Annotated in this window: 48 protein-coding genes (2 of these 48 cut by a window edge); 30 read left to right on the top strand and 18 right to left on the bottom strand. The window is 67.1% G+C overall.

Features of this window, described 5'->3' with window-relative positions; translation table 11 throughout:
* A protein-coding gene (eccB, locus tag AB0M14_RS01595; RefSeq protein WP_364987126.1) for a type VII secretion protein EccB crosses the window boundary here: on the top strand, positions 1 to 525 show its final stretch. Its footprint begins 921 nt before the window's first position; 525 of the gene's 1,446 nt are visible here — the last part of the coding sequence; its start codon lies beyond the left edge, outside the window; its stop codon occupies positions 523 to 525.
* Between the two features lie 56 nt (positions 526 to 581).
* On the opposite strand, the gene eccA is transcribed toward eccB (AB0M14_RS01595), so the two are convergent.
* On the bottom strand, positions 582 to 2,399 hold the full coding sequence (gene eccA, locus AB0M14_RS01590; RefSeq protein WP_364987123.1) for a type VII secretion AAA-ATPase EccA: 1,818 nt from the start codon (positions 2,397 to 2,399) through the stop codon (positions 582 to 584).
* 135 nt (positions 2,400 to 2,534) lie between these two features.
* Between eccA and eccD (AB0M14_RS01585) the strand changes: the two genes are divergently transcribed.
* Genes eccD (AB0M14_RS01585) through eccCa (AB0M14_RS01575) form a run of 3 tightly spaced genes read left to right on the top strand, consistent with a single transcriptional unit; the run spans position 2,535 to position 9,567 of the window.
* On the top strand, positions 2,535 to 4,013 hold the full coding sequence (gene eccD / locus AB0M14_RS01585) for a type VII secretion integral membrane protein EccD (protein WP_364987120.1): 1,479 nt from the start codon (positions 2,535 to 2,537) through the stop codon (positions 4,011 to 4,013).
* Between the two features lie 19 nt (positions 4,014 to 4,032).
* Positions 4,033 to 5,451 carry a type VII secretion-associated serine protease mycosin gene (gene mycP / locus AB0M14_RS01580; RefSeq protein ID WP_364987116.1) on the top strand — a complete coding sequence of 473 codons (1,419 nt, stop codon included), beginning with the start codon at positions 4,033 to 4,035 and terminating at the stop codon, positions 5,449 to 5,451.
* 3 nt (positions 5,452 to 5,454) lie between these two features.
* The gene (gene eccCa, locus AB0M14_RS01575) at positions 5,455 to 9,567 is read left to right on the top strand and encodes a type VII secretion protein EccCa (protein ID WP_364987114.1); all 4,113 of its coding nucleotides are present in this window, start codon (positions 5,455 to 5,457) and stop codon (positions 9,565 to 9,567) included.
* 70 nt (positions 9,568 to 9,637) lie between these two features.
* On the opposite strand, the gene AB0M14_RS01570 is transcribed toward eccCa (AB0M14_RS01575), so the two are convergent.
* Complete coding sequence (locus AB0M14_RS01570; RefSeq protein ID WP_364987110.1) at positions 9,638 to 10,054, bottom strand: DUF4254 domain-containing protein; 417 nt, start codon at positions 10,052 to 10,054, stop codon at positions 9,638 to 9,640.
* Positions 10,055 to 10,312: 258 nt separating this feature from the next.
* On the opposite strand from AB0M14_RS01570, the gene AB0M14_RS01565 reads away from it, so the two are divergent.
* The 3 genes from AB0M14_RS01565 (at position 10,313) to AB0M14_RS01555 (ending at position 13,259) form a co-directional block, all read left to right on the top strand.
* A complete protein-coding gene (locus AB0M14_RS01565) occupies positions 10,313 to 11,122 on the top strand; it encodes a GntR family transcriptional regulator (RefSeq protein ID WP_364987107.1) in 810 nt (269 codons plus the stop codon).
* A 22-nt stretch (positions 11,123 to 11,144) separates the two neighbouring features.
* Positions 11,145 to 11,729 (top strand): GNAT family N-acetyltransferase, encoded by a 585-nt coding sequence (locus tag AB0M14_RS01560; protein WP_364987103.1) that lies wholly within the window; start codon positions 11,145 to 11,147, stop codon positions 11,727 to 11,729.
* Between the two features lie 111 nt (positions 11,730 to 11,840).
* Entirely contained in the window at positions 11,841 to 13,259 is a 1,419-nt protein-coding gene (locus tag AB0M14_RS01555) for an FAD-dependent oxidoreductase (protein ID WP_364987100.1), read from the top strand.
* A 50-nt stretch (positions 13,260 to 13,309) separates the two neighbouring features.
* Here the strand turns inward: AB0M14_RS01555 and AB0M14_RS01550 are convergent, their stop codons facing one another.
* A complete protein-coding gene (locus AB0M14_RS01550; RefSeq protein ID WP_364987097.1) occupies positions 13,310 to 16,729 on the bottom strand; it encodes an AAA family ATPase in 3,420 nt (1,139 codons plus the stop codon).
* Between the two features lie 321 nt (positions 16,730 to 17,050).
* Between AB0M14_RS01550 and infA the strand changes: the two genes are divergently transcribed.
* The 17 genes from infA (at position 17,051) to AB0M14_RS01465 (ending at position 31,461) form a co-directional block, all read left to right on the top strand.
* A complete protein-coding gene (gene infA / locus AB0M14_RS01545; protein ID WP_003418601.1) occupies positions 17,051 to 17,272 on the top strand; it encodes a translation initiation factor IF-1 in 222 nt (73 codons plus the stop codon).
* A gap of 111 nt (positions 17,273 to 17,383) precedes the next feature.
* Positions 17,384 to 17,497 carry a 50S ribosomal protein L36 gene (rpmJ, locus tag AB0M14_RS01540; protein WP_011207363.1) on the top strand — a complete coding sequence of 38 codons (114 nt, stop codon included), beginning with the start codon at positions 17,384 to 17,386 and terminating at the stop codon, positions 17,495 to 17,497.
* 205 nt (positions 17,498 to 17,702) lie between these two features.
* A complete protein-coding gene (gene rpsM / locus AB0M14_RS01535; protein WP_364987094.1) occupies positions 17,703 to 18,074 on the top strand; it encodes a 30S ribosomal protein S13 in 372 nt (123 codons plus the stop codon).
* Between the two features lie 9 nt (positions 18,075 to 18,083).
* The gene (gene rpsK, locus AB0M14_RS01530) at positions 18,084 to 18,497 is read left to right on the top strand and encodes a 30S ribosomal protein S11 (protein ID WP_209883949.1); all 414 of its coding nucleotides are present in this window, start codon (positions 18,084 to 18,086) and stop codon (positions 18,495 to 18,497) included.
* A gap of 21 nt (positions 18,498 to 18,518) precedes the next feature.
* A complete protein-coding gene (rpsD, locus tag AB0M14_RS01525) occupies positions 18,519 to 19,124 on the top strand; it encodes a 30S ribosomal protein S4 (protein WP_209883947.1) in 606 nt (201 codons plus the stop codon).
* Positions 19,125 to 19,223: 99 nt separating this feature from the next.
* Complete coding sequence (locus AB0M14_RS01520) at positions 19,224 to 20,282, top strand: DNA-directed RNA polymerase subunit alpha (RefSeq protein WP_067785162.1); 1,059 nt, start codon at positions 19,224 to 19,226, stop codon at positions 20,280 to 20,282.
* A gap of 50 nt (positions 20,283 to 20,332) precedes the next feature.
* Positions 20,333 to 20,848, top strand: coding sequence for a 50S ribosomal protein L17 (rplQ, locus tag AB0M14_RS01515; RefSeq protein ID WP_364987089.1), 516 nt, complete (start codon positions 20,333 to 20,335; stop codon positions 20,846 to 20,848).
* 164 nt (positions 20,849 to 21,012) lie between these two features.
* Complete coding sequence (truA, locus tag AB0M14_RS01510) at positions 21,013 to 21,822, top strand: tRNA pseudouridine(38-40) synthase TruA (RefSeq protein ID WP_364991212.1); 810 nt, start codon at positions 21,013 to 21,015, stop codon at positions 21,820 to 21,822.
* Positions 21,823 to 21,887: 65 nt separating this feature from the next.
* Positions 21,888 to 22,715 (top strand): LLM class F420-dependent oxidoreductase, encoded by an 828-nt coding sequence (locus tag AB0M14_RS01505; RefSeq protein ID WP_364987086.1) that lies wholly within the window; start codon positions 21,888 to 21,890, stop codon positions 22,713 to 22,715.
* A gap of 486 nt (positions 22,716 to 23,201) precedes the next feature.
* Positions 23,202 to 24,164: a helix-turn-helix domain-containing protein gene (locus tag AB0M14_RS01500; protein ID WP_364987083.1), complete on the top strand. Its 963-nt coding sequence runs from the start codon at positions 23,202 to 23,204 to the stop codon at positions 24,162 to 24,164.
* Positions 24,165 to 24,191: 27 nt separating this feature from the next.
* Positions 24,192 to 25,214: a helix-turn-helix domain-containing protein gene (locus AB0M14_RS01495; protein ID WP_364987080.1), complete on the top strand. Its 1,023-nt coding sequence runs from the start codon at positions 24,192 to 24,194 to the stop codon at positions 25,212 to 25,214.
* A gap of 54 nt (positions 25,215 to 25,268) precedes the next feature.
* On the top strand, positions 25,269 to 26,219 hold the full coding sequence (locus tag AB0M14_RS01490) for a nitrilase-related carbon-nitrogen hydrolase (protein ID WP_364987076.1): 951 nt from the start codon (positions 25,269 to 25,271) through the stop codon (positions 26,217 to 26,219).
* A 175-nt stretch (positions 26,220 to 26,394) separates the two neighbouring features.
* Positions 26,395 to 27,798, top strand: a complete 1,404-nt coding sequence (locus tag AB0M14_RS01485; protein WP_364987073.1) for an MFS transporter — start codon at positions 26,395 to 26,397, stop codon at positions 27,796 to 27,798.
* Between the two features lie 130 nt (positions 27,799 to 27,928).
* Positions 27,929 to 28,588, top strand: coding sequence for a response regulator transcription factor (locus AB0M14_RS01480; RefSeq protein ID WP_364987070.1), 660 nt, complete (start codon positions 27,929 to 27,931; stop codon positions 28,586 to 28,588).
* Positions 28,589 to 28,616: 28 nt separating this feature from the next.
* The gene (locus tag AB0M14_RS01475) at positions 28,617 to 30,260 is read left to right on the top strand and encodes a HAMP domain-containing sensor histidine kinase (RefSeq protein WP_364987066.1); all 1,644 of its coding nucleotides are present in this window, start codon (positions 28,617 to 28,619) and stop codon (positions 30,258 to 30,260) included.
* Positions 30,257 to 30,553, top strand: a complete 297-nt coding sequence (locus AB0M14_RS01470; RefSeq protein WP_364987062.1) for a hypothetical protein — start codon at positions 30,257 to 30,259, stop codon at positions 30,551 to 30,553. Before AB0M14_RS01475 ends, AB0M14_RS01470 begins: the two co-directional genes overlap by 4 nt.
* Complete coding sequence (locus tag AB0M14_RS01465; RefSeq protein ID WP_364987059.1) at positions 30,553 to 31,461, top strand: TAXI family TRAP transporter solute-binding subunit; 909 nt, start codon at positions 30,553 to 30,555, stop codon at positions 31,459 to 31,461. Before AB0M14_RS01470 ends, AB0M14_RS01465 begins: the two co-directional genes overlap by 1 nt.
* Positions 31,462 to 31,464: 3 nt before the next feature.
* Here the strand turns inward: AB0M14_RS01465 and AB0M14_RS01460 are convergent, their stop codons facing one another.
* Entirely contained in the window at positions 31,465 to 31,785 is a 321-nt protein-coding gene (locus AB0M14_RS01460; protein ID WP_194817391.1) for a metal-sensitive transcriptional regulator, read from the bottom strand.
* Between the two features lie 104 nt (positions 31,786 to 31,889).
* Positions 31,890 to 32,843 carry a DMT family transporter gene (locus AB0M14_RS01455; protein ID WP_364987055.1) on the bottom strand — a complete coding sequence of 318 codons (954 nt, stop codon included), beginning with the start codon at positions 32,841 to 32,843 and terminating at the stop codon, positions 31,890 to 31,892.
* A 210-nt stretch (positions 32,844 to 33,053) separates the two neighbouring features.
* Here AB0M14_RS01455 and AB0M14_RS01450 point away from each other — a divergent pair, with 210 nt between their 5' ends.
* The 3 genes from AB0M14_RS01450 (at position 33,054) to AB0M14_RS01440 (ending at position 35,837) form a co-directional block, all read left to right on the top strand.
* The gene (locus tag AB0M14_RS01450; protein ID WP_364987052.1) at positions 33,054 to 33,863 is read left to right on the top strand and encodes an S-methyl-5'-thioadenosine phosphorylase; all 810 of its coding nucleotides are present in this window, start codon (positions 33,054 to 33,056) and stop codon (positions 33,861 to 33,863) included.
* 89 nt (positions 33,864 to 33,952) lie between these two features.
* Positions 33,953 to 35,041, top strand: coding sequence for an NAD(P)-dependent oxidoreductase (locus AB0M14_RS01445; RefSeq protein WP_364987048.1), 1,089 nt, complete (start codon positions 33,953 to 33,955; stop codon positions 35,039 to 35,041).
* A gap of 235 nt (positions 35,042 to 35,276) precedes the next feature.
* Positions 35,277 to 35,837: an NAD(P)H-dependent oxidoreductase gene (locus AB0M14_RS01440; protein WP_364987046.1), complete on the top strand. Its 561-nt coding sequence runs from the start codon at positions 35,277 to 35,279 to the stop codon at positions 35,835 to 35,837.
* A gap of 16 nt (positions 35,838 to 35,853) precedes the next feature.
* On the opposite strand, the gene eccE is transcribed toward AB0M14_RS01440, so the two are convergent.
* Complete coding sequence (eccE, locus tag AB0M14_RS01435) at positions 35,854 to 37,512, bottom strand: type VII secretion protein EccE (RefSeq protein WP_364987043.1); 1,659 nt, start codon at positions 37,510 to 37,512, stop codon at positions 35,854 to 35,856.
* A gap of 112 nt (positions 37,513 to 37,624) precedes the next feature.
* Between eccE and eccB (AB0M14_RS01430) the strand changes: the two genes are divergently transcribed.
* Entirely contained in the window at positions 37,625 to 39,112 is a 1,488-nt protein-coding gene (gene eccB, locus AB0M14_RS01430) for a type VII secretion protein EccB (protein ID WP_364987040.1), read from the top strand.
* On the opposite strand, the gene AB0M14_RS01425 is transcribed toward eccB (AB0M14_RS01430), so the two are convergent.
* The 4 genes from AB0M14_RS01425 to eccD (AB0M14_RS01410) form a co-directional block, all read right to left on the bottom strand.
* On the bottom strand, positions 39,109 to 39,588 hold the full coding sequence (locus tag AB0M14_RS01425) for a hypothetical protein (protein WP_364987037.1): 480 nt from the start codon (positions 39,586 to 39,588) through the stop codon (positions 39,109 to 39,111). The genes eccB (AB0M14_RS01430) and AB0M14_RS01425 overlap by 4 nt on opposite strands.
* Positions 39,589 to 39,647: 59 nt before the next feature.
* Complete coding sequence (locus AB0M14_RS01420) at positions 39,648 to 40,409, bottom strand: potassium channel family protein (protein WP_364987033.1); 762 nt, start codon at positions 40,407 to 40,409, stop codon at positions 39,648 to 39,650.
* Positions 40,410 to 40,521: 112 nt separating this feature from the next.
* The gene (gene mycP, locus AB0M14_RS01415; RefSeq protein WP_364987030.1) at positions 40,522 to 41,937 is read right to left on the bottom strand and encodes a type VII secretion-associated serine protease mycosin; all 1,416 of its coding nucleotides are present in this window, start codon (positions 41,935 to 41,937) and stop codon (positions 40,522 to 40,524) included.
* Entirely contained in the window at positions 41,934 to 43,400 is a 1,467-nt protein-coding gene (gene eccD, locus AB0M14_RS01410) for a type VII secretion integral membrane protein EccD (protein WP_364987027.1), read from the bottom strand. The genes mycP (AB0M14_RS01415) and eccD (AB0M14_RS01410) overlap by 4 nt, the downstream gene beginning before the upstream one ends.
* A gap of 173 nt (positions 43,401 to 43,573) precedes the next feature.
* Between eccD (AB0M14_RS01410) and eccCa (AB0M14_RS01405) the strand changes: the two genes are divergently transcribed.
* Positions 43,574 to 47,626 (top strand): type VII secretion protein EccCa, encoded by a 4,053-nt coding sequence (gene eccCa, locus AB0M14_RS01405; protein WP_364987024.1) that lies wholly within the window; start codon positions 43,574 to 43,576, stop codon positions 47,624 to 47,626.
* Positions 47,626 to 49,107, top strand: coding sequence for a type VII secretion-associated protein (locus AB0M14_RS01400; protein WP_364987021.1), 1,482 nt, complete (start codon positions 47,626 to 47,628; stop codon positions 49,105 to 49,107). The genes eccCa (AB0M14_RS01405) and AB0M14_RS01400 overlap by 1 nt, the downstream gene beginning before the upstream one ends.
* A gap of 65 nt (positions 49,108 to 49,172) precedes the next feature.
* Here AB0M14_RS01400 and AB0M14_RS01395 read toward each other — a convergent pair whose 3' ends face one another.
* From AB0M14_RS01395 to AB0M14_RS01360, 8 genes are all read right to left on the bottom strand, one after another.
* Complete coding sequence (locus AB0M14_RS01395; RefSeq protein WP_364987018.1) at positions 49,173 to 49,463, bottom strand: WXG100 family type VII secretion target; 291 nt, start codon at positions 49,461 to 49,463, stop codon at positions 49,173 to 49,175.
* A 38-nt stretch (positions 49,464 to 49,501) separates the two neighbouring features.
* Complete coding sequence (locus tag AB0M14_RS01390; RefSeq protein ID WP_364987015.1) at positions 49,502 to 49,831, bottom strand: WXG100 family type VII secretion target; 330 nt, start codon at positions 49,829 to 49,831, stop codon at positions 49,502 to 49,504.
* A 410-nt stretch (positions 49,832 to 50,241) separates the two neighbouring features.
* Positions 50,242 to 51,867 (bottom strand): serine/threonine-protein kinase, encoded by a 1,626-nt coding sequence (locus AB0M14_RS01385; protein WP_364987012.1) that lies wholly within the window; start codon positions 51,865 to 51,867, stop codon positions 50,242 to 50,244.
* 96 nt (positions 51,868 to 51,963) lie between these two features.
* Positions 51,964 to 53,154, bottom strand: a complete 1,191-nt coding sequence (locus AB0M14_RS01380; RefSeq protein WP_364987009.1) for a hypothetical protein — start codon at positions 53,152 to 53,154, stop codon at positions 51,964 to 51,966.
* 4 nt (positions 53,155 to 53,158) lie between these two features.
* Positions 53,159 to 54,352, bottom strand: a complete 1,194-nt coding sequence (locus AB0M14_RS01375) for a hypothetical protein (RefSeq protein WP_364987006.1) — start codon at positions 54,350 to 54,352, stop codon at positions 53,159 to 53,161.
* A gap of 13 nt (positions 54,353 to 54,365) precedes the next feature.
* Positions 54,366 to 55,589, bottom strand: a complete 1,224-nt coding sequence (locus AB0M14_RS01370; protein WP_364987003.1) for a hypothetical protein — start codon at positions 55,587 to 55,589, stop codon at positions 54,366 to 54,368.
* 30 nt (positions 55,590 to 55,619) lie between these two features.
* Positions 55,620 to 56,825 (bottom strand): hypothetical protein, encoded by a 1,206-nt coding sequence (locus AB0M14_RS01365; RefSeq protein ID WP_364987000.1) that lies wholly within the window; start codon positions 56,823 to 56,825, stop codon positions 55,620 to 55,622.
* A protein-coding gene (locus tag AB0M14_RS01360) for a hypothetical protein (RefSeq protein ID WP_364986997.1) crosses the window boundary here: on the bottom strand, positions 56,818 to 57,671 show its 3' portion. 310 nt of this gene lie beyond the right edge of the window; only the last 854 of its 1,164 coding nucleotides appear in the window; its start codon lies off the right edge, out of view; its stop codon occupies positions 56,818 to 56,820. Before AB0M14_RS01360 ends, AB0M14_RS01365 begins: the two co-directional genes overlap by 8 nt.

Below are 57,671 nucleotides of genomic sequence, written 5' to 3'. Positions count from 1 at the left end.
ATGAACGAGGTCATCTCGGTGCCGCCGGACCGGGTCGTCGGCGTGCCGGTGGTGAGCCAGCTGCCGGTGGATAAATTCCCCGGCCCGATCCCGCGCATCATGACCCCGGAGGACAACAAGGTCAGCTGCATGCAGTGGGCGAAGAAGCCCTCCGATCCGGCCGCCACCATCACAGTGTTCGCCGGACGCGCACTGCCACTGCCGAGTTCGGCCAAGGTGGTGGACCTGGCCACCGGCGACGGCACCGGCGACCGCATCGACACCGCCTACATTCCGCCGAATTCGGGGGAGTACTTGCAGGTCACCGGTATGGCGCCGGACAGCGTGCGCAAGGGCAGCCTGTTCTACATCTCCGACAACGGGATTCGCTACGGCATCCCGGACGCGGAAACGGCCGGCATCCTCGGCCTGGCCGAGAAGCCCCGGCCCGCACCATGGCCCATCATCGGGCAGCTGGTTCCAGGTCCCACACTCTCGCGCGAGGAAGCCCTCGTCAGCTACGACACCCTGCCGACCACGAACTGATCGCCCCGCAACGCAATACGGCCCCGAATCCTCGGGGCCGTATTCCTCTGCCAGGGTCAGCGCAGCGTCGCCAGCACGTTGTCCAGCGCGTTCTGCATATCAGCGGCCTCGATCCGCATCAGCACCGACTCGTCGACCGCGCTCAGATCCAGGTTGATGTCGTTGGCCAGCCGGAACTCCCGCTCCTCCTCGGCCGCCTCGATCACATTGCGGATGAACCGGCCGTTGCCGGCCATATCGATGCCCCGCCGGATCTCGCCGCTCTGATCGGTGGCCTGCCGCTGGTACAGCTCTGCGCACGCGGCGACAAGCAGCGCCTGCGCCTCCTCCGACACTTGGGAATCCCGCTTGCGCGCGATGAAGGTGCCGATATCGCCGAGCTCCTCGGGGGAGTACGAATCGAACTTCACGCGCTTCGCGAAACGGGACGCCAGACCGTCGTTGGAGGCCAGGAACCGGTCGATCTCCCCGTCGTATCCGGCGATGATCACCACGAGCCGGTCGCGATCGTTCTCCATGCGGGCCAGCAGGGTGTCGACCGCTTCGCGGCCGAACGCGTCGCCACCGGAGAGGCCGGTTTGAATCAGTGTGTAGGCCTCGTCGACGAACAGCACGCCGTCCATGGCGGAGTCGATCAATTTGTTCGTTTTGATCGCGGTACTGCCCAAATGCTGGCCGACGAAATCAGAACGTTTGGCTTCGATCAGCTTATCGGTCTTGAGAATTCCTAAGCCACAGTAAATTTTTGCCACCACGCGAGCAACGGTTGTCTTACCGGTTCCTGGCGGGCCGGTGAATGCTAGATGTTGTCCACGGGACCCGCTCGCCATTCCTTTTTCGGCACGGATCCGCGCTAGCTGAGCAGTTGCCTGCAACTTGGCCACCTGCATTTTGACGCCGGCCAAACCGATCTGCTCATCGAGTTCCGTGCGCGCCTTCTCCAAGATCAACTTGGCTTTGTCGTCGCGCTCTTCCTGGCCCATCTGTTCCAGCGAGGGCGCCGAGGCCGGATCCCACTTGTTGGTGCGCGCGTCGATGACCTCCTTGGTGGTCACCGTGAGCCGGTACTTGCGGTCGCGCATGGCCATGGTGTTGGCCTCGAAACCCGGCGCCTCCGAGAAGACCTTCTCGAACAGCGCCTGGGCCTGCTCCTCGTCGCCGGTCTCGCGCAGGCACAAGCCGCGGCAGAACCGGGCGGTGGTCGCCGCGGCCGGAATCGGGCCCGCCTCGGCGGCTTCCATCCGGCGGATCGCCTCACCGAACAAACCCAGTTGGGCACAGGCCGTTCCGACCATGACGTGCGCGCCGGCGGCCAGATAGGCGTCCTCCCAGCCCGCTGATCCGGCCAGCACCGTCATCACATCCGGCCAGCGCTGAGTGGTGAAATGCAGTACGCCGCGGGCGTACGCGCAGATCCGGTCGTCGATCTCGCGATCGGACGAGGACACCTGCGCGGACCGGTGTTTGGCCAGTTCGTCGAGCACCTTCTCGGCTTCGTCGTAGTCGCCGTCGGTGATCAGCTGCGCGGCCTGGGCCAGCCAGATCTCGGTGTAGCTTGCCACCGGGTAGTCGATGTACTGCCCGAGGGTGAACCGGCCCGCCAGCGCCCGGGCCGGCAGGCCGAGCCGGCGCTGCTCCCGGAAAAGCGTTGCGGTGCTGGTTTTGTAGAGGTTGAAGATCACCTCCCGGGTGTGCTCGCCCGCGGCTGCGCGCCCGAGCCAGGCGTCGCACATCCCGGGGTCCCATTCGGTGGCGCGCTGGAAGGCGAGCTGGGCATATTCGAGATCGCGGGCTGATTCCTGCCCCTCGATCACAATGCCCAAGGACAAGACACCAGCGTCGAATGCGCGTTGTGCTTGGCGGTTGCCGGTCATACGGGTTGGCCCCTAAAAACAAACGGATGTGCTGTTTCTCGCCAAGCATAGCCGCTGCGGGTACGGGACTTCTCCGTTAAGTTGAGTACGTTGCATGGCGTTGAAGTGTGTTCTAGGTAGGGAGTCATCCGAGCTGTGACCGATCCGTCTAGCAGCGCTGTGGCTGCCGTTGATCCGGAGTTGTGCCGAGTCTCGGTGATCGGCGGCAATACCCAGCTGGATCTGGGTTTGCCTGCCACTGTTCCGATTGCCGCGTTCATCACCGACGTGGTCGAACTGATCGAATCGCGCAACCCCGATCTCACCGAGCACGAGGACGGAGCGCCGCTGCAGACGCAGCATTGGACGCTCGCGCGCATCGGCCGTGACCCGATCCCGGCAAACCAATCGCTCACCGAGGCCGAGGTATTCGACGGTGAGTTGCTGGTGTTGCGCTCGGTGACCGCCAAGGAGTCCCCGGCGCTCTTCGACGACGTCATCGACGCGGTCTCCAAACTGACCGCGACCTCGTTCCGGCACTGGTCGCCGGTCTCGGCGCGCTGGCTCGGCCTGCTTGTCGGGCTGGGCGCGGTGCTGGCCGGGATCTATCTGCTCGCGGTGGCCAAGCACGACGGCGCCGGCGTGGCGGTCGGGTTCATCGCGCTGGGTACCGGACTAGTCGCCGGCGGCGCCGCGGTGCTGGTCTCCCGCCGGTACCAGGACGAGGCAAGACTGCCGGTGATCATGCTGTCGCTGTACGCGCTGCTGCTGATCTTCGCGGGCACAGCGCTGTTCGTGCCCAACGACTTCGGTAGCCCGCATGCGATGTTCGCCTGTGTCGCAACGCTCGTCGCCGCCGCCGTGCTCTACAGCCTGGCTCGGACCGGTGCGACCATGTTCGCAACCGTGATCACGCTGGCCCTGTTCGGCGGCTTCGCCGCGATGGTGCGCATGATCTGGGATCCGGCACTGTCCAAGGTCGCCGCCGGTGTCCTGGTCGGCGCGTTGATCGTGATCACCCTGGTGCCGCGCTTGGCCGTTGCCGCCGCGCGACTACCGGTGCCGCCGGTGCCGACCGCCGGCGCGGCCATCGACCCCGCCGATCACGAACCCCGGCCCACCATCGAGGATATCGGCGCGATCGGCGCGACCGCGCTGCCCTCCGCCGCCGGGCTCGAGCATCGGGCGCGCGCGGCCAACGAGTATCAATCCGGCATGGTCATCGGCTGTACCGTCGCCGCCGCGATCGGCGTTGTGCTGGCTGCGAATCCGCTCGGCACGACCCGGTGGCAGGGCATCACCCTCGGCATCGTGGTCTCGCTCATCCTGTGCCTGCGCGGCCGGGCCTTCGCCGACCTGGTCCAGGCCTGCACGCTGATCGCTGGTGGCACCACGGCTTTGGTGGCGCTCGGCGTCGGTCTCGCGCTCGGCGAGCCCGGCTGGCTGGTGCCGATCGCCGGCATGCTGCTCGTAGTCGCCACGGCCGCAGTGGCTTTCGGTGTCATCGGCCCGCACACCGAGATGTCGCCGCCGATGCGGCGCACCGGCGAGATCTTCGAATACCTCTTGATCTGCACCATCATCCCGCTGGTGCTGTGGATCATGGACATCTACTCGGCCGCCCGGAACATTTGATCCCGCAGTGGTTTTCGCGATGATCTCCCGGAGGGTGCTGCGAGCGGCGGTAGTCGCCGCGGTGCTGGCCCTGAGCGCCGGATCCCCCGCTCCCGCCATGGCGGTCGCCCCACCCAAGATCGACGACGGTGCGCTCGGCGGCATCCTCGGCCTGGCGGCCAGCGGCAAGCCGCCGGACGAGACCGAACAGCACAAGGTCTGCGCCGAACCCACCCTGCGCGGTGGCGTGCCACAGGAAGCGCCACTGGCGCAACGGGTGCTGAACCTGGCGGAGGCCTGGCAGTTCAGCCGCGGCGCGGGACAGAAGGTCGCCGTCATCGATACGGGCGTGAATCAGCACTGGCGCCTGCCCGCGCTGCAGCCCGGCGGCGACTTCGTCTCCAACACCGACGGCACCGTCGACTGCGACGGCCACGGCACCTTCGTGGCCGGCCTCATCGCCGCCCGGCCCAGCCTGGAGGACGGATTCTCCGGTGTCGCACCGGAAGCCGAGATCCTGGCCATCCGGCAGTTGAGTTCGGCCTACGAGGCCAAGGACCGCAATCGCAGGGAGGAGCCGGGCGTCATCACGCGGGAGGGCTATGGCACCGTGAATACCCTTGCCGCGGGCGTGGTCCGGGCCGTGGACATGGGTGCGACGGTGATCAATATTTCCGAAGTCGCCTGTATTCCCGCCAATGCGAATTCCGCCGACGGAGCGCTGGGCGCCGCGGTGAAGTACGCCTACGACCGGAATGTAGTGGTCGTCGCGGCCGCCGGGAACACCGCGCAGGGCACGGCCTGTGAGAAGCAGAACGACCGCTCCGGCTGGCGCTCGGTGAGCACCATCGTCACGCCGGCCTGGTTCACGCCCTACGTGTTGTCGGTGGCCTCGGTGGAACCCGACGGCTCGGCCTCGCCGTTCTCGCTGCACGGCCCGTGGATGGGCGTGGCCGCGCCGGGCCGCGAAATCGTCTCACTCGACAGCAAACCGGGTAGTGGTGGGCTGGTCAACGCCACCCAGACCCAGGAGGGTTACTCCACCATCGACGGGACCAGCTTCTCCAGCGCCTACGTCTCCGGACTGGCCGCGCTGGTCCGGAGCCGGTTCCCGGAACTGAACGCCGCCCAGGTGATCGAACGGATCAAGCAGACCGCGCAGGCGCCGGACACCGGCCGCAACGACCGGATCGGTCACGGCCTGGTCGATCCGCTGGCCGCGCTCACCGCGCAGTTGCCGCCGAAACCGGTGGGCGTCGGCTCCGACATCCCGCGCAAGATCGCCGGGCCGTCCCCGCCGCCGTACGTCGATCCGGCGCCGCGCCTGGTCGCCACCATCGGCTCGATCACGCTGCTCACCCTGCTCGGGCTCGGCTACGCCGCCTCGATCCCGTTCCGGCGGGGTCGCAGCATGAGCGTCGATCCGGGGGCAGAGCCAGAAACTCGAGAGGGGTTGTAGGACATGGCAACCGAAGGTTTCGTGCGCCGTCCGCGGATCGCGCCGCCGCGTCCGCCGGGCGGCGAGGTCGCGCTGTCCGCGCCGCCGGAGCTCGACCGTCCGGTCGCCGGCAATCTGCTGATGAAGCTGATGCCGGTGGTGATGGTGGTCGCCGTGGTCGGCATGATCGCGATGATGGTCATGATGGGCCGAAATCTGCTGGCCAACCCATTCATGATGATGTTTCCGATGATGATGCTGATGTCGATGTTCGGCATGATGGCAGGCATGCGCGGCGGCGGCGGGCCGAAGAAGGCCGCCGAGCTCAACGAGGAGCGCAAGGACTACTTCCGCTACCTCGACCAGGTCCGCAAGGACGTGCGCAAGACCGGCAATCAGCAGCTCGCCGCACTGCTGTGGAGCCATCCGGAACCCGGTGATCTGCAGTCGGTGATCGGTTCCCGCAGGATGTGGGAACGCCGTCCCAACGACCCGGATTTCGGGCATGTGCGGGTCGGCGTGGGCAGCCACCGCCTGGCGACCAAACTGGCCCGGCCTGAGACCGGTCCGCTGGAAGACCTGGAGCCGGTCTCGACCGTCGCGTTGCGCCGCTTTGTGCGTACGCATTCGGTGGTGCACGGTCTGCCCACCGCGATCTCGCTGCGCGCCTTTCCCGCGATCAACGTCGAGGGCGACCGCGAGGCGGTGCTGACGCTGGTGCGTTCGATGCTGATGGAGTTCACCACCTTCCACGGACCGGACCACACCGCCGTCGCGATTATCTGCGCCGATCCCGATGCCCCGGCGTGGAGCTGGGCGAAATGGCTACCACACCTGCAGCATCCGGTGGACCGCGACGGTATGGGCTCGGCCCGGATGATGTACCGCTCGCTGGCTGAACTCGAAACCTCGATGTCCGCCGAACTGGTGGAGCGCGGCCGGTTCATGCGCAACGCGCAGCCGACGGCGGGCCGGATCCATCTGCTGGTGATCATCGACGACGGCTACGTCAGCGGTTCCGAACGTGTGGTCAGCGACGCCGGCCTGGACTCGGTGACCGTGCTGGACCTGACCGCCCCGCAGAGCGGTCTCGCGGTGCGCCGCGGCTTGCAGCTGGTCGTCACCGAGGACCGCATGGTGGCCGCGAAATCCGCTGCGGGCGTGGAGAAATTCGCCAGCGCCGATGACGTCACCAGAGCCGAGGCGGCGGCGCTGGCCCGGGATCTGGCGCGCTATCGCATCGCGACAGCCGCCCAGATGGTCAGCCTGGGGGACGAAACCCGGTCCGATCCAGGTCTGATGTCGTTGTTGAAGATCCCGGACGCGGCTCAGATCGATCCGGCGACGGTGTGGCGCCCGCGCAGCGACCGGGAGCGGCTGCGGGTTCCGATCGGTGTCACCCCTGACGGCACGCCCGTCGAGATCGACATCAAGGAGTCCGCCGAGAACGGTATGGGTCCGCACGGATTGTGCATCGGCGCAACGGGTTCCGGTAAGTCGGAGTTCCTGCGCACGCTGGTGCTGTCCATGGTGACCACGCACTCACCGGACCTGCTGAACCTGGTCCTGGTCGACTTCAAGGGTGGCGCGACCTTCCTCGGCCTGGATTCCCTGCCGCACGTGTCCGCGGTAATCACCAACCTCGAAGAGGAACTGGCGCTCGTCGACCGTATGAAGGACGCGCTCTCCGGTGAGATGACCCGGCGCCAGGAACTGCTGCGCTCGGCCGGGAATTTCGCCAACGTCACCGAATACGAGAAGGCGCGCGCCGCGGGCGCCGACCTGGATCCGCTGCCCGCGCTGTTTGTCGTAGTCGACGAGTTCTCCGAATTGCTCTCGCAGAAGCCGGATTTCGCTGATCTGTTCGTGATGATCGGCCGGCTCGGCCGTTCGCTGCGGGTGCATCTGCTGCTGGCCTCGCAGCGGCTCGAGGAGAACAAGCTACGCGGGCTGGACTCACACCTGTCCTATCGCATCGGCCTGCGTACATTCTCCGCCAACGAATCTCGCGCGGTGCTCGGCATCACGGACGCCTACCACCTGCCCAGCGTCCCGGGCTCCGGCTACCTCAAGAGCGATGCCGACGATCCGCTGCGTTTCAACGCGAGTTACGTGTCGGGGCCCTATGTTTCGCCGCGCGGCACTCGCCAGGTGGATGGCAAGACCGTCGGCGGGCAGTCGCCCGCGGTGTTCACCGCGGCTCCGGTCGATATGCCCGAGATCATCGAACCCGCGCGCGAGGCCGCACCCAGCGGACGGCCCGAACTGCCGCCGCCGCCCGGCCGCCTGGGCCTGCCCGAATTGCCGCCCCCACCCGGGGAATTCGTGGACGAGGACGAGGACGAGGCTCCGATGTCGGTCGCCGAGGCGGTGCCCGCGACCTTGCTGACCACCGTCGTCGATCGCCTGCGCGGTCACGGCCGCCCGGCGCACGAGGTCTGGCTGCCGCCGCTGGAGGAATCCCCGTCGGTGGACATGCTGCTGCCCGACCCGGATTGGCGTTCGCCGGTGAACCGGCACGGGCAGCTGTGGCTGCCGCTGGGTGTCATCGACAAGCCCTACGAGCAGCGCCGTGACGTCCTCATCGTGGATTTGTCCGCGGCGCAGGGCAACGTCGCGGTGGTCGGCGGTCCGCAGTCGGGTAAATCTACGACTCTGCGTACCGTCATCATGGCGGCGGCGGCTACCCATACCCCCGAGCAGGTCCAGTTCTACTGCCTCGATTTCGGCGGCGGCACGCTGTCGGGTCTGGCGGGACTGCCGCACGTCGGTTCGGTCGCGGGCCGCATGGAGGTGGATCGGATCCGCCGCACCATCGCGGAGGTCACCGGGATCCTGCGGCGCCGTGAGGAGTTGTTCCGGGAGCTGGGCATCGACTCGATCCTGGAATTCCGCAGGCGCAAGGCCCGTTTGGCCGAGCTCTCGCCGGCCGAGCGGCAGTCCGATCCGCTCGCGCAGGACCAGCACGGTGATGTCTTTCTCGTCATCGACGGCTGGCCCACCATCCGCGCCGACTACGACATGCTGGAACCGCAGCTCAACGCGATCGCCGCGCAGGGGCTTTCCTACGGTGTCCACCTGATGGTCTCCACCACCCGGTGGCCGGAGATCCGGCCGCAGGTCAAGGACCTCATCGGCACCCGCATCGAACTCCGCCTCGGCGACCCGTCGGACTCCGAAATGGACCGCCGCACCGCGGTGCTGGTGCCGACCGGGCGGCCGGGCCGCGGTCTGACCGCGGCCAAGCTGCACCTGCTGATCGCGTTGCCGCGCTTGGATTCCGACTCCGACCCGCGCACCCTGTCCGAGGGGGTCAGCGCGGCCAAGGATCAGCTCAACGAGCTCTACGGCGGCCGCCGGGCGCCGGAGGTCCGGATGCTGCCCGGGGAGCTGTCGCGAGAAGCCGTGGTCGCGGAGGCTACCCGCCAGGGCATCCACCAGAGCAAGACTCGGGCCGTCATCGGCATCGGCGAATCCGAACTCCAGCCGATGGTGCTGGATTTCGAGGTGCAACCGCACTTCTACACCTTCTGCGATGTGGAATGTGGCAAGACCATTCTGCTGCGCAACATCGTCGCCGGCATCACGGAGAACTCCACGTCCGACGAGGCCCGCGTCATCCTGATCGACTACCGGCGCACCATGCTCGGCGTGCTGGAGGGGGCGCAGCTGGCCGGGTACTCGACCTCCTCGCAGACCTCCTTCGGGATGGTCAAGGAGGTCGCGAACTACCTGCAGAAACGGATCCCCGGCAACGACATCACGCCGCAGCAGCTGCGGGAGCGCAGCTGGTGGACCGGGCCCGAAATCTATGTCGTGGTAGACGATTACGAGATGGTGGTGTCCAGCGGCCGCAACCCGTTGGAGCCGCTCATCGAGTTCCTGCCGCAGGCCCGTGACATCGGTCTGCACCTGGTGCTCACCCGCCGTGCCGGCGGCGCGAGCCGGGCCATGTTCGACAAGGTGCTGGGCACACTGAAGGACATGGGCGTCGACGCCCTGCTGATGAGCGCGCCCAAGGACGAGGGCCGGGTCCTCGGTGACATCCGGGCCGCGAAGCTGCCGCCCGGCCGCGGCACGTTGATCACGCGCAACGGCAACGAGATGATGCAGGTCGCCTATATGCCGCCGCTGTAACCACCCATGGACAAAGCCCCGCAGTTCTTTTCAGAACTGCGGGGCTTTCACATTTCGGGAGTGCAGGTCGTCACCATTCCGGAAGCCGGCGCCGCCCCGCGACGATGTCGCGCACCAAATCGTCATACGCATCGGCCAATTCGGCCAGATGGTGCCAAGCCCCGTGCAGCATCTCGTCATGCGCGTCCAGGGTCATCAGCGCGTGGTGGGCGCGGACCGAGGATTCGGCCAGGCGATCGATGACCGAGCCGACGGTCTCGGTGTGCAGGGTCGCGCCGAGGCGGTGCTGGGGCACGCTGCGGGTCACCCAGTCGTCTACCGCCATGACCAATTCGGTTCTGCGGCGTTCTATTTCGAGGATCACGACCGGGTCGGTGTCGATGGAGCCGCCGCGGCCGACCAGTCGGCGCTCGTGCAGCACCGCGAGATCGCGGGCAAACCACAGCAACGGCCCGCCGACGACGCGGTGGCCGCGGCACGCTCTCACAAGTAGATCCGAGGTCGGCAGTAGCCCCGAAATCGCGGGCTGTGCTGCCGATTCGACGCAACGCTGTGCGCCGGGAAGGGCCATAACTACCGTTGATGAATCCGAACCTGCCACGTTGCCTCGCCGTTCATCGCCGCACAACACCGGATCAGGACGTTGATTACAATAAACCTCTGAAGGCACCTGTCAAGCGTTACCCGGCCGTAGAAAACGACGAAGAGTACACTTCGTTACCTGCACGACCAACCGAGGAGCACGATGGCGGAGGGTCCGACATACCACCGGATCGCAGACCTCCTCCGCGAGGAGATCCGCGCGGGCAAGTGGAACCCTGGTGACCGGCTTCCCAGCCACACCGAACTTGCCGATCAGATGCAGGTCTCGATCACTACTGCCCGGAACGCTATTCAGGTCCTGGTTACCGAAAATCTGGTCTACACAGCTACTTCCCGCGGCACGATCGTGCGAAACCAGGAAGTCCTGGAGTCCGTGGTCACCGACCACATTCGCCCGGATCGCCCGCGTGCGACCCACGATATCTTCGAAGAGATCGCACGGTCGGCAAATCGCGAGCCGACCAAGGAATTCAGCGCGCGCATGGAGCCGGCCACGGCCGAAGTCGCGTTGTGGCTCGGGGTTCCGGAGGATTCCTGGGTGCTGGCCCGGACCGTCGTCCAGTATCTCGACAACGAGCCCTGGTCCTGGGAAGTCAGCTTCTACCCGCGTGACCTGGCCGAAGCCACCGGAATCGACTCGCCGCACGACATTCCGGAGGGCACCACCCGGCGGCTGGCCGACCGCGGCCACGCCGAGACCGCGCATCGCGACACCCTGTGTGCCCGGCCCGCCACCGCCGAGGAGGCGATCGTGCTGGGGGTCGGAACGGGAACCATCCTGCTGGATCATCTTCGGATCGGCGCGAACCATCAGCGCGTCACCCGCGCCACCCGGCACCGCTCCATCGCCACCCGAAATCGCTTGTCCTACGAGCTCGGCGACGACGAAGGCATCGCCGTAATCCGCGACACGCTGGGCACCGCATACCGGCGTGGCATCTCCCTCCCTTGACGAGAGAGAACACTGTGCTGCCATGGATACCGTGATCCGTCAGGCAACCTTCGGCGACCTCGCCGTCATCTGCCGCCTACGCCTGCAGCGCACCGCCTGGCTCACCGCTCGCGGCTCGGATCAGTGGACCGTGGCGGGCCGCGGCAAACCCATCGAAACCTTCGCCCACGCCGTCGGCCGCTCGCTCGCGGCGGGGGAGACCTGGATCGCCGACGTCGACGGTGAGCCGGCCGGCACCATCACCGTCGACCATCACGCCGACCCGGATCTCTGGTCGCCCTGGGAGTTGGACGACGCCGTGATCGTCCATTACATGATCGTCGACCTGCGCTTCGCGGGGCGCCGGATCGGGCACCGGATGCTCGAGCACGCGGGTTGGCTGGCGTATCAACAGGATCGGGCCTGGGTCCGGCTGGACGCCTGGACGACGAACACGGACCTGCACGAGTACTACCGCCGCGCCGGTTTCCACCGCGCCCGTATTGCCGGGCCGATCGCGCGCGGGCCGTCCCGCGCGCTGTTCGAAAGGCGCACGGACTCCTGGGCATTCGCGCCGCGCACCCGGTTGCCCGAGCCGGTTCTCACCGCCTTCCGCCGCGTCGACTGACGCCCCCTTCCGCAGGCCTATGACTTGGGCCACATTCAACTCCGCCGCGTCGCCTATGCCAGAGCATCGTGCCTATGCTTCAGTACTTTTGATGCTTTGCTGGAGGAAAAAATGACTATGGGCCTGAAGCCGGTCGGTGCGCGGGTTTCCCGGCGTTCGGCGCTGGCGATGCTCGGCGGTGCGGCGCTCGGGGTGACGGCGGGTCTGACCGCTGCCCGGCCGGCGGACGCGAGCGGCCTGCCCCGGGTGGCTGTCGTCGGCGGCGGCATGTCCGGGGTGATGACGGCGTGGCTGCTGGACGGCCACTGCTCGGTGACGCTGTTGGAGAGCCTGCCCGAGCTGGGCGGACACGCCCGCAGTGTGGCGTGGAACGGGCACAAGATCGATATCGGCGCCCAGTTCTTCGGTCCCCGAACCCATCCCGGCTACTGGCGGCTGCTCAATGACGTGCTGCGGGTGCCGGTGGTCCCGACGCCCATGGGCATCACGGTGACCCAGCAGGGCATCAGCCAGCCGGTGTTCGTCTCCCCGGCGCCGAATCGGATGTTCCCCCTCCAGGACCCGGCGTACGCGGCTCCGCTGCTGGCCATGGGCCTGTTCACCCAGGCCGCTCGGGATCTCGAGGCGAGCGGAAACTGGACCAAGACCATCCAGCAATTCGTGGACGAGCTGGCGGTCGGGCCCGAGATGAAGGAGCGGTTGCTGTATCCGCTGTGCGCCACCTTGGCGGGGGCCTCGATCGCGCAGACGATGCCGTTGTCGGCACGGGCGACCGTGGCGTTCGTCTCCCGCTCCCGCACTCTGATGGACGACCTGCTGACCGCGCCGTTCGACTACTACAACGCGGTAGCCGGGCTCTCCGACGTCGTCGACCACATGACGGCGCAGTTCTCCACCGTCACAACACGTCTGGGTGCGGCGGGCAAGGTCACCAAGTTGGCCCGGCGCGGAGCCGAGTGGGGTGTGTGGGCCGCCGACGCCGACCAGGGCGGCGCTCCGTCGCACACCGTCGATCATGTGGTCCTGGCGTTGCCGCCCGAGCCCGCGGCCGGGCTCGTGCAGTCCATCGGCGGGGACGCCTGGCGGGACCTGGCCGAGATCTACCGGAACTTCCCCTACTTCACCGCCCGGGTCACCCTGCACACCGGCCCGGCGACGTACATGGCCGCCGGCAAACGCAATTGGTCGGCCTACAACACCATGCTGCAGGACGGGAAGTACTCGGAGGGCACGATGTGGCTCGGCGATTGCCGGGAATTCAACGTCTTCAAGAGCTGGACCACCAATCGGGCGCTGCCGCCCTCGGCGGAGATCATCTCCGACGCCACCTTCCGGCACCCGCTGCTGACCCCGGGGTTCATCGCCAATCAGGCGACGTTGCAGGCCTGGCGGCAGGCGAACAGTGCCACGAACATGTGGTTCGCGGGCACGCACACAGTCGATATCGACAGCCAGGAAAGCGCTTTGGTCTCGGCCGTGCGGGTGGCGCGCGAGCTGGCGCCGGGCTCGGCGCGTCTGGCCCAGCTGTGATCTGAAACCGGAAGCCCCGCAGCCCTTCTCCGGGCAGCGGGGCCGCCGGTTCAGTGGTAACGGCGGTGGTCGAGGTTGAACTCGTCGGCGACGGTGGCGGCGAGTTCGACATAGGCGCGCTTGGCGTGCTTGCTCAGGCGGTGCAGGTCGATCTCGGCGCCCTCGGAGAGGTGATCGTCGAACGGGATGATGTGCACCGCGCGGCAGCGCGAGAGGAAGTACTCGCGCAACTGCTGGATGCCGACGTTTACCGAACCCTCACGCGGCAGGTTGATCACGACGACCGCGTTGCGGACCAGATGGTCGTGGCCGTGCAGGGACAACCAGTCCAGCGTGGCCGCGGCGCTGCGCGCGCCGTCGATCGCGGCCGAGGAGATCAGCACCAGCGAGTGCGCGAGGTCGAGGACGCCGCTCATCGCCGAGTGCGTCAGACCGGTGCCGCAGTCGGTGAGGATGATGTTGTAGTACCGCTGCAGGATACGCGCGACGGCCCGGTACTCGTGCTCGTCGAACTGCTCCGACGCGGCCGGATCCCGTTCCGAGGCAAGCACTTCCAGGCGGCTGGTGGCCTGCGAGGTGTGCTTGCGGACATCGGAGTAGCGCTCCACGTTCGGGTCCAGCAGCAGATCGCGCACGGTCGAGCGGGTCTGCAACGGGACGCGCTGGGACAGGGTGCCGAAGTCCGGGTTGGCGTCCACCGCGATCACGCGGTCGCCGCGGATCGAGGCGAAGATCGAGCCGAGACCCATGGTGGTGGTGGTCTTTCCGACGCCGCCCTTCAGCGACAGCACCGCGATCCGATAGTCGCCGCGCACGGGCTGCCGGATCCGCGCCACCAGCTCCTGCAGCCGCAACTCCTCCGCGGACATGCCGGGATTGATAGCGCCGCCGGACATGTGATGCACGGCCTTACGCCAGCCGCCGCCGGGCGCCTTCTTGGCCCGGCGCAGCGGCACGTCGTCCAGCGACGGCGGGGGGCCACCATGATTCGGCCGCGGTCCGTTGCTCCACTGGCCGCCCTGTTGCGGGGCCTGCGGCTGATCCCAGCCCGAAGGCTGCGGACCGGCGCCTTGCCCCGGGCCACCGGGCGCGTAGCCACTGGGCGCTTGCCCGCCCGGCCCGGGCTGCCCGTTGAACGGCGGGTTCGGCTGATTGAACACACCCGGGTCCCGGCGTTCACCGGGTGCGGGCTGATCCCCGGCCGGTGCCCGCTGCCCGCCCACCGGTGGGGCGTAAGCGCTTTGGCCGGGCTGCGCGTTGAACGGCTGGCTCGGCGGCTGGTTGAACACGCCGGGATCGCGGCGCTCGCCCGGCGCGGGCTGATCGCCCGCCGGGGCGCGCTGGCCGCTCGCCGGCGGTGCGTAGGGATTGGCCTGCCCGGTGAACGGCGGGTTCGCGCCGACTTGGTCACCGCTGGGAGCACGCTGCCCACTGCCCGGCGGAGCGAAGTCGGTGGGCTGTCCGCTGCCGGGCTGGTTGTACAGGCCGGGATCGCGGCGCTCGCCTGGGCCCGCCGGGTCACCGACAGAGGCGCGCTGCCCGCTCGCGGGTGCGGCGAAAGCGTTGGCGTCACCCGACTGTTCGTATCGGCCAGGATCGCGGCGTTCGCCGGTCGCATCACTCGGCTGCCCTGGCGGCTGGTTGAAGACGCCGGGGTCGCGACGTTCGCCAGGGGCAGGCTGATCGCCGACCGGTGCACGCTGCGCACTCGCGGGCGGTGCGAAAGCGTTTGCGTCACTGGGCTGTCCAGCTGTGGACCGGCTCGGCGGCTGGTTATAGAGACCGGGGTCGCGGCGCTCGCCGGACATGGGGTCGCCCACAGTTGCGCGCTGGCCACCGGGTGCGAAGGAGCTCGGATCGCCGAGTTGTCCGCTGCCGGGCTGGTCGTAGAGGCCAGGGTCGCGGCGTTCGCCGGGGGCGGGTTGACCAATTGCGGCCGGTGCGGACAGGTTCGGGTCGCTGGGCTGCCCGGTGACGGGCTGGCCCTGCGATTGGTTGTATAGGCCGGGGTCGCGGCGTTCGCCAGGCGCGGGCTCGCCACCAGGTGCGCGCCGGCTACCTGGTGCGAAGCTCGGGTCGCTGGATTGTCCGCTGCCGGGCTGGTTGTAGAGGCCAGGGTCGCGGCGTTCACCTGGCGCGGGCTGGCCACTTGCAGCCGGTGCGAATGGGTTCGGGTCGCCGGGCCGGCTGGGCGGCTGGTTGAAGACGCCGGGGTCGCGGCGTTCACCCGGGGCGGGCTGGTCGCTGACGGGTGCGCGGGAGCCTGCGGCGGGGGGAGCGAACGCGCCCGGAATGCGGCGGCCGTCGGGGCCGCGCTGTTCGCCGGGGGGTGTCGGTTCGGCCGGCGGGGTGAAAGGCGGTGGGTTCCACGGCTGTTCGGGCTGGGACTCGGCTGCCGGTTCGCTCGGCTGCGCGTTGTCCTTGTGGTCCGAAGGCAACCAGTGGCGGCCGCGCGGGATCGGGCCGGAGCCGGACTGGGCCGGATCGGCTTGCGGCTCTTCGGGGTCCAGGCCGAGGTGGCCCGGATCGGAGGGACCGGCCAGCCACGGCGGCGGACCGTCGAGGTCGCCGCGCGGCTCGCCGGTCGCCGGGGGCGGGTCGGGGAGCGGCGGGCGACCGCTGGATACCGGTGGCGCGCTGTCCGACCCGGGCGGGGGACCGGGGAGATCGGGTCGCGCGCCGGTGGGCGGGCCGTCGAAATCGCGGGACCGGGTTTCGGGTGTGCTCGGCTGTTCGCCGGTGGGCGATCCGGGCAGATACGGGCGATCAACCGGGGGTTCCGGCAAACGCGCGGGCGGCTCCGGGAGTCGCGCAGGCGGCTCGGGCAACCGTGCGGGTGATTCGGGCAGCGGCGGACGTTCGGCGGCGGGCGCTTCCGGCTCCGGCCGGGTGTAGCGGGTGGTCGCCTCGCTCGACGGCATCGGCTCGGGTGCGCCGCCGGGGGTGTCGGGCGTCTGGCCCAGCGGCTGGAAAGAGCCGCGGTGCTCGCCCGGCTGACGGGTGGGCAGACCGGGCGGCGGCGCGGTCTCGCGACTCTGCGGCCCGGACGGGCGGGAGTCCTCGGGGCGCGGTTGCGGCGGCATCGGGCGGCCGGGCGGCTGCTGACCCCAGGCGTCGGGTTGTGGCTGCGACCAGGAACCGGGACCGGCGTCGGAGCCCGGCTGCTGTGGCCGGGAACCGGGACCGGTGTCGGGGTGTTGTGGCCGGGCGGCGCTGCGGAGATCCGGAGCGGGCTGCTGTGGCTGACCCCAGGACGAATCGGACCCGCGTTCGGAAGCGGGCTCGGCGGCGTTGTCCTTGTCGCGCCCGAACAGCCCCTTGCGCTTCTTCTTCTCTTTGCGTCTGGGGGAGTCGTCGATCAGGTCTTCGTGCGGCAGATTCTGGACCGGTTCTTCGTACCCGGAGCCACCACCATCCGACTCGGCCAGCCACGGCGGCAGCATGGGCAAGCTGTCGTTGTTACGACTCACGACCTCGCCTCGCTACTGACTACAAGGATGGTGTCCGACTCGGTACGCTCGTTCACACATCCCCCTAGATCTGTTCGATCGATTTCTGGATCGCGCCCAGTTTACGCGACACTCCGGGCCCGTCGTGGGCCCGGTCACCTCGCCTTGCGCGGGCCCATTTTTGCCTGATCGGACCCCTGCCGGTAAGCTGGAGCGGCGGTGCACCTATGCGCCGACTGTTTGCATGCCTGGCTTCCTGTGAGGCTGGTTCATCCAAACAGACACCAGGCAATCAAACCAGGTTCGGGCCGAAACGCCCGTTGAACCGGGATCGCGGAGGACATGGCGAAGAAAGACGGGGCCATCGAGGTCGAGGGTCGAGTTGTCGAGCCGCTGCCCAATGCGATGTTCCGGATCGAGCTCGAGAACGGTCACAAGGTTCTCGCGCACATCAGCGGAAAGATGCGGCAGCACTACATTCGTATCCTTCCCGAGGACCGGGTGGTCGTTGAGCTTTCCCCCTACGACCTGTCCCGCGGCCGCATCGTTTACCGCTACAAGTGATCGTTAGTTGATCACCCGCCCGGCTCCGCCGGGCCCACAGAACTTCCCCAGTCTTCCGGCTGGGGAAAAACTGTGTTCACACCTGTGTGAACCAAGAAAGATTGGACGGACGTGAAGGTTCAGCCGAGCGTCAAGAAGATCTGCGAAAAGTGCAAGGTGATCCGCCGCCACGGCCGGGTCATGGTGATCTGCGACAACCTGCGTCACAAGCAGCGTCAGGGCTGATTCAGCCTCAGTGATCGCCAGCCAAGCACCGAATGCAGTTCGGATTGGCTAAAAGAAGAACTCCCAGCTCCAGCCGCGCACTGCGGAACAATCCGGGTTTTCCCGGGGGTGCGTGCGCCAACCACCGGTACTGAGGCCGGTGCCCCGCCAAGACGATGGGGAACGGACAGGGAGCAGACCTCAGCAACATTAAGGAACCTGCCACATGGCACGTCTCATGGGCGTTGATCTCCCGCGCGAAAAGCGCATGGAGATCGCGCTGACCTACATTTTCGGAATCGGGCGTACCCGCGCCAAGGAGATCCTGGACGCGACCGGCGTCAGCCCGGACCTGCGTTCCAAGGACCTCAGCGACGAGCAGGTCACGCAGCTGCGTGACTACATCGAAAGCTCGGCCCTCAAGGTCGAAGGTGACCTGCGCCGCGAGGTGCAGGCCGATATCCGTCGCAAGATCGAGATCGGCTGCTACCAGGGCCTGCGCCACCGTCGTGGCCTGCCCGTGCGTGGCCAGCGCACCAAGACCAACGCGCGTACCCGCAAGGGCCCGAAGCGCACCGTCGCCGGCAAGAAGAAGTAGGGATAACCGATGCCTCCGAAGAGTCGTACCTCGGGTCCTAAGAAGACCCAGAAGTCGCGTCGCCGGGATAAGAAGAACGTCCCGCTGGGCCACGCGCACATCAAGTCCACGTTCAACAACACCATCGTGTCGATCACCGACCCATCGGGCAACGTCATCTCCTGGGCGTCCTCGGGTCACGTCGGCTTCAAGGGTTCGCGTAAGAGCACCCCGTTCGCCGCGCAGCTCGCTGCCGAGAACGCTGCCCGCAAGGCGCAGGAGCACGGCGTGAAGAAGGTCGACGTGTTCGTCAAGGGCCCGGGTTCGGGCCGTGAGACCGCGATCCGTTCCTTGCAGGCCGCCGGCCTCGAGGTCGGCACGATCTCCGATGTCACCCCGCAGCCGCACAACGGTTGCCGTCCGCCCAAGCGTCGTCGCGTCTAGCGGGAAAGGAACAGATAACAAATGGCACGTTATACAGGCCCCATCACCCGCAAGTCGCGTCGTCTTCGCGTCGACCTCGTCGGCGGAGACCAGGCGTTCGAGCGTCGTCCTTACCCGCCCGGCCAGCACGGCCGCGCGCGGATCAAGGAATCCGAGTACCTGATGCAGCTGCAGGAGAAGCAGAAGGCTCGCTTCTCCTACGGCGTCATGGAGAAGCAGTTCCGCCGGTACTACGAAGAGGCCAACCGCCTCAAGGGCAAGACCGGTGACAACCTCCTCCGTCTGCTCGAGTGCCGTCTGGACAACGTCGTGTACCGCGCCGGTCTGGCTCGCACCCGTCGTCAGGCCCGTCAGCTCGTCTCGCACGGCCACTTCATCGTCAACGGTGTCGCGGTCAACGTCCCGAGCTACCAGGTCACCCAGTACGACATCATCGATGTCAAGGAGAAGTCGCTCCCGACGCTGCCGTTCCAGGTCGCGCGCGAGACCGTCGGCGACCGCCCGGTTCCGGGTTGGCTGCAGGTGATCCCGGGCCGTCTGCGGATCCTGGTGCACCAGCTGCCCGAGCGCGCTCAGATCGATGTGCCGCTGACCGAACAGCTGATCGTCGAGTACTACTCGAAGTAAGCAGTGCAGTGCGTAATCGCCTGTCACGCAGGCGATTACGCACAACCCCCATAACGTGGGCATCAAATAGTGGGTGCCCGTACAGGAGGATGATCCAACATGCTGATTTCCCAGCGCCCCACGCTGACCGAAGAGGTCGTGGCGGAGAACCGCTCGAAGTTCACCATCGAACCCCTCGAGCCGGGCTTCGGTTACACCCTCGGCAACTCGCTGCGTCGTACCCTGCTGTCCTCGATCCCGGGGGCCGCGGTCACGAGCATCCGCATCGACGGCGTTCTGCACGAGTTCACCACCGTCCCCGGTGTGAAGGAAGATGTCACCGACATCATCCTGAACCTCAAGGGCCTGGTCGTGTCCTCGGAAGAGGACGAGCCGGTGACCATGTACGTGCGTAAGCAGGGCCCGGGCACCGTCACCGCCGGTGACATCGTGCCGCCTGCCGGTGTTGTCGTGCACAACCCGGACATGCACATCGCCACCCTGAACGACAAGGGCAAGCTGGAGATCGAGCTCGTCGTCGAGCGCGGTCGCGGCTACGTCCCCGCCGTTCAGAACAAGGCCTCGGGTGCGGAAATCGGCCGGATCCCGGTGGACTCGATCTACTCGCCGGTGCTCAAGGTGACCTACAAGGTCGAGGCCACCCGTGTCGAGCAGCGCACCGACTTCGACCGTCTGATCCTGGACGTGGAGACCAAGAACTCCATCAGCGCCCGGGACGCGCTCGCCTCGGCGGGCAAGACCCTCGTCGAGCTCTTCGGCCTGGCCCGTGAGCTCAACGTCGAAGCCGAAGGCATCGAGATCGGCCCCTCGCCGGCCGAAGCGGATCACATCGCTTCGTTCGGTCTGCCGATCGAGGATCTGGACCTCACCGTCCGGTCCTACAACTGCCTCAAGCGCGAAGGCGTGCACACCGTGGGCGAGCTCGTTGCCCGCACCGAGTCGGATCTGCTGGATATCCGCAACTTCGGCCAGAAGTCCATCGACGAGGTCAAGGTCAAGCTGCATGCGCTTGGTCTCTCGCTGAAGGACAGCCCGGCCTCGTTCGATCCTTCTTCCGTGGTGGGTTACGACGCGAGCACCGGAACGTGGAGCGACAGCGGCACGTTCAGTGACACCGATGGCGGCGAGCAGGACTACGCCGAGACCGAACAGCTCTAGGCCGCCGGGGCAGGCATGCCCCGACTTGGCCTTACTCAAGGAGAAAACCAATGCCCAAGCCCAAGAAGGGTGCCCGCTTCGGCGGGTCGGCGTCGCACCAGAAGGCGATCTTCGCCAATCTGGCTACGGCGCTCTTCGAGCACGGTCGGATCACGACCACCGAGTCCAAGGCCAAGGCCGTGCGGCCCTACGCCGAGAAGATCATCACCAAGGCGAAGGGCGGCACCCTGGCCGACCGTCGCGAGGTGCTGAAGGTCATCCGCAACAAGGATGTCGTGCACAGCCTCTTCGCGGAGATCGGCCCGTCGTTCGAGGGTCGTGAGGGTGGCTACACCCGGATCACCAAGACCGTCCCCCGCAAGGGTGACAACGCTCCGATGGCGATCATCGAGCTGGTCCGCGAGAAGACCGTGACCAACGAAGCCGATCGCGCCCGTCGCGTGGCCGCTTCGCAGGCCGCTCCGGCCGCCGAGGTCGAGGCCGAGGTCGTCGAGGAGGCCCCCGCGGCCGAGCCGGCCGCCGAGGTCGCCGAGGCTCCGGCCGACGAGGACAAGAAGGACGCCTGATTCGTCAGGAGTTCTCGAACGAGCCCGCCACCCGATTGGGTCGGCGGGCTCGTTCGCTTTGCGCACAACGACTTTCGAGCCGGTGAGGTGAATCCGTGGAGGATGCGATGAACTCGATTCGGGAACGTGCCGTGGCGGCGCTGCCCGCAGCCGGCACAGTGCGGGTGCGTCTCGACATCTCTTATGACGGTACGGATTTCATCGGCTGGGCGCGGCAGCCCGGCATGCGCACGGTGCAGGGCGTGCTCGAGGAGTCGCTGAGCAAGGTCTTCCGGGAGCCGATCGGGCTGACCGTTGCCGGGCGTACCGACGCGGGTGTGCACGCCGAGGGGCAGGTCGCCCACTTCGACACCACCGCAACGGATTTCGACGGCGCGAAACTGGTGCACCGGATGGCGCGCTTCCTGCCGAAGGATGTTCGCATCAAGGACGCGCGCCTCGCGCCCCCCGAATTCGACGCCCGCTTCTCCGCGATCCGCCGCCATTACGCCTACCGGCTCACCACCGCCCCGTACGGCGCCGAGCCGCTCGAGGCCCGCAGCGTGGTCGGTTGCCGCGCTAACGTCGACCTGGAGGCCATGCGCGAGGCTTCCCAGAAACTGCTGGGGCTGCACAACTTCGCGGCCTTCTGCCGCCGCCGCGACGGCGCGACCACGGTCCGCGAACTCCAGCGTTTCGACTGGGAACGCCGAGGCGACCACCTGATCGCCTATGTCAGCGCCGACGCCTTCTGCTGGTCCATGGTCCGCAGCCTGGTCGGCGGGATCCTCGCCGTCGGCGAGGGCCGTCGAACCCCCGACTGGGTCGGCGGCCTGTTGCTGGAAACCGAACGCTCCAGCTCGGTGACCGTCGCGCCCGCGCACGGCCTGTCCTTGATCGCCGTCGACTATCCTGCCGACGCTGACCTGGCCGCTCGTAACCTCCAGACGCGTGAAGTGCGCACAGTCCCCGACGCAGGCTGCTGCGGCGACTGACCCGGTCCAGCGCGTCACGTCGGCTCGGTGGAACAAACCTGGGTGCCGGTCGCGTTGCGGAGGGAATGGCATTCGACGAACTTGGACGGTACGGAGTCTGGCTTCCTTTCAACGCGCTCAGCCCGGAGCAGGCGCGTGAACTGGAGGAGCTCGGGTATGGCGCGCTGTGGCTGGGCAGCTCGCCCGGCGAGGACGACCTCGTTGTCGCCGAAAACCTTTTAGCGGCAACGCAATCGCTCACTGTCGGCACCAGCATCGTGAACATCTGGAAGACGCCCGCCGCGCAGGTCGCCGAGGTGTTCCACCGGATCGAGGCCGCGTACCCAGGCCGCTTCCTGCTCGGCATCGGTGCGGGCCATCCCGAGGCCAACACCACCTATCGCACGCCTTACGAGGCTTTGGTCGAGTACTTCGACGAACTCGACGCGGCCGGTGTCCCCAAGGAGCGCCGCGCGCTTGCCGCCCTGGGTCCCCGCGTGCTGAAACTGGCCCGCGATCGCTCGCTCGGCGCGCTGCCGTACCTGGTGCCGGTGCAGCACACCGCCAGTGCCCGGGCGATTCTCGGCGACGGCGCCCTGCTCGCCACCGAACACAAGGTCGTCATCGACGAGGATCCGGTGCGCGCCCGCATTACCGCCCAGCCTCGCACCTCCTTCTACCTCGGCTTGCAGAACTACGTCGCGAACCTGCGCCGCTTCGGCCTGACCGACGAGGATCTGGCCGCTCCCGGCGGCGACCGCTTCTACGACGCGGTGGTGGCCCACGGCACCGCCGAAGCCGTCGCCGCGAAACTCGACGCCCACCTGCAAGCCGGCGCCGACCACGTCGCGATCCAGCCCCTCGCCGACGACCCGCTCCCGACCCTGCGCACCCTCGCCCCGCTGCTGAAGTAGCGCCCGCCGCATCGACGCTTCGCACACCGAGTCGCTTTCGCGCATAGGCAGCAGCCGATGCGTTGGCGCTGTTCGGTGTGCGATCCGGGTGTACCTCGGGCTGGGGCCGGTGTATGTCGCCGTCGGCCGCTGGTGTGCGGGCGGGAGCGGGTGTCGGCTGCGGGTGGATGGGAGCAGCTGTGTCGCTGATGATTTGCTGCGGCGGCTGAATCGGCGTATTTCTGGCTATTGTGCCTGGATGGATCAATTGAAACCGGCGATTAACTGTCGGGTTCGCGGTATTCGGGGTTGGGGGTGGGAGCATGGGGCCGTGAGTGGTCTTACTGCCGATTTCGCCGGAGATGCAGTTCCGCCGGGAGATGCGCTGCGGTGCAGGGTGATCCGGTTTGGCGGGGGTGGGGCGGCGGTGGCAACATTGCTGGGTGATAACCACCTGGTCAGGAGTGAATGCGCGTTCCGCGGGTGGAAGGCGGGCCGGCCGTGCAGATGAGTCTTGAGTCTGCCGCTGGTCCCGGTGATCTACTCGGCGCGGCAGACGCCCTGGCGGACGAAACCTTGGTCTATTGGCCGGAATTCATCGACGACCTGCATGTTCCGTCCACGCGGTGGGCGCCGGCGCGGGTGGATGCGTTTCAGGGTGCGAGCAGCTATGCCCGTTATGACGAGGATGTCGAGGTCGCGCTGGCTCGGGCTTCGTCCTTCGATGCGCGCCGAACACGCTGGTACATAACGAGTTCGGCGGAACCGCAGCTGTGTGTGTACCTACAGACTGCCGGGCGGACCCGAATCGAGGTGGGCGAGCGCACCTTCGAGGTCGGGCCCGGTGAGATGGTGCTCTTCGACGGTGGCCGTCCCGTCGGCTGGGCCGCCGAGGACGCCTTCGAACAGGTGTCGGTGCGCGTCCCGCTACGCCGGCTGCGGGAGCACAGCGGGTTGCGTCGCTTGGAAGTGCCCGAGGCGGTGCGCGTCGCGCCGGACAGTCCGCTCGGCGTCATCGCGCGCTTCCTGCGCGGCGTGGCCTATCAGCAGCTGACCGTGCCGGAACAGGCGGCGGCGCTGGCCGCGCACGCCGTGCCGATGCTGACCTCGGCGCTGTTGATGACCGCGGTGCACGCGCCCGGTCCGCCCGCGCTCACCGCGCAAGAGGTGCTGGCCTACATCCGTGGCAGGTACACCGATCCCGGCCTCACCGTCGACCGGATCGCCGCGGGTTGTGCGGTCTCGCGGCGCACCCTGTATCGCGTGTGCGCGGCCTTCGACGGCGGCGTCGGCGCGGTGCTGCGCCGGATGCGCGTGCGGCACGCACGGAATCTGTTGCGCGTCAGTCCCGCTCGCTCGCTGTCCGCGGTCGCTGTGGCTTCCGGTTTCGTCAACGAGCGGCAGTTCTATCGCGCCTTCCGGCAAGAGACCGGCATGACCCCGGGCGAGTATCGCAGCATCCATCGGTGACCCGTGCCCGCTGGCGCCGGCGGTGGCATGGGGGATTCGGAGCCCATCAGATCGATCGAGCTACGCTCCGGATCCGGCGTGCCGGTCGGCGCGGCGGTCGAGCGCTGGACCGGGCTGCTCGCGGAAATGTATGTGCCGAAGGCGGTTTCGCTGCGGCCGACGGCATCCTTCCATGGCTACATCAGCCTCGGCCGCTACGACGACGGGGTGGAGCTCTCCTTGCGCGGGTCGGTCGCGCAGGTCATTCGCCGGACCGAGCGCCTGATCGCGGGCGCCGCGGCGCCGTTTCTGGTCGCGGCCATCCAGACCCGGGGCGTCGGGCGCCTGCACCAGGGCGGCCGGTCGGCGGAGCTGACGCCGGGCGCGATGGTCTTCTATGACAGCGGACGGCCCTTCCGCTGGGAGATCGATTCCGATTGGGAGCAGGTCGTCGTGCGTGTTCCGTTGCAGACCTTGTGCGAGCGCAGTGGTGTTGGGCCACAGGATATTCCGACCGCGATCGGCGTCGCGGCAACCAGCGCCGCGGGCGTGGCCGCGCAATTCTTCAGCGGAGTGGCGCGGGTGCAGCGCACCGCGCCGCGGCAGGCGGCGCAACTCGCCGCGGACAGTGTGGCGCTGCTGGCCTCGGCGGTGCAGCTGGCTGCGGGCGCCGGCCCGGGCAACGCGCCTGCCCTGGGCATGACGCGAGAACAGGTGCTGGCCTTCATGTCTCGGCACTGCGCCGATCCCGCCCTCACCGTGGACGCGATCGCGCGGGCCTGCGCGGTCTCGCGCCGCACGCTGTATCGCCTGTTCGAAGGCGCCGACGGCGGCATCGGCGCGGTGCTGCGGCGGCTGCGGGTGGAGCGGGCGCAGCGGCTGCTCTGCGCGGCTCCGGCGTGGCCGCTGTCGGCCGTGGCGACGGCTTCCGGCTTCGCCACCGAACGTCAGTTCTATCGCGTGTTCCGGAACGAAATCGGGGTGACACCAGGTGAATACCGCGCTCGATGTGATTGTGGCATGCATTGTCCGAACCCTGGCACGGGCTGCCAGTGTGAAGCTTCAACCTAGCCGGAACAGTTAGTGAAATATTGTCCGCTCACTTACTGGAAACGGGAGTCTTCTATGTCGGAACGGGTACGGGTCGCCGCGGTCCAAGCCGAGCCGAGGTGGCTCAGCCTGCAGGAGGGCATCGAGCAAGTCACCGGGTTGATCGCGCAAGCGTCTCGCATCGGGGCCCAATTGGTGGCATTTCCGGAAACTTTCGTGCCCGGGTACCCCTGGTGGATGTGGCTGAACACCAAGGGCTGGGGTGCGGAATTCACCGCCCGGTATCGCGACGCCTCGATGACGCGCGAAGGCGAGGAAATCCATGCCGTCCTGGAAGCCGCACGGGCGCACCGGATCCACGTCGTACTCGGCTTCAGTGAGCGAGCGGGCGACGAGCTGTTCATGTCGCAGGCGCTGATCGATCAGCACGGGATGCTGCGCGCGGTCCGCCGAAAACCGGAACTGAACCGGCTGGAGAGCCAGGTCTTCGAGCCCGGCGGCGCCCATCAGCCACGCGCCTACGACACCGCGCTCGGCCGGATCGGAATGCTGAGCGGCAGTGAGCATTTGCAAGCCGTCGCCCGCCAGCAGATGTACCGCACCGGTGAGCAGATCCACATCGCCTCCTGGCCCGGTTTCGCGATCTACCGCGGCGCTACCCGTGGGCGCGGGCATTGGGCCAACGCCTCGGCCAGCCTGCTGTATTCGGTGGAGAGCGCCAGCTTCGTGATCGCGCCGACCGCGATCGTCGACGTCGCCGGCTGGGAGCTGGACGGGCCGTCCGGTCCACAGACCCGGCTGCTGCACAACCCGGGTGGTCTCACCACGATCTACGGACCCGACGGTCACGAGCTCGGCGCCGCGCCCAGCGAGAAGCGTTCCGGTCTGGTCTACGCCGATCTGGACTTCGCCGCGCTCGGCAAGCCGCGTCCTGCCTATCCGGTCAACGCCCAGCTCAACCCGGAGATCTACCGGGGGCCGGCCGGAAACCAGGTCGCCGCACGGATGGTGAAGCGCTCGTTCTGAGGCCGTTCGCGCCTGGCCCCGGCTGGGATCGCCGGGGCCGGGACGGTTTGCTGGAAGGGAACTGGGGATCGTCCTAAAGGACTGTTAGGAAGCGCCCGGCACACTTCCGTAACAACTGTGGCGACCGACACACTCATTTCCGATGGCGCGAAGAAGCGTCGAAGGAGGTAGGTCAATGTCCACAGTGTTGAGTAAGACGCCGGAGCCCAATCCCGCTCCATTATCGGCGCCGACCAGCACCCGGCGCGCGGTTCTGAATACGCTCAAAGGGTCGTCGGGAAATCTCGTCGAGTGGTACGACGTCTATATTTACACCGTTTTCGCGACTTATTTCCAGGATCAGTTCTTCGCGCCGGAGGACGAGAACTCCACCGTCTATGTTTACGCGATCTTCGCGGTCACCTTCTTGATGCGCCCGATCGGCTCCTGGTATTTCGGGCGGTACGCCGACCGGCACGGCCGCCGCTCCGCGCTGGTGTTCAGCGTGACCCTGATGGCGGTCTGTTCCTTCGGCATCGCGATCATGCCCACCCGGGAGAGCATCGGCGTCGCCGCCGCGGCGATACTCATTCTCTTCCGGTTGATCCAAGGCTTCGCCACCGGCGGTGAATACGGCACTTCGGCGACCTACATGTCCGAGGTGGCGACGGCCGGCAAGCGCGGCTTCTTCTCCTCGTTCCAGTACGTCACGCTGGTCGGCGGCCACGTGCTGGCGCAGGCCACCCTGCTGGTCATGACCGCGTTCCTGGACAAGGGGCAGATTCAGGACTGGGCCTGGCGCATCCCGTTCGCCATCGGCGGACTGGCGGCGATCGTGGTGTTCTGGCTGCGGCGGGACATGGACGAGTCGCTGTCCAAGGAACACCTGGACGCGGCCCGCTCGGGTGCGGACAGCTCCTCGGGGTCGATGAAGGAATTGGTGGTCCGGTACTGGCGGCCGCTGCTGCTGTGCTTCCTGATCACCATGGGCGGCACCGTCGCGTTCTACACCTACAGCGTCAACGCCCCGGCGATCGTGAAGACCGCGTACAAGAACGACGCCATGGTCGCGACCTGGATCAACCTGATCGGCCTGATCTTCCTGATGTGCCTGCAACCGGTGGGCGGCTGGATCAGCGACCGGGTCGGCCGCAAGCCGCTGCTGGTGTTCTTCGGGGCGAGCGGAGTGATCTACACCTACTTCCTGATCACCTTCCTGCCGAAGACCCACAATCCGTTCGCCACCTTCGGATTGCTGGCCATCGGGTACATCATTCTGACCGGATACACCTCGATCAACGCCCTGGTCAAAGCCGAACTGTTCCCGGCTTCCATCCGGGCGCTGGGCGTGGGAATGGGTTATGCGCTGGCCAACTCCGCCTTCGGCGGCACCGCGCCGGTGATTTACCAAGCCATGAAGAAGGCCGATATGGTTCCGCAGTTCATCGGCTATGTCACCCTGCTCATCGCGGGCTCGCTCCTGGTCTACATCTTCTTCTTGAAGAACAAGTCCACCACCGAGCTCGACCGCGAGGCAGGCCACGCCTTCGAGCCGGCGAGTGCGCCGGCCGCGCCCGCCACACCGGCTCGGGTCTCGTAGGCGGCGTGGTTGCGAATGTGTTGCGCGCGTCCGCCGGCAACGAGGTCGAACGGTACCGAGCGTGACCTCGTTTCCGCACGCTGATCAACCGGCCGCCGCGCCGATCCGCCCGCTATGGGAGGATCGGCGCGTGCGGCTTGCGGTTGTCGAAGATGATGATGGCGTTGGCGACGCCTTGGTCGAGGCGCTCAACGCCCGCGGCTACCGCGCCGAACGCAAGCGCCGGGGCAGCGACCTGCTGCTCGATCACCGCGGCTACGACGCCGTCATCCTGGATCTCGGCCTGCCCGACGCGGACGGGTTGCAGATCCTGCGCCAGCTGCGCGCCGTCAGTTCGGTGCCGGTGCTGGTGCTGACCGCGCGCAGTGACGAGCGCTCGATCGTGCGCGGACTTCGCGGCGGGGCCGACGACTATCTGGTGAAGCCGCCCCGGATCGCGGAGTTGATGGCCCGGCTGGAGACCGTTCTCCGCCGTGCCGCGGTCGCTACCCAGCCGACTCCGCCGGTCGTGGTCACCGGAGACGTGCGCGTCGACCTCGCGACCCGTGTCGTCGAGGTCGCCGGGAAGCCGATCTCGTTGACGCCGAAGGAATTCGAACTCGTGGAAGCGCTCGTCGAACGACCGGGCTCGGCCGTCAGCCGGCAGCAGCTCATGGACCGGATCTGGGGTGACGCCTTCGTAGCCGTATCCCGCTCCCTCGATGTGCACATGACCGCGCTGCGCGCGAAGCTGGACCGGCCCGGCCTGATCACGACCATCCGCGGCTACGGCTACCGGTGGGGCGAATGACCGGGGGCCGTTTCGGAAGGGAAGTGCGGTGCGGCGCAGGCTTCTCTTCGCGCTGACGGTTTTCGCCGCGATCGCCGTGCTGGCGTTCGCGGTACCGCTGTCGCTGACGTATGCGACGAGCCGGACCCAGGAGCTGGTGCTCGGACGCAACGGCGACGCGGATCGGTTCGCGACCATCGCCGACGCCGCCGTGGCGGACAAGGATCCGCGCGCGCTGGTCGAGGAGATCGTGCGGTACCACGAGCTATACGGCGAGAACGTGCTCGTCGTCGACGCGCGTGGCGCGACCACCGTCAACGCCGGAGTGGACATCACCGATCCGGCGATCGCCGCCGCTGTGGCCGGCGCGCGGCGCAACCTGCGACCGCGTCCGGTACAACGACTGAACCCCTTGGGCAATTCGACCATGCTGGTGGCGCGACCGGTCGGAACCGGTGTACAGGTCAACGGCGCCGTGGTGATCGAGGCGTCGACGGAGCGAGCGCGCAGCGATATCGCCAAGGCGTGGGCGGTGATCGGCGCGGGTGGCGTCGTCGCGATGGCGGTGTTCACCATGCTCGCGCTGACCCTCAGCCGCTGGGTGCTGCGACCGCTGGCGGCGCTGTCAGCCGCGGTGGCCGCCCTGACCGCGACCCTGCCGAAGCCGCGCACCGGCGCGGCGGCCCCGGTGTCGATCGCCCGGCACTACGGTGGCCCGCCCGAAATGCGGGCTGTCGCCGAATCTTTCGACGCCATGGCGTTGGCGGTCGCCGACTCCGTGGACGCGCAACGGCAACTCGTCGCCGACACTGCTCATGCCATGCGAAATCCCTTGGCGGCCTTGGCGATCCGATTGGACTCGCTGGAGCTCGACATCCCCGACACGGCCGCGCCGATCTTCCGTCGCGCCAGCGCCGAAGTCGACCGGATCACGGCACTGCTCGACGGCCTGCTCACCCTCGCGGTCGCCGAAACCCCCACCGCCTTCGACCTGACCGCCAACGACCCCGAAAACCACTGCGACGCCAGACAAGTTGTGGCCGACCGGATCGACGCCTGGCACTCCGCCTTCGAAACCGCGGGCATGGAGTTGCGGACCGAGGTAATCCGCCACCGGTCGCCGGACCTATCCACCGACCGTTCCGCCCGCGCCGAGGGCAGCCGGACCGGTTCGGAGGCAGCCGCGCAGCGCAGTCGATCCGGTGCCCTGACGTTGCGCGAGGACTCGGAATCGCGAACCGGCACAGCGGAATTCCACGCCGAGGACGCAAAGTCGGAGCCTGAACCGCCCGCCCCGAACTGGGACGGTCACCCGGCCCCAAGCGCTCGCCCCGCCGCCCTTACCGAAGTCGCCCTCCCCGCCGACATCCTCGCTCAGATCCTCGATGTCCCGCTGAGTAACTCCTGCCGCTACGCCGGTTCCGGTGCCGAGACCACCGTCACCGTTGCCACCGACCCCGGCTGGGTCACCATCACCATCCGCGACAACGGCACCGGCGTCCCCCGCGAAGAGATCGACAAACTCACCACCCGCTTCTTCCGCGGCTCCTCCGCCCCCGCCGGCGGCTCCGGCCTCGGCCTGCCCATCGCGGCCGCCCTCGCCCAATCCCGCGGCGGCACTTTGACTGTCGAACCCGCCCGCCCCAACGGCCTCGCCATCATCCTCCGCCTCCCCGCGGTGGTCCCCGCATGAACCACACGACTCTTCGCGACTCTGCGCCGTTGATCGGTGGGCCGCACGCGATGCTGAGTGCGGTGGGGAGCTGCCGCAACCCTGTGCAAGTGGCCGATGAGCGGCGCTCCGCAGTCGGCCTTCGCCGCTATCTCGATGCGTTGTTCGGCGAATGGCGTGCGGTGGTCGGTGCGCTCGAAAGCCATTGTGGCCGTATGTTGTTCGAGGTTCGGGCGGCTGGCTGCTCGGCGGTGGGTGCGGTTTGTGTCCAGCTCGGGCCGGTGGCGCAGGTGCGGCGGGGGGTGGGGGTGTGATGGATCGGCGTGGGTTTTTGGGGTTGGCGGCTGCTGGTGTGGTGGCGGGGGTGGCTGCTGGGTGTGGGGTTACTTCGGGGGCGGGGACGGTGCGGTTGGGGTCGGGGGAGCCGGGTGGGTTCTATAACGCGTTTGCGCGGTTGCTGGCTGATGTGGCGGATCAGGCGGGGACGGTGCGGATCGATCCGATCGATACGTATGGGTCGCGGACGAATCTGACGATGTTGGTGCGGGGGGAGGTGGATGCCGCACTGGCGCTGGTGGATTCGATCGAAGGCGGCGAGCAGGTGCTGGCGCTGGGGCGGGTCTACGAGAATTATCTGCAGCTGGCGGTGCGGGCGGACAGTCCGATTCAGCGGATCGCCGACCTGCGGGGGACCCGGGTGAATCTGGGTGCGGTCGGGTCGGGGGCCGCGTTGACCGGTGAGCGGTTGCTGTGGGCGGCGGGGTTCGTGCCGGGGGTGGACGTGACGGTCGAGCATCGTGGGCTACGGAACGCGGTGGCGGCGTTGGATTCCGGGGGAGTGGACGCGCTGCTGTGGGCCGGTGGCGTGCCGACGGCCGCGCTGGCGGTGCCGCGGCTGCGGCTGCTGGATCTGGATGAGCTCGCGACGCCGCTCCGTGCGCGGTTCGGGCACGTCTATGACCGCGTGCAGATTCCCGCCGACGCCTACCCGGGCGGCTCCGCGGTGCACACGATCGGCGTCGCGAACCTGCTGCTGGCCGCGCCGTCCTTGCCGGACGCCGCCGCGGCCGCGATCGTCGACCTGCTGTTGACTCGCGCCGACGCGCTGGTGCCCGCCGAGGCTGCGGGCACCCAGTTCCTGGATGCCCGTTCCCTCACCGGCACCGGCTCGATCGCCCTGCATCCGGGCGCCGCCGAGGTCTACCGCCGCCACCACGGCTGACGGTCAGGAGCGGACGAGACGCGCGATGGCGTCGGTGGCTTCCTTGATCTTGGCTTCGGCCTCGGGGCCGCCCGCGACAGCCGCGTCGACGACGCAGTGGCTGATGTGGTCTTCGAGCAGGCCCATGGCGACGGCTTGCAGCGCCTTCGTCATCGCGGAGACCTGGGTGAGGATGTCGATGCAGTACTTCTCTTCTTCGACCATGCGCTGCAGACCGCGGGCCTGGCCCTCGATCCGGCGCAACCGCTTGAGGTAGTCGTCCTTGGCGGTGATGTAACCGTGGGCGGAGTGGTCGTGTCCGCCGGTTTCCGGGGTGGTTGTCACCGGTGTTCTCCTCGTCCTAGCAGTGGCCGGGTTGATCTTCGCAGACGCGGGCGCTCCGGTCGTGTCGTTATACCCCCCTAGGGTACATGCGAACGCGCGGGTTGTCAGGTGCGCGCGGGTTCGTCGAGCGCGTCGGTCAGCCCGTATGGATCCAGATCCTCGGACCGGCTCTGCCGCGCCAGCACGATCCCGCCGATCACCACCACGCTGCCGGCCAGCTGGATCGGCGCCACCGCCTCGCCGAGCAGCAGCCACGACAGCGCCACCGCGAACATGACCTCGCTGAGCAGGATCAACGACATGAGCGTCGATCCGATCCGCGCCGCACCCGCCACGCCGCACAGGTACGCGATCACCGTGCTGATCAGAATCAGCAGTGTCAGCGACAGCCACGCCGGAATCCGGTGCTCGGCCAGGGTGACGGTGCCGGCGCCGAGGTGCACCGGCAGCACCTGTGTGAGGGCGAGAACCCAACTGGTGACCGCCGCCACGGTCAGCCCGGTCCCGAGCAGCACGACCGGCCGCACCTGAGCTGTCGTGCGCTCGGACAACAGGAACAGCGCCGCGTTGCATACCATCGACAGCCCGGCCCAGCCGAGCCCCGGCAGGCTCAGGCCGCCCGCGTCGAACACATTGATGACCAGCGCCGCACCGCCGATGGCGAGCGCCGCGCCCACCATCGTCGCGATACTCGGCCGCTGCCCCCGCACCGCCCAGTTCCACCCGATCACCGCGATCGGCGCCAGGAACTGAATCATCAGCGACACCCCGACCTGCAGATGCTCCAGCGACAAAAAGAATGTCGCCTGGACGCCGGTGATCGCGACCACGCCGAAAGCGATGATCGCCCGCGCGTGCCGAACACTCGCCCGCAACCCAGCCGGATCCCGCCACGCCGCCAGCGCCATGAGCACCGCTGCCGCCCCGGTCAGCCGAATCGCCAGCACCGCCCCCGGCGACCAGTCCGCCCCCAGCACCGATTTCGCGAACGACCCCGAACTCGCGAACGCCAGCCCGCTCGCCACCGTCAGCCACACACCAGCCTGCGCCCGCGTCACAACCCACCTCATCTGAACTCGAAACATCCCATCTTTGCTGAGCCGGTGGCCGCCGGAATCATCTGGGTCCGCCGGAGTGGCTACGATCCCGAATCTATGGGTCGGCCGACGGCAGAGGGGCGGACTCAACGCGCCGTGCAGGGGACTCCACGCGCCTCACGACGTAACCCCGGTGTGGCGGCGACGAAGTGAAACGAGAGAATCGCAGGCATGAGTGCGCATCCCCGGCCTGCCCTCGCCGTCATCGGTGGCAGTGGTTTCTACGACTTCTTCGACAACGACGCGACGCATGTCGAGGTCGATACCCCCTATGGCAAGCCGAGCGCGCCGGTCGCGATCGGCGAGGTCGAGGGCCGGGCGGTGGCATTCATCCCGCGGCACGGCAAGCAGCACGAATTCGCGCCGCACACGCTGCCGTACCAGGCCAACATGTGGGCGTTGCGCGCACTGGGCGTGCGACGGATCTTCGCGCCGTGCGCGGTGGGCAGCCTGCGCGCCGACTGGGGGCCGGGCACGGTCGCGGTGCCGGACCAGCTGGTCGACCGCACCTCGGGCCGCCCGCAGACCTTCTTCGACGGCGGCGGCGTGCACGTCTCCTTCGCCGATCCGTACTGCGACGAACTTCGCACCGCCGCAATCAAATCCGAGGCCGGCGCGCTGACGGTCAAGGGCTCCGGCACCATGGTGGTCGTCCAGGGTCCGCGCTTCTCCACCCGCGCGGAGAGCCGGTGGTTCGCCGGGCAGGGCTGGGATCTGGTCAACATGACCGGTCATCCGGAAGCCGTTCTCGCCCGTGAACTCGAAATGTGCTACGCCGCAGTGGCTTTGGTCACCGACCTGGATGCGGGCCTGGAAGAGGGCGACGGCGTGCACGCGGTCGATGTCTTCGCCGAATTCAAGCGCAACCTCGATCCGTTCAAGGAACTGATCCGCGGTGCTGTCGCCGCAGTCGACAGCACCGAAACCTGTGAGCGCTGCACCGTGCATACCGGCGTCACGCTGCCCTTCGAACTTCCGTAAACCGTTGGGGTGGCTGGACATCGGAGTGTCCGGCCGCCTGTCCGGTGCTCCCGCCGAGTTGCCGGCACCGCTCGATCTACCATGATCCGGTGAGTCAGCCGGAACCATCCGGCGGCAGAACGCGGGTGGACATGATGAAGGTGCTGGTAACCGGGGCTGCCGGGTTCATCGGATCGCATGTGCGGCGGGCACTCGCCGAAGCGGGACACGACGTGGTGGGGATCGACCTGCTGGCGGAACCCGTGCACGGTGCGGACGCGGAACCGCCGGAGGGAGTCGCGCGGATCGACATCCGTGACATGGAAGCTCTCGCGCCGGTGCTGCGCGGCGTCGATGTCGTCTGCCATTTCGCCGCCGCCACCGGATCCGCCTACCGCCCAGCCGAGTACGCGGCGCACAACGACCACGGCACCGCCGTGCTGTTGGCAGCGATGCGGGAGGCGAAGATCCGCCGCCTGGTCCTCGCCTCCTCGGTCACCGTCTACGGCGAAGGCCGCTACCGCACCGTGCGGGGCGGCCCGTTCTTCCCCGGCCTGCGCTCGCGCGCCGACCTCGACCGCGGCATGTTCGACCATCGTGCCCCGCGCACCGGCGAAATTCTTACCTGGGAAGCGGTCTCCGAGGACGCGCCCCTGCGTCCCCGCGGTTTCTACGCGGCAAGCAAAGTGGCCCAGGAGAATTACGCCTTCGCCTGGGGACTGTCCACGGGCGCGGCGGTCACCGTCCTGCGCTTCCACTCGGTGTACGGCGAAGGCGCGCACAGCGGCCTGCCCGCCCAGGTCCGCGCCGCCCTCGCCGCGGGCGCCGCCCCGCGCGTCTTCGAAGACGGCGGCCAAGTGCGCGATTTCGTCCATATCACCGACGCCGTGTCCGCCACCCTCGCCGCCGTGGACCGTGCCCTCCCCGGTTTCGTCCCTTTGAACATCGCCTCCGGCCACCCGATCACCAGCTGGGAGGTCGCCTCCATCATGACCAAAGCTCAGAGCGGCCCCGATCCCCTCGTCACCGGCCAATACCACCTCCCGGACGTCCGCCACTTCGTCGCCGCCCCCACCCGCGCCCACCACGCCCTCGGCTTCACCGCCACCACCCCACCCCGCACCGGCCTAACCGATTACGCCACCGCCCAGCCCCTCTCGGCAGTAGAAACCACCCGCCCCGTCGCCAGCGAGCCGTAACACTGCGCACCGACTGGCCCCTGGATCGCCCGCCGCCACCCTGCCAGCGCCAAATCCAGCGGTACGGAAATCTCGAACCGCCCGCGCGAGTCGAACTTCCGGCTCGGCTTCGGGTTGCGCGGATGCGCCGTGATCGGTGGGAGGCCCCAGAGCGGGACATGGCTGTGGCATCGGTCGAGTGGCCTCCTCGCTCATGTCCCACTATGCGCGCGAAGCGCCGGGCTAGGCTCGCCGTGTGGATAACCCGTTGCGGCTCGAGGTGATCGTGGCCAGTACGCGGCCGGAGCGATTTGCTCCGGTGGTGGCGGACTGGTTTGTGGGGGCTGCGCGGGCCCGGGGCGAATTCGATACCGGCGTCATCGATCTCATTGATGCCGGGCTGCCGGAGAACCTGACCGATGGCCCTGCGGCGGAAGCCTTCCGGACCCGATTGGCGGCTGCGGACGGCTTTGTCGCAGTGACCTCGGAGTACAACCACGGCTATCCGGCATCGCTGAAGACCGCATTCGACACCGCGAAGCATGAATGGCGTGCCAAGCCCGTCGGTTTCGTTTCCTACGGCGGGCTCTCCGGTGGGCTGCGGGCGGTGGAACAGCTGCGTCAGGTCGTCGCCGAACTTCATATGGTTTCGGTCCGCGAAACCGTCAGCTTCCATCAAGCCAAGAAGCAGTTCGACAAGTCCGGGCAGACGCACGACGGCGCCGCCATCGATGCCGCCGACCGCATGCTCACCCAACTTGCCTGGTGGGCAACAACTCTCCGCTCGGCCCGGACCAACACTCCCTATCCGAGCTGACTCCCGGCGCGGGTGATCAGTGCATCGGTCCCGCGCCCTGCATTTGGCGCTGGCGGCCGCGGGGGTGGCCGATGTAGGTGGCTTCGCGGGGGATCGAGACCAGGGTCAGGTCGACCTGGGCGGTTCCGGTGCGCAGGATGACGTGGTTGCCGATCGCGCCGGGCTGGTGGACCGACAGGTCGGGGCGGGTGGCGGGCCAGCCCATCGGGTCGCCGGTGACGTAGATGGTGGTGACACCGGCGTGCGGGGCGGGGGCGAGGACGCCGTCGACCACGGTGGCGGTGAAACCCGCGTCGGACTGGTGGGTTTCGACGGCGATGGTGAGGCGTTCGGGGTTGCCGACGGTCTGGACCAGCTGTTCCCAGGCGTGCGCGCGGTCGGTGCGGATCAGGATGCGCTCGCCGACGGCCAGCGCGCGGAACACCAGCTGCTGGGCCAGGTACAGCTCGCCCGCCACGTACACGGTCGAAATACCCTGGCCGATAATACGAACCGCCACACCCTGGTTCTCCTCATCGGAGCCGATCAGCTGACCGCAGCCCGAGGACGGCAGGTGCAGCGCGCCGATGACATCGATCGGGTACTCGGTCATCGGGACGGTGTCGTCGACGCCGGGCGCGGCCAGCGGCATGTGCGCGAGCAGTCCGTCGCGATGCCGGCCGGCCATCGAGATCATGCCCTTGAGCTTCGACCGCTCCGGCAGCTCCCGTGCCGTCAAACGCCAAGCGGCGCCGATGCTTACGGTTTCCGCGGAGCTGCCCGGACGCAACCGCACGGCGACGGTGGTGCCGCGCGACGGCGCGACCCACAGCTGGGCGAGCAGGTCGGAGCCGAGGCGCTTCGGGTCGACCGCCGCGCCGATGTTCACGGCGTTGCCGATCTCGGCGTAACGCCAGCGATGGGTCAGGTTGCGCGGATCGAAACCCGCGGTGATCTGCAGGACGGCCTTACGGATTTCCGGGGCGGTGAGGATACGGGCGTTGCAGTCGCCGTCTTCGAGCGCGCGCATAATCCGTTGTGTCGCAATGGTTACCGCGCGCGAGGCGCCTTCGGTGCCGCCGCCGCGCCGGGCCGAGGCCTCCGGGCAGGCGATGGCGTCGAAGCTGATGGCCAGCCACACGGCGCGGTGCGCGGTGGCGGGCAGCGGGCCCAGCAGCGATTCGTAGATCTTGCCGGCGGGTGTGCCGGCGCGGCTGCGGTGGCCGTGGCTGATGATGTCGATGCCGCTGAGCAGAATGTCGTGCTGGTTGAGGCACTTCGCGAGCTCGGGCAGCGGCAGCAGATGCGAGGCGTGCACCGTGGAGGACGAGATCCGGGTGAGCCCACCGCGCGGGGGCAGCACCTCGACGACGGTGACGACGCGGCTGCCGTCCCAGTACAGGCCGAGGGAGCGGTCGTCGGGTCCGCGGAAATCGACGGTGTCACCGATCTGGTAATCGGTCTTGGTGATGTAGCGCCACCAGGTCGCGATCCAGTCGAGAATTGTCCGTTTGGCGATCGGAATCAGCGGAATCAGCGCCGCCGCAACGGCAATGCCGAGCGCGATCCATTTATCGAGTCCCAGTAGCAGCGCGACCGAGCCGAAAACCAGCGCGACGACCTGCGCGACCAGCAGGTTCTGTAGCGAGATCCGACCAAAAAGCGGGCGTGGTCCCGCCCCGGTGGATTCAGCCATCATCGTCCCCCAAATAACCGGTATCGGCCGTGATCTACCGGCCGAGCTGAACAAGACTCCCCGGGAACTGTACTGTGTTGCCCGGACGTGAGCACTGTTCGGGGGAGGAAAGATGCCTTCAAAACCCACTACGCGCTGGCAGGTGAGCGGTTATCGCTTCCTGGTGCGCCGCATGGAGCACGCTTTGGTGCGCCGGGATGTGCGCATGCTGCACGACCCGATGCGTTCCCAGTCGCGAGCCTATGCGGCCGGCCTGGTGCTGGGGATTGTCGTATTGGCCGGTTGTGGCATTCTCGCGCTGCTCCGCCCGCAGGACAAAATCGGCAGCAACACCTTGCTGATCGGTAAGGAATCCGGCGGCGTCTACGTGGTGATCGACAATGTCGTGCACCCCGCGCTGAACCTCGCCTCGGCCCGCCTGGCCTCCGGGGAATCGGGCAAGGCCGCCACCGTGAAGGAATCCGAGCTCAGCAAGAAGCCGCGCGGCCAGCTGATCGGTATTCCCGGCGCGCCCGCCACCCTGCGGTTCGACAAGGACGGCAAGGGCCGCACCTGGTCGGTGTGCGATGTCCGCACCGGCGCCGGCAGCACCGATCTCACCACCACCGTGGTCGCGGGCAACCCGGAGCTCGGCGCGAAGGCCTCGATCATGCCCGGCGACAAAGCGCTGCTGGTGAAGGCCAAGGACAAGACCTACCTGGTGTACGACAGCAAGCGCGCCGAGGTCGACATGAACGAGCGCGCCGTCACCGACGCGCTGGGCATCACCGGGGAAAAGGTGCAGAAGGTCAGTGAAGGCCTGCTGAACGCCATCCCCGAGGTGCTGCCTTTGAAGGCGCCCAAGTTCGAAAACCGCGGCGGCTCGGTGAGTTACACCATCAACAACCATCGCATCGGCGATGTGGTGCAGGTGCCCACGGAGAACGACAAGTTCTACGTCGTGCTGGCCGACGGTTTGCAGCCGGTCACGCAGCTGACCGCCGACATCATCAAGAACTCGAACCCGCAGCAGTCGCCCGACACCCGCATCAGCCAGGCCGAACGCACGAACGCGCCGGTCTCCAAGGCGCTGCTGATCGAGGACTACCCGAAGGTCGCGCCGAAACTGGTGCCGCAGGACGACCAGCTGGTCAGCTGCCTGTCCTGGAAGCCGATCCCGGAGGCCGCGGACAACAAGGACGGCAAGCGCGCCGACCTCACCGTCCTCACCGGCGTGAAGCTGCCGATCCCGGACAACGCCAAGACCGTCGCGCTGGCGCAGGCCGACGGCTCCGGCGCCAACGCCGACTCCGTCTACATCCCGCCGGCCACCGGCGCCTTCGTCCAGACCACCGGTATCGAACCCGAGAGCCGGCGCAAGGACAGCATGTTCTATGTCGCCGACACCGGCGTGCGCTTCGGCATCAAGAACGCCGACGCGCAGAAAGCCCTGGGCATGGACACCGACGCCGGCGTGAAGCCCGAACCGGCGCCCTGGCCGATCGTCGGATTGCTGGCCAACGGACCGACTTTGGGCCGTGAGGAAGCGATGGTCGCCCATGACGGCGTCGCTCCGGACGCGTCGCCGGCCAAGCAGACCGTCGGGAAGACCAGCGGCTAGCTCGGCACCGCTCTGGTGCGTCCCGCGACGCACCAGAGCGTGAGGAGCGGACAGAGCATCAGCAGTTCACTGGCCGCGAGGCTCGACGGCGGGTGGAAGAGCAGCCAATCATCCGGCAGTAGCGTCAGAATCAGCACGACCGTCTGCCCGAGCAGCACAAGCAGGCAAGCCGACGTGATCAGCCGTCGCCCGATCAGGTAGAACGGCGCGATCAGTGCCGCGCCGAGCACCAGCAGTACGGCGACGAACCCGAACGCGTAGTGCGCGACCAGCAGCATGTGCTGCGGGCTGAGCCCGACCTCGCCGAGTCGCAGGTAGGTGCCGTCCTGGAACTGTGGGCGCGTGGATTTGTCCCAGGCGGTCAAGGATTCGAAACTCCAGACGATCGCCCCGAGGATCGCCAGCGCGACGCCCACCGCCCGCCGGGTTGGCAGATATCCCCGATCCGCGCCCGCCGCGACACCCGCACCACTCATGACAAACCCCGCTCACTCCGCACCCATTTCGAACCTGGGCTCGCGTAGATCGTTGCACCTCAGCGACGGATCGGCTGCTGTTCTTTCGAGGCGCCGCGCAATTCGGCGACTTCGCCGCGCAGTGCGCGCACCTCTTCGACGAGCACGCTGATCTCCCGGTCGGTGGCTTCGGCGGTGGCTTCGACGGCCTTGAGCTGGTCCATGACCCAGCTGGTCGTGGTACCGATCGCGAAGCTGATCAACCCGATGCCGAAGGTCATCAGGACCAACGAGATCAACCGGCCCTCGGTGGTGACGGGGTAGACGTCGCCGTATCCGACCGTGGTCACCGACACCGCCGACCACCACAGCGCGTCCCCGAAGTTGGCGATCTTGCTGTCCGGCGCACCGTATTCCGCGTCGAAGAACGCCAGACTGCACAGCAGCAGCGTCAACAGCGAACTGGCGCCGACGAAGATGGCCATCCGGGCCCGGGTCCGGGTACTCCGATTCAGGGTGTCCAGCAGCAGTAGCGCCGCTCGCAGCAACCGCAGCGGCCGGAACGGCGGCAGCAGCACGATCAACAGCTCGACCGGATGGGTGCGCAGGAACCGCCACCGATCGCCGGACAACCACACCCGGATCGCGAAGTCCGCCGCGAACAGCGTCCAGATCGCGATATCGACCCTGGCAAGCCAGGAATCGAGCACCGGCGAGACCCCGGTGTCGAGCACGTGCCAGGCGTACACGCCGAGAAAGGCCAACGCGAGCAGCATCATCGGGACACTGGTGGTCCGCTCCCACGCTTGCCTGCGACTGAGCGGGGTTTGAGTTTCGGGCATAGCGAACTACCTGCAATCGATCCGGAGCGGCGCCGTTCGCACCGCTCCGCAGACGCTACTGCCAGGACGAACACGAATGGCACGGAACCCTTGGTTCCGTGCCATTCGGTGGCTATTCGTCTCGGCCGACGCCGAACCTGCGGCGGATCGGGAACGAGGCCAGATATCCGAGGATCAACGCGCCGCCGATCACACCGGTCCCGATCAACGCCACATTGCGCGCCGTATGGTCCGGCGGTGCCGGTGCCTTCGGCACCGCGAGCTGCTGACTCTTGGCCGGCGTCGGGCGTTTGGGCGGCAGGTCGGCGGTCACCACTTCGGTCAGCGCCGCGATCGGGTCGACCGCGCCGTAACCGACGTACTTGTTCCATCCTTCGGCGGGCGCGTGCGCGGTCGCCTGGATCCGCTTCATCACCTCGCGCGCGCTCAATTCCGGGAACCGGGCCCGCACCAGCGCGACCACGCCGGACACGATCGGCGCCGCGAAGCTGGTGCCGCTGATCGCGCCCTGCGTGCCACGCTCGTCGAGTTTGCCCAGGGCCGTGCCCCATTGGCCCTTGTCGTCCTGAATCGGGTTGAGCGAGGTCATGTTCTCGCCGGGTGCGGCGACGCTCAGCCACGGGCCGGCCACGGTGAACTTCGAGGGCGCACCGTTGGAATCGATGGAGCCGACCGACAGCACGTACTCGTCCCAGCGGGCCGGGGAGACGTTCATGCTGGTCTTGTCCCACGGATCCGCGGTGGGATCGAGCGGATCGATGACCTTGTTCTCGGTCTTGCAGGTGTCGGTATTGCCCGCCGCCGCAACGACGACCACGTTCTGATCGACCGCGTATTGCAGCGCCGCGCCGATCGCGCCGTCGACGTCGTTCTGCGGGCCGCACCAGACCTCGGAGATATTGATGATGGTGGCGCCCTTTTGCACCGCGCGCACGATCGCCGAGGCCATGGTCGCGAGATTGCCGTAGCCCTCGGGCAATTCGTCGGGACTCTTGTCCCGCGACGCGCCTTCCTTCTGATACTTGGTGCTGGTCTGCCGGATCGTCATGATCTGGGCTTCCGGGGCAACCCCGGCGAAGCCTTGACCTTCCACCTGCGACGCCGCGATCAAGCCTGCGACGAAAGTGCCGTGCGCGTCGCAATCCTCGGTGCCGTCACCGGCGTTCGCGACGTAGTCGCCCTCGGCCCGCAGCCCGGGCAGCCGCGGGTGCCGCACCACGCCGGTGTCGATCACCGCGACGACCTGTCCCGCGCCTTTGGAGAACTTCCAGGCCCGCTCCAGATCCAGGGACCGTTGCGCGGTGGGGATCGAGGTCCCCTCGCCGCCCTTCACGGTGCTGTTGCAGGTGCCGCTGGACGGTCGCTCCGTCTTGTCGCGCGGCGCCGCCGGGTCGCCCGCGGGCAACAGGCTCGGATTCACCGTGGGCGGCCGTTCCGCGTGTGCCACACCGACATTCGCGCCGATGCCGAACGACGCGCTCAGCCCCAGCGTGGCCGCGACCGCGGCGACCCGTAGCGGCCGCTTCACAGCCCGCGCACGAGCGAGTAGAGCGAGGCCACCCAGAACACCAACGGCAGCACGGCGGCCACGAAGGCGTATTCGAGCAGCTCGACACCACGGCGCATCGGCGGGGTGGCTTCCTGGTTCGGGATGATGATGCCGAGGATCAGCGCCACCACCAGGATCAGCATGGCCGCGCCGAAGATCGCCAGCGGCATCTCCATCTCCATACCGGCGCCGGTCAGCATGATCAGCACGATGGACGCGCCGCCCACGATGAGCACCACGGCCTGCTCCGCGCCCGCGTAGGTGCGGCTGCGGAACATCAGCACGGCCGCGCAGACCAGGGCCAGGGAGATACCGGGCCAGTAAGCGCCCTTCGATTCCGGATCGGTGCCGGCAAGCGCGCCGACCACGGTGACAAACGTGGTCGCGGTGACCAGGCCGCCGAGGTACATGCGGGCGCGTTCGGACTTCTGCCGCAGCGCCTCCATGGTGGGCAGCGCGCGGTGGTCGTCCGGGTCGTCCTCGGTCGGGTCGATCGGGGTGCCGGGGGAGGGAACAGGCGGCAGCGGCAGCTTCGACAGCGCCATCGAGATCCGCGGCGAGAGCGACAGGCCCGCGAGGCCGAGCGCCGCGGCGACCGCGCCGATCGCCTTGGTCGACTGATCGGTGAGCAATCCGACCAGCGCGGCCGGCACCGCGTACACCGCGAGGGTGGCCGTGCCGATGAACAGCGCCAGCCCGACGCCGGTCACGCGCCAGGCGAGAATGGCGGTCGCGCCGAGCAATACCGAGCCGAGCAGCAGATGCGCCCAGCCGTAGTGATCGGGAACGTAGAGCATGCCCGCCGTGAACGCCGCGGGCAGAGCGCAGCCGCCGAGCACCAGCGCCGTGGCGGTGTCGCCGTACATCCGGCTGAACACCATGCCCGCCACGACCAGCAGGATCGCAACGCCCAGCGCGATCGATCCGCTGACCCACTCCGGCATCGAACCGGGCGACATGAGCAGGCCGAGGCAGCCGACGATCATCGTCACCGCGGCCAGCACCGAACCGGTGATCCGCGCGGTCTTGGGCGTCCAGCTGCGGTAGTGGTCGGCGTCGGCGATCGCGACGTTGTACATGATGTCGTCGAAGAGCGGCACCGGCGCGGTGTGCGAGGCCGACTCGAGCATGAGCAGCTCGCCGTCGCGGACGCCGTGCTCCCCGAGGCTCAGCGAGTTGGAGAAGGGCGGATGCCCGATCCTGGCCAGCACCCATTCGGCGGGCTCGAAGCGCTCGCCCTCGTTGTCGAAGTCGTTGGAACGGCTGTGCTGGGCGACCATATCGACGACGCTGGGAATCACCAGGGCGACCGGCACGTCCACCGGAATCGCCATGTCCACCTGGGTGTGCTTCGCCAGGATGGTGACCCGAGCCAGGTCCGGCGCGCGGACGATACCGCGCGAGGAATCTTCTTCGATGTGGTCAAGTCGCGCGTGCGTCAAGCTTCCCCCAAATCGGTATAACCTCTGTCTTTCCGCATGCCCGCGCGCAGGGGGCGAGCTTGCGAACCCATCATCTGGGCAGCAGAATGCTGGTCGAACTCTACGACATGTCGACGGTGGCCTCTACACTGAGGCCGAAGTTGTAAGCTTTCAAGAGGGGGATTCGCTTCAGCATGAGTACGGTGAGGTTCCAGCGGCGTGCGCGTCGTGAGATGCCACGCACGCCTGGCGGCGAAGTCACGCTGCAGCCACCACCGGAAATCCCCCGGGTGACACCGGGCAATCTGCTCATGAAGCTGATGCCCGTCGTGATGATCATCGGCATGGTCGGCATGATGGCCCTGCTCATCACCAACCAGGGTGGTCTGGGTTCCATCGGCTCCAACCCGATGACCATGATGTTCCCGCTCATGATGATGTTCTCCATGGTCGGCATGTTCGCCGGTCAGGGCGGCGGCAAGGGCCAGAAGGCGGCCGAGGCCAACGAGGACCGCAAGGACTACCTGCGCTACCTCGATCAGGTCCGCCGCGATGTCAACGAAACCGCCACTCAGCAGCGCGCTTCGGTGGAGTGGAGCCATCCCGAGCCCGCGCTGATCTGGATGCTCGCCGGCACCAGCCGCATGTGGGAGCGCCGCGCCGGCGACAAAGACTTCTGCCACGCGCGGATCGGCATCGGCGGTCAGCGCCTGGCCACCCGCCTGGTCGCGCCCGAGACCGGTCCGGTCGAAGAGCTGGAACCCATTGCGGCAGTGTCGCTCCGGCGCTTCGTGCGCGCGCACTCCACGGTTCCGGATCTGCCCACCGCCATCGCGGTGAAGGGCTTCGCGACCATCGCCCTGGACGGCGATCGCGCCGAGGCCCGCGACATGACGCGCGCGATGCTGTTGCAGCTGTGCATGTTCCAGGCCCCCGACCAGGTGCTGGTCGCCATCGTGGCGGGCCCGGATACCGCGCGCGAGTGGGAGTGGACCAAGTGGCTCCCGCACACCCAGCACCCGGATGCCCAGGACGGCATCGGCACCCAGCGCATGTTCTACGGCTCCATCCGTGAAGCGATGGCCGGCCTGCATCCGCTGCTGGCCACCCGCGTGCGCTACTCCCGGAACCAGCCCGCCAACGCGAATCTGGTGCATATCGTCATCGTCGTCGACGGCGGCCTGCTCGAGGCCGAGGACGATCAGCTGCGCGAGTCCGGCTACGAGGGCGTCACCATCATCGACCTGTGCGCTTACGCTCCGCGCCTGGCGGTTTCGCGCGGCATCAAGATGGTCATCGAGAACGGTGAGTGCATCGGCCGCGGCGCCACCGGCAACCAGGAACGTTTCGCCACGATCGACCGGATCAGCAGCCAGCAGGCCCAGCAGGTCGCGCGCCGCCTGGCGCCGTACCGGGCCGCCACCCAGAAGTCCTCGGACGTGGAATCCAGTGAGGCCGAGGTCATTTCGACCTGGGCGCAGCTGATGAGCCTGGGCGATATCGGTACCTTCAACCCCGAGCACGCCTGGCGTCCGCGCTACGGCCGCGAGCGCCTGCGCGTCGCCTTCGGCGTCGGCGCCGACGGCCTGCCCGTGGAGCTCGACATCAAGGAAGCCGCGGAAAGCGGTATGGGCCCGCACGGCCTCTGCATCGGTGCGACCGGTTCCGGTAAGTCGGAATTCCTGCGCACCCTGGTGCTTTCGCTGCTGGCCACACACTCGCCGGATCAGCTGAACCTGGTCCTGGTCGACTTCAAGGGTGGTGCGACCTTCCTCGGTCTGGACGGCGTCCCGCACGTGGCCGCGGTCATCACGAACCTCGAAGAGGAAGCCGACCTCGTCGACCGTATGCGTGACGCCCTGGCCGGTGAGATGAACCGCCGCCAGGAAGTGCTGCGCCAGGCCGGCAACTTCGCCAACGTCTCCGAATACGAGAAGGCCCGCGCCGCCGGCGCCGACCTGGACCCGCTGCCCGCGCTGTTCGTGGTGCTCGACGAGTTCTCCGAATTGCTCACCCAGCACCCGGATTTCGCGGAACTGTTCGTGATGATCGGCCGCCTGGGCCGCTCGCTGCACGTGCACCTGCTGCTCGCCTCGCAGCGCCTGGAGGAGGGCAAGCTCAAGGGCCTGGAGTCGCACCTGTCCTACCGGATCGGTCTGAAGACGTTCTCCGCCAACGAATCCCGTCAGGTCCTCGGCGTCCCCGACGCCTACAACCTGCCCGGCGTCCCCGGTGGCGGTTACCTCAAGTCCGACTCGGGCGAGATCCAGCGCTTCCAGGCGTCCTACGTCTCCGGCCCCTACGTCGGTGGCGGTTCGCAGCGCGATGTCACCCAGGCGGGTGTCGCGGGCGGCGAAATCGATGTGAAGGCACGGCCTTTCACCGCTCATCACGTCGAGTTCCGGGCCATCGACCGGGTGCCGCTGCCCACCAGCTCCGCGGGCGAGGAAACCGAGCACATCAACGAAGACGGCGAGCAGATCTCCAACGTCAACATGCTTGTCTCGCGTATCAAGGGCCACGGCCGCCCCGCGCACGAGATCTGGCTGCCGCCGCTGGACGAGGCGCCCACCCTGGACGTCCTCAACCCGCGCTCCCTTCTCACCGGCGAGTTCTCGGCGATCGCGTCCCTGCGCGCGCCGATCGGCATCGTCGACCGTCCGTACGACCAGCGGCGTGACAACCTGATCGTCGACCTGGCCGGCGCCCGCGGCAACGTGGCCATCGTCGGTGGTCCGCAGTCCGGTAAGTCCACCGCGCTGCGCACGCTGATCATGTCGATGTCGATGACCCACACCGCCGAGCAGGTGCAGTTCTACTGCCTCGACTTCGGTGGCGGCACCCTGGCCAGCCTCGAGGGCCTGCCGCACGTCGGTTCGGTGGCCGGTCGCATGGACGAGGACAAGGTCCGGCGCACCATCGCCGAGATGACCGCGATCGTGCGTTCCCGCGAGCAGCGGTTCCGTGCGCTCAACATCGAATCGATGCAGGAGTTCCGGCGCCTGCGGTCCGTCGATCCCGCCAGCAGCCCGTCCGCCGCCGGCGCGCACGAGGACCCGTTCGGCGATGTCTTCCTGGTGATCGATGGCTTCGGCTCGATCCGCCAGGACTACGACCCGCTCGAGCAGCCGATCATGAACCTTGCGGTGCAAGGCCTTTCGTACGGCGTGCACGTCGTCATCGCACTGGCCCGCTGGGCCGAAGCCCGGCCGGCGCTCAAGGACCAGATCGGCACCCGCATCGAGCTGCGCCTCGGTGACCCGATGGACTCCGACTTCGGCCGCAAGTTCGCCGCCTTGGTCCCGCAGGGCCGCCCGGGTCGCGGTATGACCCCGGAAACCCTGCACATGCTGACCGGCCTGCCGCGGATCGATGGCAGCTCGGATCTGACCACCCTGGGTCAGGCTGTCGCCGAAGCGGTTTCGACCATCGCGCGGCTCACGCCCGGCCGGGCCGCGCCCGCCGCGCGCATGCTGCCCGAGCTGCTGCACCGCGATCAGCTGCTGCAGGCGGCGGGTAACTTCCCGGCACAGGTCGACCGGAGTCGCAGGAACATGCGGATCCCGATCGGCATCAACGAAGCCGAGCTGGCGCCGGTGTATCTCGATTTCAACGAGACACCACACTTGATCGTCATCGGTGACACCGAATCCGGGAAGACCACGCTCCTGCGCTCGATCATCGAGAGCATCGCGGCATCGAACACGCCGGACATGGCTCGGTTCATCGTCGGCGACTACCGGCGCGGCCTGCTCGGCATGATCCCGCAGGGCTACCAGGCCGCCTACGGCTCCACCGCGCCCCAGTTCACCCAGAACTTGGCCGATCTCGGCGCCTATCTGGAGAAACGCCAGGCTCCCGCCGATGTGACGCCGCAGCAGCTGCGCGAGCGTTCTTGGCTGACCGGCCCGGAACTGTACGTGATCATCGACGACTTCGATCTGGTCGTCACCTCCATGGGCGACCCGACCACGCCGCTGCTCGAGTACATCCCGCACGCCAGGGATGTCGGTTTCCACCTGATCATCGCCCGCCGGGCCGGCGGCGCGGCCCGCGCCATGTACGGCGGTGCGCTTTCGCGCATGAAGGATCTCGGATCCGCGGGTTTGCTGATGAGCACCCCGAAGGATGAGGGCGTGCTGATGGGCACCGTTCGCCCGGCCACGCTGCCCCCGGGCCGGGGCACCTACATCACCCGCAACTCCCAGGGCCTCATCCAGACGGCCTGGGCGCCGCAGGTCGAATGATGTCCCAGATCGAACTGGTCGTTACCGACACCCGGATCTGGGCTGTCGGTCCGACCACACACTGGAATGTGCCGCCCTCGGTGGTGCTGGGCAGCAACGGAAATCTGGTGGTCGGTGAGCCGCTCACGCCGCCGACCCAGGTGTCCTCGGCGGTGCAGTTCGTTCCGGCGGACCGCATCGCACTGCTGCCCCGGGTGCCCTCGGTCGTCGAATCGCTGACCAACGTCGTCGGCACCATCTTCGACAACCTCGGCGTAGCGGTGCCGTGCGATCAGGTGACGGTGGTGTGCCCGACCGAATGGGGCTCCGCCCGGCGCGGCATGCTCGACGACGCCGTGCGCCGCTTCGCGCGCGATGTCGTGTTCGAGGACATGGCATTTCGGGCCGTGTCGGCCGACGAAGGCACCGCCCGCAGCCGTCGCACCGTGGTCGTCGAATTCGGCATGGTGTCCACCACCGCGACCACCGTGGTGCGCAGCCACCAGGGCGTGCACATCGAGTCCACCGAATTCGAACCGGAACTCACCCTCGCCGGGAACGGCGTGGAACCCGGCGCCCTGGACCGCTTGGGTGAGCTGCTCAGCCGTCTGCTCGACGGCCGGCCCGTGGATGTCGTCCAAATCCTCGGTGTCTCCGACCCCGCCAAGCTCGACCTGATCAGGTCGGTAGCGCAGCAAACCTGCGGACCCGAGGTGGATCTGCGGCCGATCTCAGGAGTGGACTTGGTACGCGGCCCGCAGCAGGTCGAGCCGGAACGCCGGCCGGAGCCCCAGGCTCCGCCGGTGATGCCCTCCAACGAGTGGATGCAGCCCCTGCGCGAACGCGCGGCCGCCCAGCAGGCTCCTGCCCGCCGCAAGACCGCGCTGATATTCGGTTCTGCCGCAGCGGTTCTCGTGCTCGTCGTCGCCGCCATCACCGCTGCCGTGCTGATGGGCGGTTCCGATGAGGACCCTGGCACCGTCGCGGCGTCGACATCGGCGGTAGCCGCCACCAGCGCGGCCCCGCCGCCCGGCCCGTCCGGTAAGCCGGGCCCGTCGGACAAGCCCGCACCCCCGGGGCCTGAAGGCCAGGAGAAGTTCGGCAGCATCACCTTCGTCGGCCCGGATCTGTGGACCATCAAGCCCTCGGCCGACGGCAACAAAGTCGAACTGACTCCGTTCGACGGCACCAAACAGCGCCTCATCGTCACCCAGCGCAAGATCGCTCCCAATGCCGGGTACCAGCAGATCGCCGCCGACCTCGAAAACCAGATGAAGACCAAGCCGGCCCTCTCAGAACTGAAGCGGGACTACGTCTTCGGCGGCCGCTCCGGCCTCGGCTACACCGAGAAGCCCAGCGATGGTTCCACCGTGCGCTGGTTCGTGTTGGTGGAGTACGGGATTCAGGTCAATATCGGGTGCCAGTACCCAGGCGACGGCTGGAGCCAGCTGCAGGAAACCTGCGAGAAGTTCGCGGGGTCGGTTCACGTCGTCCCGCAATAGGCTACTCGGACAAAGTAATTCGGGCCCCCGGCGAATGCCGGGGGCCCGAATTGTCAGTGCTCAGCTCAGAAGAGCTTCGACAGCGCGGTGTCGGTGTTCTGCAGCTCCGAGTTGCCGGACTGAACCAGCGAACCGGCGCCGCTCAGGGTCTGCTGAAGCGAGGCGGTCTGCTGCTGCCACTGCGCCTGCATGGCCTGGAACGCATCGTTCGCGGCACCGGCGCCGTAGGTCTGAACGTACTCCTCAACCTTCTTGTGGAAGGCTTCGAGGTCGGAACTGATCCCTTCGGCGCGCGTGATGATCTGCTTCGCGCCTTCTTCAACACCCGCGAAATTAGCGGAAAGCGGCTTGGACATAACTTCGGCTCCTTGTACCTGATTGATTCGGGGAAGGCTTAGACGGCAGGCAGGTCGAGGCTGGAAACCTGAGCCTGGATCTTCGAGGAGAAGGAATCATCCTCGTCCTGGAAGGACCCGCTCATCTTGACAAGCTTTTCCGACGTCTCCATCAGCTTGTCGTTCATCTTGTCGGCCTGGAAGTAGTAGCGCTCCATGAACGCGTTGAACGCGTCACGGGCCTGGCCGTTCCAGTTGGCACCGTTGGTGACGTTGTCCTCGTCGGTCTTCAGCTGCTTGATGGCAGCCGCGAGCGACGCGTGCTGTTCCTGGAATTCCTTGGCCTTCTGCGCGATGATTGTCGCATCAGCCTTCAATTCTCCCGCCATTGCGGCTTCCTCCTCCTGCTCACTGTCAACTGCCCGAAGTGTGCGTTGACCCTGTTCATATGATTGGACGCGTCCTGGGTCCGATCGGTTCCATCGAGTTCGGAAACTTTTGACGGAGCTGCGGCCCGGAGCGAAGTCGACCAGCTACACCGAGGACGGGGGTCTAGATGAGATCCCCCCGGACATCTCGACCGCGGTGCCGTCGCATCGGTCGCCAGCCAGCGTGAGTTCCCCTCCTTCCCCCTGCTCGCTACAACTTGTCCGCGAGTGGGCTGGCTGCGCATCACCCTACCCAATGCGATCTCGTCGCGCTACAGCGATTGTCGAGCACAATGGCAGCAATCCGCAGGTCACCGTGTTGGGAACGCGCTGTACGCAGTGCCGGCGCCGCGATGCGCTGCGGGGGAGTCCTACTTCACAACTTTCGCGATGACCGGCACCAATTTTTCGACGAGTACGCCCGTCGATTGGTCGGTCCAGACCTGAAAGGCCTGCACGGTAGACAGATCGTCGACGATCACGATCTTGGCGGAGCTGTTCGCGATCCCGCTCGGCAGTCCGCGGAAGCCGCCGTTTCCGGCATCCTTGTCGGTTCGGAAAACGATGACGACCTCGGAATCGATGTCCGACGACGACGCGTTGACCGACAGCTGCCGCGGTGACTTCTCATCGCCGACCGCCTTGTACTTGTTGCTGAACCGGAAGCCGATATCGGTCAGGAACTTGGATTGCGAGCTCGGATTCAACACCGCCGACAGGGTCGCGTTGCCGTAGTTGAACGCGGTGACCGTCTTACCGTCGAACGCCGGATTCTGTGCGCGGACATCGGCCAGCGTCGTCCCGCCGGAGGTCGGCTCGGGCCTGGTCAGAAAGAACGTGCCCGCTGCGACAGCGATTGCTACAACTACACCGATGACAGCGGGCAGCAAGAACTTCCGCGCCCGCGACGACTGGCCGGAATGCCCGTTTCGCGCTGTTTCCACCAGGGCCTGATCGGTTCGTTCCGATTGCGTCGGCTGCGAGGCGGCCGCACCCCGCGGGTCAGTGTGGGGCGGGTACGAGTTGTACGGGGGGACCGGTGTGTGTGGCTCGGTCAGATGCGAGGCCGCAGGAGTATGCGGATCGGAGGAATAGGTCGGCAGTGTGGCGCGCGGATCCGTCTCGTAACCGGGGGCCCGAAGGTGCGCCGAGGTCCCGAACAAGGCGGCCTGCGCATCCAGGATGAACTCCCGGCAGGTGCGGTACCGATCGGCAGGGTCCTTGGCCATGACCTTCTCGATCACGCCATCGAGGGCGGGTGGCAGGCCGGGACGGACCGTACTGATCTTTGGTGGCGGCTCGTGCAGGTGACCCATCATCACGACCGCCGGCATGGTCGACGGATACGGATTCTGCCCGGTGACGAGCTTGTAGAAGGCGCAGCCCAGGCTGTAGATATCGGCCCGCGGATCCAGGCTGGTGCCGACCAGCTGCTCCGGTGGCGCATAAGCCACGGTGGCCATGAACTTTCCGGTCTGGGTGAGATCCTGGCCGTCCTCGGCGGACTTGGCGACACCGAAGTCGGTGAGCAGCACGCGCTCCTCATCGCCTTCTTCAGGCGCGGACAGTAGGAAGTTGGCTGGTTTCACGTCGCGATGCAGCAGCCCGCGTCGATGCGCGTAGTCCAAGCCCTTGCCGACTTCGGAGACGATGCGCAGCGCACGCTGCGGCGTCATGACCGACGGCCCCTTCTTCGCCTCCTCGGCGGCGTCCGTCCCCTCGATGTACTGCATCGCGATCCAGAGCTGGCCGTCCTCCTCGCCGCGGTTGTAGACCGCGACGATGTTCGGATGGTCCAGCCCCGCAGCCAGATTGGCTTCCCGCTCGAACCGGGCGCGGAACTCGGCATCCTCGGACAGTTCGGAACTGAGGACCTTCAAGGCGTCGCGACGAGGCAGGATCGGATTCTGCGCCAGGTACACCGTGCCCATGCCGCCGCTGCCCAGCTGCTGAATTACCCGGTACCCACCCACGATTGCGCCGGGCCGCAACGCCATTCGGTCCTCCTAACGATGTCGAACGCCACGAGCGTTCCGGAGAAATCTAGCAAGCCGCCGCTCGGGATACGACTCGCAATGCAGGTCCCGAGGCCGTCAGACCCCGTTCGCGAGCAGGATGTATTGCGCGGATGTTCGTTGGTGGACGCCCTGCACATTCGCGTGTGGCACACGCGCGACATAGCGGCCCACCGTTATCCAGCAGACGTGCTTACTGGTGTACACGTATTTGTCGGTGAGTTCGAGGCACTGCGCTCCGGGCAGGTTCGGGGGGCTTTCGATCGGGGCGTACTGGTCGGCGGACTGCGCCTGTAGTGCCGCGCTCAGGCGCGTCGCACTCGCGGCATCCCGCGCGCGGTAGACCCGGGTGCCCGCGATTGTCACATAGTCCACGCCGGAATCCTCGAATGCGGCCTTCGCGAGATTCGGCTTGTTCTCGATGTGCAGCGCCGCTTGTCCGGGATAGAGCGCCGAAGGGTCCATCCCGCCGGATCGCTGGCCTTCCTCCATCGGCAGCGTGCGACTGAGCAGCCCGTCGACATCCAGCGGCAGGGACCGCACCTGGTCCGCCGGCGTCGGTGCGAAGTTCTGCAGCGCCGCGATCTGCGCGTCGAAGATCCGCTGCGCGAGCGTGGCCAAGTTGCCCGGGTCGAAGGGGCGGGTCAGTGGATCGTTGATTTCCACATGAAGTACCAGATCGCCGTGCGCCAGCCAGGCGCTCAGCCAGGGGTCGAGTATCGCGTGCTCGGCCAGTGCGGTGGCCCGCGCCGCAGGGTGATTCGGGATCGTGACCGGGTCCCCGGTCATCCTGTCGCCCAGCTGCCGCACCGCGGACGCGGCCTGATCGGCGGTCGAGAAGCGCAGCGTGTACAGCGTCGCGCGCAGGCCGAGCGACATATCGGCGCGGCGTAAACCCCTGGTATACCAGCCGGACAACAGACCCGGTGCGACGGCGTCGAATCCCTCGGGTGTCACCGGGGTGCCCAGGAAGCTCTCCACGTTCGGCGGGACGACCAGGCGGCTGACATACGTTGCCGGTTCGAAGACGAGCCGATTATCGATTTCCATCAGCAGTGGAGTCACGCTGGCGATGCGGATCGCTTCCAGCTTCAATCCGGTCGCATCGGTTCTCGATTGCTCGAGGTCGAGGGGAGTGGTCGGGTAGTTGCCCGGATCCAATTTCGATGTATCAACCTGCGGTGCAGCCGATGTCGGCTCGGCGTCGCCGCCGCACCCGCTCACCGCGAAAACCGCTGCCGCGAGCATTGCGGCTAACCGTCGCGCCATGTCCTCACTCACTCTTCGCCAGAATCGAGTATTGCGCGGCGACCCGCTCGAACATTCTGGGATCCGAACCCACACTGCTCCGTGCGATGCCCACGACCACCGCGACATACCGGCCGAATACGACCGCGCAGAGGACGTCGTGGTGGCGGTTGAAGTCGCGAGTATCCAAACGCAGGCAGCGTGCGTCGCGCAGATTGGCAGGCGGGTCGATGGGTTCATCGGTTCGCTCGGCGATGGTCAACGCGAGTTGTAAGCGGAAAGCCGCGGCGAGATCCCGAGTTCGATAGACCGTTCCCGCCTGGCGGCCGATCAAGTCGACGCCGCCTTCCTCGAATGCCTTGCGCACTTGCAATGGATTGCGCTCGAAGTGCAGCATCCCGGCGGGCTGATAGTGGCCGAAGTCGTCCTTGTCGAAGAACGGATCGCTGTAGTCCTTCGCGGGCGGAGCCGCACGCCGCAAGATTCCGTCGGGGTTCACCGGCAGGTCCAGCAGATCGTCGAGCGGCACCGGTTTCTGCTTGTCGAGCAGCGGGATCTGCAGGTCGAGCGCCTTCTTGAAGACGGCGGCGTGCGCGGCGGGATCCGGGTGCGGTAGTCCGGCATTGACCGCGATGACATAGGGACCGTGGGCCTGATAGACCGTCGCGTTGATATCAGCGACCGACGTGGCGCGTGCCTCGGGATAACCGTCGATGGGAATCGCGTGCGCCGTGCCGTCGGTATCGGCGATCCGGACGAACTCGTCCCTGGCATTCTTGCTGTCGGCTTCGGTGGCAAACCGCATCACCGAGATGATCAGGCGCTTCCGGCTACGCAGATTGCCATTGGTGCGCGAAACATAGACCCCCGCGAGCAGATCGAACTTCTCGGCTACCGGTTTGTACTGCTCGGGAAAGGCCTCGTCCACCAAACTGGCTGGATCGTTGAACAACCTGACCGTGCCTGGGCTGGTGATTTCACTGTCCACATCGAAGGGGTGCACCAGGAAGTCCAGCATCCGGCGCGATTCGATCAGCCGCACATCGGAGGCGTCGGTGAACCGGGGCTGGTAGGGCGCGGGTTCCTTGGTGAATCCGCCGGTCCGGAGAACTGCGACATCGACCGGTGACATCCCCGGCTCAGGGTGCCCGTCGATGACAGCCGAGCAGCCGGTCGTCAGCGCGAGAGTTATTGCGGCGCATGCCCACAAACGCTTCATCGTCGGACTGTCCTCAGTTGCTGGTGAGTAGCGCGTATTGGGCGGCGATTCGCTGATGCAGATCAGGGAGCTGCTTACTACGGGCCTGCACTACGTGGCGATCGACTCGAAGAATGCAGAGATGCCCTATCAAGGTCTGGCTCTCACCAGAACCAGCGTATTCGGCCAGGCATTCGGCCGTGTCTTCGAGACCTGACGGTGGGGCAACGAGCTTCTGGTTCTCGCCGATGTCCTTGGACAGTTTCCAGCTGTCCCAGAGTGCGTCGGCGCCCCTGGCTGTGCGGCTGCGAAACACCACTGCGCTGCCGAAGGATACGGTTTCGAGCTCCGCGCGCTCGAGCTCGGACAGGGTGTCGGGGCTAGGGCGAGAGAACACGGTCAAGGCGCCACGTCCGGTGTAGAAGCTATCCGGCTCGGGCCGGAACTGTGACTCCGGGTTGCCGGGCAAAGTTCGCCCCATGACGCCGAACGGGTCCAGCGGGATTCGGGAGAGCTCGGCCGCCGGTGTCGGGACGAACTTGCTCAGCAGGGGTATCTGCGCGTCGAGCAGTCTCTCGACCTGCCCGCTCAGGGCAGGCAGGTCGGGCGCCGCTGTGTCGTCCGTGACCTTGATGAAAATGACGTAGCGGTCGTGCACTGTCCAGGAACCGATGGACGATATGCCCGGGCGCCAGTGCGCGTAGGTACTCCCGTGCTTGGTGATCGAAACCGGTTGGTTGTCGGGGTTGTAGGTGAAGTCGTCGTGCTCCAGTGCTGGGCCGACCTCCTGGGCAGTCTTCGCATCGGGGAACATCAGCACCGCGATATTCGCCGTACGTTGCTTCTCGTCCACTGGAGCCGTGGACCACGCGTTCACCCAGCCGGCCACCAAATCCTTTGCTACATCATCGAAAGTGTCGTTGATGACCAGGTTGCCGAGGGTCTTCCGATTGAGCACGATGTGGGTTCGAATCCACACATCCTGTACGTAAGTGGGATCGGCCTCGTAGGGCAGGATGACGAAGTCGGCCAGCCGTTGGGCTTCCCGCGCGCGAGCTTGCCTGTCGTTCTTGGCATTCCCGATCTGTCGTGGCTTCGACTGATAGTTGCCGACATCGAGCTTCGAGATGTCGGGTTGTGCCCGAAGGGCAGTGCCGGATACGACCGAGCCACATGCGCCGACACCGACGGTCAGCATCGCCGCGAGGAGTATCGCCGTGATCGCCCGTGCTGGAATCGGTCTGTTGCTTTGCGTCATGTGTCTCCCCGTGACAACGAGTGATCTGTCCTATTTGTGGGCCAGCAGTTTGTACTGTGCGGCGGTTTTCTGATGCAGTTGTTGCACGTTCGGCGCAGTCATCGTCGCGACCATCCTGTCGTAGACCAGAAAACAGGTCGGTGCGAACCGTGACAAGTTGAGCTTCTTGTTCTTGGTTTCGAAACACTTCGCTCCGGGGAGATTCGGTGGGCTGTCTGCCGGAGTCCATCCGTCGAGCCGCTGGTCGATCAACGCGGCCATCAGACGTGTAGCGCTGTCGTTGTCGCGGGCTCGATACACGAGCGACGCGGAGTCCGCGACCAGATCGACACCGGCATCCGTGAATGCCGCGCTCGTGCGGGCCGGGAAGTGGGTGAAATGTAGTGCCGCTCGGCTGGGTTGCAGCGCCGAGGTGTCCACGCCATTCCGCATCTGCGTGTCTTCCAATGGCAGCGTGCGGCTGAGCATCCCGTCCACATCAATCGGCAGCGATGCGAGTTGGTCGGCTGGAGTCGGTACGTATTGCCGCAAGGCTTCGAGCTGCTGCTTGAAGAATTTTTGCGTGAATTCGATGAAGGGTGCTGGATCGAAGGGCTCGTTCATAGGGTCGTTGGCGTGCACGTACAGCGCCGTCGTGTCGTCGGTCAACCAAGCATCGAGGTAGTCCTTGCCTGCCGTTATTTTGGCGCGCGCATTGGGGAATCCGGGGATTGTGGCCGGTTCGCCGGGTGCGTTGGCCTGTTGCCTATCGGCGAGCAGCCGGACCGTTTTTTCCGCCTGTGCGGCGTCGGAGAACCGTATGATCACCGTCTCGACGGAGCTGGTCAGGGTGGAATGTGGCCGGCGTTCCGCGCTGGCTCCCCAGCCCGCCACTACCCCCTGCGCAAGTTCGCGGTATTCATCGCGAGTCAGCGAGGCGATACTGGGAGGAAGGTCGGAGGTGACTGGGCGTGCAGGTGTCACGAGACGTTGAAAGGCGTACCTGCCATCGATCTCGAAGGGCAGAAGAGCGGCGTTTCCGATCCGAATCGACTCCAGGAATGCGCCAGTGCGAGTCAACCGCAGCTTGTCGAGATCGCGAGGAATCGTCGGATAATTGCCGGAGTCGAGTATCGATACGTCAATCGCGACTGGGCCGGGGTCGCGATTGCCGTCGCCACACCCGGGAATCGCGACCAGTGCAAGGGATATCGCGGCACAAACGAAATTTCGGCGGCGCATGGATCGCTCACTCACTGTTCGCCAGCACGGAATACTGGGCCGCAGCTCGCGGGTACAGGTCTGGATTGATCCCACCGGCGAGTTTCGACTTGGTCATCACGATCGCAATGAAACGCCCATGGAGCACCGCACACAGCTCGTCGAAGTTGCGCACCACGTCGATCTGGTCCCGGCGGATGCAGCGAGTATCGGGCAGCCCGGGCGGAGATGGTAACTCCTCGTCGTTCCTTCCAGCCTTCGTGAGGACGGTTTGCAGACGGAACGCGGCTGCGAGGTCCCGGGACCGGTAGACGATCGCGCCTCGACGTCCGACCAGATCCACGCCACTCTCCTCGAACGCTTTCCGCACTTGCAGTGGATTGCGTTCGTAGTGCAGTGCGCCCGAAGGCTGCAGAGCTCCGAAGTCCTCGTCGCTGAAGAACGGATCGGTGGCATCAGTCGCCTTGGGGAGCGCCCGGCGCATGATGCTGTCCGGATCGACTGGAGAGTCGAGTACGTCATCGAATGCCGTGGGTTTGAACTGGGTCAGCCGGGCGAACTGTTCATCGATGGTCTTTTTGACGACTCCTGCCAGCCCGGTTTGGTCGGCTTGGGGGACACCGGCGTTCACCAGGAAGACGAACTGGTCGCGGGCAATGAACGAGATGGCGGTGATGTCGTCGGCCGATGAGGTGCTCGCAGTGGGGTGCCCGTCGATCGCGATCGGATGGCGATCCCCCTCGGCATCGGTGATGCGGGCCAAATCCGCCACCGCTTTCTGACTGATCGCGGCGGTCGGAAAGCGCAGCAGTGAGACGATCAGCTTCTTCCGTTTCCGGAGGTCGGCGTTGGTCCGGGAGACATAGACACCGAGAAGAAGGT

It is taken from the genome of Nocardia sp. NPDC051832, assembly GCF_040681285.1.
In the GTDB taxonomy this organism is placed as follows: domain Bacteria; phylum Actinomycetota; class Actinomycetes; order Mycobacteriales; family Mycobacteriaceae; genus Nocardia.
Note: the sequence above shows the minus strand (reverse complement) of the source record. Positions and strands in the feature narration are given on the sequence as shown.

What these genes read in the sequence shown, in the direction of transcription:
- AB0M14_RS01400 (WP_364987021.1), top strand. Translation starts at nt 47,626, where the DNA reads ATGTCCCAGATCGAACTGGTCGTTACCGACACCCGGATCTGGGCTGTC.
- mycP (WP_364987116.1), top strand. Translation starts at nt 4,033, where the DNA reads ATGATCTCCCGGAGGGTGCTGCGAGCGGCGGTAGTCGCCGCGGTGCTG.
- AB0M14_RS01490 (WP_364987076.1), top strand. Translation starts at nt 25,269, where the DNA reads ATGTCGGAACGGGTACGGGTCGCCGCGGTCCAAGCCGAGCCGAGGTGG.
- AB0M14_RS01390 (WP_364987015.1), bottom strand. Translation starts at nt 49,831, where the DNA reads ATGGCGGGAGAATTGAAGGCTGATGCGACAATCATCGCGCAGAAGGCC.
- AB0M14_RS01425 (WP_364987037.1), bottom strand. Translation starts at nt 39,588, where the DNA reads ATGAGTGGTGCGGGTGTCGCGGCGGGCGCGGATCGGGGATATCTGCCA.
- rpsK (WP_209883949.1), top strand. Translation starts at nt 18,084, where the DNA reads ATGCCTCCGAAGAGTCGTACCTCGGGTCCTAAGAAGACCCAGAAGTCG.
- AB0M14_RS01485 (WP_364987073.1), top strand. Translation starts at nt 26,395, where the DNA reads ATGTCCACAGTGTTGAGTAAGACGCCGGAGCCCAATCCCGCTCCATTA.
- AB0M14_RS01370 (WP_364987003.1), bottom strand. Translation starts at nt 55,589, where the DNA reads ATGACGCAAAGCAACAGACCGATTCCAGCACGGGCGATCACGGCGATA.
- AB0M14_RS01465 (WP_364987059.1), top strand. Translation starts at nt 30,553, where the DNA reads ATGGATCGGCGTGGGTTTTTGGGGTTGGCGGCTGCTGGTGTGGTGGCG.
- rplQ (WP_364987089.1), top strand. Translation starts at nt 20,333, where the DNA reads ATGCCCAAGCCCAAGAAGGGTGCCCGCTTCGGCGGGTCGGCGTCGCAC.
- rpsD (WP_209883947.1), top strand. Translation starts at nt 18,519, where the DNA reads ATGGCACGTTATACAGGCCCCATCACCCGCAAGTCGCGTCGTCTTCGC.
- AB0M14_RS01470 (WP_364987062.1), top strand. Translation starts at nt 30,257, where the DNA reads ATGAACCACACGACTCTTCGCGACTCTGCGCCGTTGATCGGTGGGCCG.
- AB0M14_RS01395 (WP_364987018.1), bottom strand. Translation starts at nt 49,463, where the DNA reads ATGTCCAAGCCGCTTTCCGCTAATTTCGCGGGTGTTGAAGAAGGCGCG.
- AB0M14_RS01380 (WP_364987009.1), bottom strand. Translation starts at nt 53,154, where the DNA reads ATGGCGCGACGGTTAGCCGCAATGCTCGCGGCAGCGGTTTTCGCGGTG.
- infA (WP_003418601.1), top strand. Translation starts at nt 17,051, where the DNA reads ATGGCGAAGAAAGACGGGGCCATCGAGGTCGAGGGTCGAGTTGTCGAG.
- eccCa (WP_364987114.1), top strand. Translation starts at nt 5,455, where the DNA reads ATGGCAACCGAAGGTTTCGTGCGCCGTCCGCGGATCGCGCCGCCGCGT.
- eccA (WP_364987123.1), bottom strand. Translation starts at nt 2,399, where the DNA reads ATGACCGGCAACCGCCAAGCACAACGCGCATTCGACGCTGGTGTCTTG.
- AB0M14_RS01450 (WP_364987052.1), top strand. Translation starts at nt 33,054, where the DNA reads ATGAGTGCGCATCCCCGGCCTGCCCTCGCCGTCATCGGTGGCAGTGGT.
- AB0M14_RS01555 (WP_364987100.1), top strand. Translation starts at nt 11,841, where the DNA reads ATGACTATGGGCCTGAAGCCGGTCGGTGCGCGGGTTTCCCGGCGTTCG.
- AB0M14_RS01565 (WP_364987107.1), top strand. Translation starts at nt 10,313, where the DNA reads ATGGCGGAGGGTCCGACATACCACCGGATCGCAGACCTCCTCCGCGAG.
- eccE (WP_364987043.1), bottom strand. Translation starts at nt 37,512, where the DNA reads ATGGCTGAATCCACCGGGGCGGGACCACGCCCGCTTTTTGGTCGGATC.
- AB0M14_RS01495 (WP_364987080.1), top strand. Translation starts at nt 24,192, where the DNA reads ATGGGGGATTCGGAGCCCATCAGATCGATCGAGCTACGCTCCGGATCC.
- AB0M14_RS01385 (WP_364987012.1), bottom strand. Translation starts at nt 51,867, where the DNA reads ATGGCGTTGCGGCCCGGCGCAATCGTGGGTGGGTACCGGGTAATTCAG.
- AB0M14_RS01520 (WP_067785162.1), top strand. Translation starts at nt 19,224, where the DNA reads ATGCTGATTTCCCAGCGCCCCACGCTGACCGAAGAGGTCGTGGCGGAG.
- AB0M14_RS01505 (WP_364987086.1), top strand. Translation starts at nt 21,888, where the DNA reads ATGGCATTCGACGAACTTGGACGGTACGGAGTCTGGCTTCCTTTCAAC.
- AB0M14_RS01375 (WP_364987006.1), bottom strand. Translation starts at nt 54,352, where the DNA reads ATGAAGCGTTTGTGGGCATGCGCCGCAATAACTCTCGCGCTGACGACC.
- eccCa (WP_364987024.1), top strand. Translation starts at nt 43,574, where the DNA reads ATGAGTACGGTGAGGTTCCAGCGGCGTGCGCGTCGTGAGATGCCACGC.
- AB0M14_RS01500 (WP_364987083.1), top strand. Translation starts at nt 23,202, where the DNA reads ATGAGTCTTGAGTCTGCCGCTGGTCCCGGTGATCTACTCGGCGCGGCA.
- AB0M14_RS01420 (WP_364987033.1), bottom strand. Translation starts at nt 40,409, where the DNA reads ATGCCCGAAACTCAAACCCCGCTCAGTCGCAGGCAAGCGTGGGAGCGG.
- AB0M14_RS01560 (WP_364987103.1), top strand. Translation starts at nt 11,145, where the DNA reads ATGGATACCGTGATCCGTCAGGCAACCTTCGGCGACCTCGCCGTCATC.
- eccB (WP_364987040.1), top strand. Translation starts at nt 37,625, where the DNA reads ATGCCTTCAAAACCCACTACGCGCTGGCAGGTGAGCGGTTATCGCTTC.
- rpsM (WP_364987094.1), top strand. Translation starts at nt 17,703, where the DNA reads ATGGCACGTCTCATGGGCGTTGATCTCCCGCGCGAAAAGCGCATGGAG.